A 57,671-nucleotide genomic window follows, 5' to 3' on the forward strand; every position below is an offset into this window, starting at 1 on the left:
CCTCCGCCGGCCGTACGCACACCGCAGGTTCCGCCACCGGCCGCACCCGCGCCTGCCCTGAAACCCGGGCTGCCGCTCGCCGCGCCTGCGCCGGACCCGCAGGTCCGGACGACAGGGCTCGACGACACGCGGGTGCGAACCCTGTCGGACAAGGTCCGTGCCTGCGCCGACCGCGGGGACCTGGCCTCGGCCCGGCAGGCGCTTTCCACGCTGAAGTCCCTCGCGCCCCGCCACTCCCTGACCTGGGGTGCGGAGAAGTACCTCTCCCAAGCCGTCGGCACCCCTGCCGGCGCTTCCGCCAGTACCTCGCTCCGGACCGCTACGGCCACCACTCGGCAGAACCACGAGGCGTACAACGGCGCCCAGCAGGACAAGGGCCACTTCGCCCGTGCCGAGGCCGCGCAGCGCCGCCAGGACTACACGGCTGCGAAGCGCCATTTCCAGCAGGCCATCGAGCAGGGAGACCACCGTGCCCGCGCGGTGCGCAGGCTCGTGAACCTGCTGTCGACCCGCCTGCGGAGCCGCGACGAGGCGCTGGCCCTCCTCCAGGAGCACAAACATCTGTTCGTAACCGACGCCGAGCTGTGGAACTGGTCCCAGCAGCGCAGCACCATCCTGGAACACTCCGGAAGGTGGGAGGAGGCACTGGCCGAGTTGCGCGGCATGCTCGGCCGGGGTCCCACCGGCGACGAGCGGGTTCGGTTGGTGGGCCGGATCGCCATGGCGCTGCTCAAGACGTTCCAGCCGCAGGAGGCGAAGAAGCTGCTGGAGGCCGAGCTCCAGCGCGACCCGCAGCAGCAACCCCTGCGCGCGGCCTTGAACCAGCTCATCCAGGCGATGGAGACGAACGTCTACTCCAAGGTCGACGCCGTGGTGCAGCTCCAGTACGCGGCCACGTCCCATCTCAGTCCACTGCTGACCTTCCATCTCGACCGCTGCGAGTACCGGGGCGTGCGAGCGGAGAAGGTGGCCAAGCGGACGTTCACGGAAGACGACATCAAACGCCTGGACGACCTGGTCTCAGGACGGGCCAAAGGACGGCTCGGCAGCAACTTCCCCCGTGAGCGCGCCGACTACAACCTCTCGGCCGCCCGGATCATGCGTGACCTCGGGATCACGGACGACCGGTTCCGCAGCCGGCTGCGGTACTTCGCGGCCGCGATGGGAGACGCCTGCGCCATCGAGGCGAAGGGCAACCCGGACGTCATCCGGACCTACTATCTGGAGTCGGTGAGCGTCAAGAGCGACTGGGACGACCTGGTCGACGTCAAGCTCCGGCAGCTGGTGATGTCCTTCACACACAGCGGCGTACAGCTGCTCGACATGCGTCGGCTGCCGTCCCTGGAGAAGGCGCTGGCCCTGGTGATGGCCGAGAAGCACCTGACCCAGGTGGTCTTGGTGACGCTGCTCTCGCTCCCGACGGTCGGTGAGACGGTCACCCGTCTGATCAGGCGGGTCTGGGCGGACCGGACCACACGCGAGATCTTCCAGAAGGCGCTGACGGACCACCTCGACGAGGACGTCACGGTGACCGACGAGTCGAGCTTCACGCAGGCCTGGCTCGCGGCGGCGAGGGAGGGCGTCCACCGCCGGAACGTCTACCACCAGATAAGCGTGCTGGCGGAGACGGCACCGGCCCTGACGGCCCTGGACCGGCACACCACAGAGCTGGAGCGGATCGCCGAGGCAGTGATCGGTCTGGCTTCGGCGACGGACCGCGCCAGGATCGAGCACTGCCGTTCGGTCGTCACGGAACTGCGCCAGTACGTCCGGCAGAGCGTGTACGTCGAACGGGAGCGGCTCTTCGGCGGCACGAGCAGGACCATCCGCGCCCATGTCCAGGAGTACGAAAGCGCCCCGACAGCGCTGTCGCTCCAGATCCTGCACCCCTACCTGTGCGTGCTCGACACCGAGCTCAGGAAGCACTTCGAGGTGTACCAGAAGAGCGTGGAGCCGGAGAACCTGAAGGTGGAACTGGTCATCGACCGGTATCTGCCCAGCGGGGGCCGGGTGGACGTCCAACTGGAGGTGTCCAACGAGCCGGGAGCAAGCCCGGTCAGCAACGTCGTGCTGACCGTCCTGCCCAGTGCCGACTACACGGCCGCCGAGGCCACAATCTCGGTGGCCGAGTCCATCGGGGCGGGTGAGTCGAAGACCTGCCAGATCTCCCTGGTCGCAGGCAAGCCCACCATCGAACAGGAACTGATCACCCTGGTCAGCCGGATCGGGTTCACGCTGCGCTCGCAGCGACGGGTCGAGGCCGAGGTGGAGCCGAAGTCGATCCGGCTGCACACCGACACCGAGTGGACCGAGATCCCCAACCCGTACAGCGCGGGTCTTCCGGTGGAGAACCCGGACATGTTCATGGGCCGCGACCCGCTCATCGCCAATCTGGCGGAGACGGTGACGGGGCCCCACCGGGGAAGCGTGATCGTCTACGGACAGAAGCGCGCGGGGAAGTCGTCGGTCCTCTTCCACCTCCGGGAGAAACTGACGCTGCCGAGTCTCGCGGTGAGCTTCAGCATCCAGGATCTGGCGGGCGGCATCTCCTTCGCCGACTTCCTCTACCGCATCGGTGACGACTTCCACTGGTCGATCAGCAACCTGGTCGCGGACGAGGGCTGGGAGACCGATCCGCTCCCCGAGCCCAGCCTGGAGCAGATCAGGCTCGCCCCCCAGCAGAAGTTCATCGAATACATGCGTCGTCTGCTCGCATGGCTGAGAGCCACGCCGCCCCTCGCGGACAGCCATCTGGTGCTGCTGATCGACGAGTTCAGCATGGTGCACAAGGAGATCCGCAGCGGGAATCTGCCCGAGAGCTTCATGAAGGGCTGGAAGGCCATGCTCGAAAAGGGGTTCTTCCGCTGCGTCCTGGTGGGAAACGATCTGATGCCGAGATTCATCCAGGAGTTCCCGAACGAGTTCCAGGTGGCCACGGAAGCCCGGGTCTCCTACCTGGAACGCGCCTATGCGAAGGACCTCATCGAGAAGCCGATCCGGCTGCCCGACGGAGCCAGCCGGTACCGGGGCAACGCCGTGGACCGCATCCTCGAACTCACCGGCCAGAGTCCGTATTACATTCAGTTGTTCTGTCACGAGCTCGTGCTCTACATGAACAGCGAGGACGTGCGCGGGCCGGCCATCGGGCCGGCTGACGTCGAGGCCGTCGCGGACCGGCTCATCGTGGCCCTGGGCGAGAACGAGTTCGACAACCTGCTCACCCCCGGCGACAGCGAGGTCACCGACATCAGCGGCGAACTCGTCATGGAGGTCCTCCAGGTGACCAGGCGGGAGGTCGGACGGGCCATGTACCACGTGGGGGACGGGCACGCTCACCCGGAGGCCGAGCGGGTCATCCAGGACCTGGAACGCAGAGAAGTACTCCAGCGCCTCTCCGGAAACCGTTACCGCATCAGGGTCGGACTCTTCAGCCAGTGGTTGCAGCATCGATGGGCGTGAACGCGGCGGAGCCCGACGGCCCCCTGGACCTGATCACCAATCCCTACGCGGGGTACGGCTCCCCCGTCGCGGGACCGGAGTTCGTCGGCCGTACCACAGCGATCAGCTCGATCCGAAACCGGACGTTCACCTCGCTGGAGACGGCATCGGTGTCGATCGTCGGACCGCCCAGGGTCGGGAAGTCCAGCCTTGCCCGGCACGTCCACGACCAGCTCGCCACCGGCCGCAGTGTCCGGGGCCTGACCTTCGTGCCGGTGTGGATAACGGTCAGCGGCTGCGACTCGGAGCAGTCGCTCTTCCGCGAACTCGCCTATGCCGTCCAGACCTGGATGTCCGACCGCGACCTGCACGCCGACCGACTGGAGCCGTTGTACGAGTCCCTGTCCGCGGTCGTGTCCTGGGACGACATGCGGATGCGGCTGCGCACCTATATGCGCCGGCTCCGGCGGCTCCAGTACCAGGTCGTGGCCGTACTGGACGAGTTCGACGCCGCCCGGAACGTCTTCCGGCGCCCCGAGCCCTACGAATTCCTGCGCGCCCTCGCCTACGAGCCGGACGTGCGCGTCGCCCTCATCACCACCTCCCGGCGGGGCCTGGCGGAGATCGTCGTGCGGTCGACACCCGAGTTGTCCACATTCCCGCAGATCTTCGGACTGCCGGTCACCCTGGGGTGCTTCGACACCCGGGAACTTACGGCTCTGATCGCGAGATCCCCTCACATCGGCCCGGACCTGAGACAGCCCCTGCTGACCTGGCTGGGCCGGGAGGCCGGAGGCCAGCCGTTTCTGGCGTCCGCGCTGCTGTCCGTGCTGCACGACCGATGGGCGATCCACGGAGTCCCACCACCCGCCGAGCTGCCGCACCACCTCGGCGAGGCCGTCGCGACGTGCAGCGACCTGACCGTCCGGCACCATGAGCACATGCTGGAGCTGCTGCGCGACGAGGACCGGCTCAAGACCCTCCTGGAGGTGCTCTTCGGTCCCCAGGTCAACGCACAGCCACAGGACGCCGAACGACTGGCCAGGGAGGGGATCATCCGCCCGACCGCCGATGGCTGGGAAGGGTTCTCGGAGAACTTCCAGGAGTACCTAGGCCTGCTGGAGCGGAGGTCGGACGACTGGTCGTTGTGGCAGCTGACGGAGACCAGACTGCGGGCTGGCCTGACCACCGCGCTGCGGGCCGCGTACGGCGACCTGTGGCTGGTCAAGCTCAGGGAGTGCCAGAAGCGGCTGATCGAGAAGTGCGAGAGCCGGCAGGAGCGGGTACAACGGGGCTTTCGCGAGCTCGCTCCGGACGAGAGCCCGCTCGACTACGCCTACCCGCAGGACCTGCTGGCCATCATCATGATGCACTGGGAGCAACTGCGGCCGGCCCTGGGCCACTCGAAGGACGGCTGGCAGGAACGGCTGGAGCTTATCGCGCGGGTGCGCACACCGATGGCGCACAACCGGCGCTCCGGCACCTCTCCCCTGCTCATGGAGCGGTTCCGCGAGTACTGCCAGGACGTGCTGCGTTGGCTGCCGCAGCCGACGGATCGGGAGCCGTCCTCCGCGTCCTCAGGGCTCCGCCGTGCTCCCGTCGGTGACGTGGACGCTGGGCCGGTCGATCAGAGCGCTGTAGACGCCGGAATCCAGCCGTAGCTCCCTGGTACCGGGAATGGGCCGGTGCTCATGGTCCGGGCGTGTACAGGTCGGGAATGCCGAGTACAGCGCGTAGCGTCGGCCCTGCGACTGGTAGACCTTCTTGACCTCTTGGACCATCGGGCCAAAGTCGGAGTCCTGGGACAGGATGATCAGCGTGGAGTACTCCTGCTGCCAGGCACCGCGGAGCGCAAGGGACGCGAGCCTGATGTCGGCGCCCTTCTCCTTACGGCGCCCCGCCGTGGCATTCAACGTGCCGCAGTTCCCGCACGTCACGCTGCGGTCCAGCGACGTAGTGCACTGTGTGCACACCAGTTGGTGGTAGCTGAAACGGGCTTGCTCATGGCGCACGCCGTAGTTGCGGAGCTTACGCAGACGCTTGCGCCAGGCGTGGAACTCCGGCGCCTCTTCCGGGCGGTTGCGGTCGGGGAGGGCCATAACCACGGCAGCTCCGCTGACAGTGTCCGCGCCCGTTTCGGCTGCCACGTGCAGGGCCAGCCGGTCGAGCGGGAACTTGGCGGCGGGACCGTATCCGAAGCACCGCAGGGCGGCGACGTAGTGGTTCCATCCATCGACCAGAACCAGGCAACCCGATTCCACCCTCTGCTCCCCCTTGAGAAGAAAGTGACCGAGAACAAATGACACAGAAAAACCCCGCTGGGGGCCACAGGTCTGTTTCCAGAGGCGACGCTAGCAGCGGGGGCACTACAGAGTGTAGCGAACCGGTGAGAAGGCTTCAAGCGGTTGCGCCCCGGGGGCGGGCTCCGACGTCCGCGGAACCCGCCCCCCGGGTCCCCCTCACCGGTGGGATGTCAGGCCGCGTCCTCCTTCCCCGGTTCCTCGATCTCCTCGGCCAGCCCACCCTTCTCGTTCGCCGCGACCTTGAAGCTCAGCAGCGCCCCCGGCGCGAACCGCTGGACCGCTGAGCGGGGCGTGAAGACGTGGTGGCTGTTGCCGAGCTGGTCCTGGACGCGCAGCCAGCCGTGGGCCTTGCCCTCGGGCAGCTTCAGGGTGCCCTCCGCGTAGTCGTCCACGAGGAGGATGCCTACGGCATGGCGATTGCGCTCGCTGTCAACCCGTCCCGTCGCCACGAACACGATCCGGCTGCCGACCCGCAGGGACTCCCCGACATCCTCCGGATACACCAAGTGGCCGGCACGGAAGTAGAAGTCCTCGCCGGACCGGGAGTCGCGGACGAACCCGAAGTTGGCACCGGGCTTCCAGCAGGTCACCTCCCCGGAGTGCCGCTCCTCCAGGGCTCCCTGGCGCTTGTCCTGGGCCGGCTGCCGCTTGCCTGCGGAGCGCTCGACGGGGAGGCGGGTCGTGCCGGGCGGCGAGGACGGAGCCTGTCGCATGCGGTCGGTGTTGCGGGTCACCGCCTCGGACTTGAGCCCGTACAGCTGTTGGTCCCACAGGATCTCGTAGTACTCCACCGGTTGGTCGAAGCCCTTCAGCGGGGCCCGTTGCACGTCTCCCTGGTACTGCTCAGGGGCGCGGCCGAGGGCGATGCCGAGCCGGCTGGCAATCTTCATGACGTTGGCCGCAGACGCCGTTGCCCGGTCGACGAAGATGGCCTTCGGGGAGGCGGCGTCGCACAGGCGCTTCGCCTTGTCGACCACCGTGCCGACGTAGTCGTGACCGCCCGTCGGCGTGGTGAAAGCGACGACCGAGCCCGTGCTGACACCTATGCTGCAGTTGAAGTCGATAACGCCCCTGGCCCCCGTACGGCCCTGGTTCGCGTCGTGGACTGCCTCCTGAACGGACACGGCGACGTTGACGGCGTCGGTCGCCCGGTCGCTGTCGAACGTGATCATGATGCCGTCGCCGAGGTACTTGATCTCCGCCTCGGGGTCCGCCTGCACGGCGAGGGCGGTGACCGCGTCGTACAGCCAGCCGAGTGCCGGCAGCCAACTGGCCTCGGGCTGCTGCTCCTTCATGACAGTCGAGCCGACCTGATCGATGAACAGAACGGTGCGCGCTTCCCGGGATTGGGGTTCGGCGAACGCTTCACGAAGCTGAGTGGCCATGTGTCTCACCCTTCGATGCGATGCGATGCGGACTGGAACGGGGCCCGGTCGGCCTCCGACACCTACTAACGGACACGGTTGCAAGGACCCCGCACCGAGCCGCTGTTGACACGGTGGTGACAGGCCGTCATAGTGATGCGACCGCATCGCTGCGGCCGAGCACTTCGCTCCTACTGTGCTGTGCACAGGACACGTTGACCCTACGGGCCGACCCCACACATGTGGGTCTCCTCATCTCCAGGGAACGTGTCATGTCGAAGTCCAACTCCTTCTGCACCGCCCCCGACACCTGTCTGCCGCGCAGCGCGACCCTCGTCTGGGGCATCACCCGCCAGGTCCGGCAAGCGCTGCACGAGGCACGCCGGTCGGGCCCCTGTCACCGCCCGGCGCCGTTCGGGGAAGCGGACCCGACGGCGAGCCGCCCCCGTGACGTGTGCGAGAGCGTCGGCTGTGTCGACCTCTTCATGGAAGTGTGGATTCCGGCGCACTCCGCGACGCACGCCCGGTTCCGGACGCACGGCCCGGTCCCCGACTCCGCTTTCGCCTACCTCACCAGCAGCGCCCGTTCGCAGCTCGCGGAACTGAACCGCCAGAGCCGCGTGGCCCGAGGCGGAGTGGCCCGGCCCCAGCGACGGGACGGGACCATCGGCCGGATCGCGGTCTCCTACGAGGACCCCTGGTCGGCCGACGTGTTCCGCTTCCTTCTCGGCTATGCGGCCGCCGCCGGGCCCCAGCCGGGTACCTGGCCGCTGGATACCCTCATCTGCCGCAAGAACGCGTTCGACGGGGGCGACAGGGTGCCGGGCAGCCGGGCGGCGCGGGACGAACTGCGAACCGACGTCGAGAGCTGTCTGGCGGTGGTCAGGCACGTGGCGGGCGTCAGGTGGCTCCACGACTGCATCCTGCTGCCCTTGGCCAACCGGGGAGGAAGTCTGGCTGTGCCGATGGACGACGATGCGCGGTCGGCACTGGTGGGCGAGGAAGCCGACGACGGGCTCGATACCGCCGCGACCGTGATGCTCCAGGACCTGCTGGACCGGACCGCTGCCGGCGTCGGACCGGGCGCTGCCCTGCGCGCCGCGGTCGACGCCTGGATCGGTGACGGTCCCCGTCCGGCGGCATGGGCGGCGACCCGCGGCAACGACATCGCTCTGCGACGCCTGGCGAAGCGCCTGGTGTCGGACCTCGTCCAGCAGAAGGAGGCGGCGTGAACACCACCACCCGACGCCACGTGCGGACCGCGACCGTGACTCCGGCCGAGATCAACGCGCTGATCGACACGACCCGGCAGGAGAACGCGCGGGCCGACACCAAGTCCGCCGCTCTCCTCACCGTCGTGGGCATCGGATTCACCGCGTTCTCGGTCGCCGGTGCGTCGGCCGTGACGGTGCCCCTGCACGGTGGTGCCCGCTGGCTCTGTGTCTCGGCGTTGGCCGGGGTGTGCGTGGTGGCGGAGCTGCTGCTGTTGGTACTGCGCCCGGTGCTGGGGAAGGGCGACGTGGGCCAGCGGTACTTCGCGACCTGGCGTCACTACGCCTCGGCCCCCGAACGGCTGGCGAGGGAACTCTCCGTCGACGAGGAGGCGTGCCGCACCCTGATCCAGCTGAGCAGCATCGTCTGGCGGAAATACCGGCTCATCAGATGCGCGGTCGACCTGATGATCGTGGTACTGCCCCTCATGGCCGCCGCCCTGTCCGTGGCCCTCCTGACCCGCAGGTGACCTGGCCGTACCGTGCCTACGAACGCCTTCGGGTGGGTGGCACCTGCCACCCACCCGATGCGTCTCAGCGTGTTGCGCGCACCGCGCTCGCTGCCGAGCCCGACCGTCGTGACCCGCTGACCGGGTCAAGGGCGCCGGTCCCCAACTGGTTCCCAAAAAATGATCAAGGGCCGGTTTCGGATGCCTCCGAAACCGGCCCTCACCTGCGAATTCGAAAAGTCGGGACGACAGGATTTGAACCTGCGACCCCTTGACCCCCAGTCAAGTGCGCTACCAAGCTGCGCCACGTCCCGATGCGCTGATCCCCCCGGGGTCTGCTCCCCGGCTGAGCGCGCAGGAGAACATTACCCCAATCCGCACCCCGCCCGGAGACACGACCCCCGCCGAGCGCCGTGGACCCGCCGGTGGGCCCGGTGGCGGGTCAGGGGTGACAATCGGGGCGTGACCAGGACGTCGAGGGATCGCGATGACGAGGGTCGGGCGCGCAACGCCCGTCCGAGGGACGGGCTGGGGCGGCCGCTCCCCTACGGGCAGGAAGGGGTGGGCCGGCAGCCGGAAGGGGTGGTCCGCTCGCCCGATGAGACTCTGGCCGAGGCGCAGCGTCTGCTGGACGCGGGCATGCCGTTCCATGCCCATGAGGTGCTGGAGGACGCCTGGAAGTCCGGACCGGAGGAGGAGCGCGGGCTGTGGCGGGGCCTGGCGCAGCTGGCGGTGGGGCTGACGCATGCGGCGCGCGGCAATCCCACGGGCGGCGCCGCGCTGCTGGCTCGGGGCGCCGGCTCCATCGCCCCGTACGCGCCGGGGCGGCCGTACGCGGTCGACGTCGTGGGGCTGGCCCGGTGGGCGGAGGCGCTGCGGGACGAACTGCGGCGGGACGGGAGCCCGGTCCCCGCCGCGGAACGGGCACCACGGCTGCGCGCGGACTGAGCCCGCATTCCACGGACGGAGGCGCCACCACCGCGTACAACCACTCGGCGGACCGAGGTGTGGGGGGATGCACCCGGACGGTCCGGGACCCCGACGCCGGGGACCTGCTGCGCGAGCTCGCGCCGGTCGTCGGCATGACACCCGGCGCTTCCGCGACCTAGGCCTCGCGGAGGACGCCGTCCAGGAGGTGCCGCTCGCGGCCTCGCTGCGGCGGCCGGAGGAGGGCCTTCCGCGCAGTTCCCGGGGCTGGCTCATCCGGGTGGCGAGCCGGCGCATGACCGAGCGGCCGGAGTGCAGGAAGGCGACGGTCTCCCCGTCCGGGAGACCGATGGTCTCGTCGTCCGAGGGGGAGCCGGCCTCCGCCTCAATTGCCCATCGGCCCGGAGGAACGCTCGCGTCGGAGCGTCGTCGCAGGCCGGCGGTGCGGGCGGGAGCAGCCCGCACCCGTTCCCGGGGGGCGCGCGGGGGGTGACAAGGGTTTTCCCCGTATCGGGTTCACCGCGCCGTTCCCTACTGTCTGCCGCACCGGCGGTTCCCGGCCAACCGACCTGAATGTCAGGTGCATGTTAATGCTGGGTTACGTCCGGTGGCGGCTCTTGACCAGGGGCCGTCGTGCAGGAGGCGGCGCACGGGCTCACCCGGCCCGGGGCACCACGGATCGCACCCCCACAGCGAACCGCGGAGGCCATGCGCCGCCCCTCTGCGTTCCTCACCGTCAGTTGAAAGGGATCATCTTGAACGGTTCCGGACGGAGACTCATATCCGTCGTGGCCGCGAGCGCCACGATATTGGGTGTCGCCGCCACTTCCTCCGTGGCGTTCGCCGCCGCCTCGGGGGAGCCCTCGCCGAAGCCCGCACCGGCTTCGCAGTCGATGACCGCGCTCCCCTCCTCGCCCGTCGAGAAGGTCATCGTCACCTACAAGTCCCAGGCCGCGGAGGCGGGTTCGAACACCGCCGCCGCCGGTGACGCCAAGGCCAAGGGCTCCGAGACCGGGGAGAGCCTGCGCTTCGAGCGCCGTCTCGCCGGCGGTGCCGCCCTGGTCGACCTGGGCGGAGAGGCCTCGAAGAAGGACCTCGCCGAGGTGATGGACGCCTTCCGCGCCGACCCCTCGGTCGCCTCGGTGGAGCCGGACATCCGCGCCTACGCGATGGCCGTCACCCCGAACGACACCGACTACGCCAAGCAGTGGGACCTGTTCGAGGCCACGGGCGGCATGAACGTCCCCGGCGCCTGGGACAAGACCACGGGCAACGGTGTCACCGTCGCCGTCATCGACACCGGCTACGCCACCCACTCGGACCTGGCCGCGAACGTCGTCTCCGGTTACGACTTCATCTCCAGCTCCGCGGACGCCCGTGACGGCAACGGCCGCGACAGCAACGCCGCGGACGAGGGCGACTGGAACGCCACCGACAACGAGTGCGGTCTCGGCTCCAAGGCGAGCGACTCGTCGTGGCACGGCACCCACGTCGCGGGCACCATCGCCGCGACCACCCACAACAGCAAGGGCGTCGCGGGCATCGCGTACAACGCGAAGATCCAGCCCGTGCGTGTGCTCGGCAAGTGCGGCGGCTCGTCCTCGGACATCGCCGACGCCATCACCTGGGCGTCCGGCGGAAGCGTCCCGGGCGTCCCGGCCAACCCGACCCCGGCGAAGGTGATCAACCTGAGCCTCGGCGGGGCCAGCTCCACCTGCCCGAGCGTCTACCAGAACGCCATCAACGGAGCCGTGTCCCGCGGCACCACGGTGGTCGTGGCGGCCGGCAACAGCAACGCCAACGCCTCCGGGTTCACCCCGGCCAACTGCGCCAACATCATCAACGTCGCGTCGACGAGCCGTGAGGGCAACCGGTCCTTCTACTCCAACTACGGCTCGGTCGTCGACGTGGCGGCGCCCGGCGGAGAGACCCGCCGTGGCACCGACACTCCCGGCACCGTCACCACCCCCGAGAACGGCATCCTCTCCACGCTGAACTCGGGCGCCACCACCCAGTCGGCCGAGAACTACCAGCCCTACCAGGGCACTTCGATGGCCGCGCCGCACATCGCGGGGCTCGCCGCCCTGCTGGAGTCCGTCAAGCCGGCGCTGACCCCGGCCGACATCGAGTCGGCGATCAAGGCCAACGCCCGCCCGCTGCCCGGCACCTGCACCGGCGGCTGCGGCACCGGCATCGCCGACGCCACCAAGACGGTGAACGCGGTCTCCGGCACCACGCCCGGCGGCACCACCTTCACCAACGGCACGAACGTCACGATCTCAGACAACTCAACGGTCACGTCCTCGATCGCCGTCACCGGCCGCTCCGGCAACGCCCCCGCCGCCCTCAAGGTCGACGTGGACATCAAGCACACCTGGCGCGGCGACCTGGTCATCGACCTGATCGCCCCGGACGGGACCGTGCGCAACCTGAAGACCTCGTCCGGCTGGGACAGCGCCGACAACGTCCTCGCGACGTACACGGTCGACGCCTCCAGCGAGGTCGCCAACGGGACCTGGAAGCTGCGGGTCCGCGACGTGGCATCGGGTGACACCGGCTACATCGACAGCTGGAGTCTCACCTTCTGAGACACCGGCACGACCGGCATCCATGCAGGTCAGGGGCGCGTCCGCGGGCATGGTCCGCGGGCGCGCCCCGCGTTCGGCCCGGTCCGGACCTGTCCGCATGCCGGACACGGGGCCTGGACTGGGCTGATCGGGTTCGTATCCTCTGCTCGAACGGGCAGGGGGCCCGCGCACGCCGGAAGGTGGTGGTGGGTACGTGAACGTCGGCCCGTACCTCCCCCTGCGCGCGAACGCGGGGAGACCTCCCGTGCCGGTCGGCCGGGCCGAACTCCTCGACCGCCTCGACCGGGTCCTGCACGCCCGCGGACGCGCCCTGCTCACCGGCCCCGCGGGCGTCGGCAAGTCCGAAGTGGCGCTCGCCATCGCGGCACGCGCCGAGGCGCGCGGCGAGAAGGTGCTGTGGCTTTCCACGCTCCCCACCGACCGCGGGATCCCCGGAGCGGCGGCGGCCGCGCTCGTGGCCTCCGTCACGGCGTCGGCGGCCGACCCGGGGCAACGGCCGGACCCCGCCCCGAGCGGCGGGAGTCCGGCCGAGGAACAGGACGCCCTCCGAATGTTGCCCGGCCCGCAGCGCGACGCCGTGGCGATGCTGTGCCGGGAGGCACCCGTGCCCGAGGAGGGCTGGGACCGCATCGCCCTGCGGCTCGCCCTCGCCGGCATCCTCCGCACACTCACCGCCGGCAGTCCGGTCCTGCTCGTCGTGGACGGAGTCCAGCGGATGGACCCGGAGAGCGCCGACCTGCTGCGCTTCGCCCTCCATCTGGCCCCGCCCACGCTGCGGGTCGTCGCCGTCGAGACCCCGGACGCCGAGGCGTACGGGCCCGGATCCTCCGGCGAAGGCCCGGAACCGCTGTGGGTTCCGTCCGAGGCGGACGTGCTGAACGTGGCACCGCTGCACGCCGACGAGATCGCCGAACTCCTCATCCACCACCGGCTTCCGTCCCGGATGGCCGGCCGTATCCACCGGGCCAGCGGCGGCAACCCACGGCTCGCCCTCGCCATCGGCCGCTCCCTCGCCGACGCACGGACACCGGTGCACCACGCCGAGACGCTGTCCCTGTCCGGCCGCGCCCGCGACCTCGCCCGGCAGCTCCTCGGGGTGGCCTCCCCCGCCGTGCGCGCCACGCTGCTGCTCGCCGCGCTCGCACTGCGGCCCTCGGCGTCGCTGATCCGCCGGGCGGGCCGCCCCACCGCGGAGTCCGACCTGGCCACGGCCGAACGGGCCGGACTGATCACCCTCACCGAGGACGGGACGGTGTCCTTCACGGCCGGCGTGCTGCCGTCGACACTCGTGCACGACGCCTGCTGGATCGAGCGCAGCCAGGGGCACGCCGCGCTCGCGCGGGTCGTGGACGACCCGGTGGAGGAGGTGCGGCACCGGGCCCTCGCCACGGACGTACCCGACGAACAGCTGGCGGCCGAGGTCGCCGCCGCGGCCGACTCCGCACGGCGCCGCGGCAACAGCGCCCTAGCGGCCGAACTCGCCCTGCTCGCCGCGGAGTCCACGCCCGGGCGAGAGGGGACGCAGCGGATCGCCCGGCTCGTCGACGCGGCGGAGGAGGCCGCCCGTGCCGCACGCGCCGACCTCGCGGTGCGGGCCGCCACCGATCTCCTCTCCCGGGATGCCGGCCCTGCCGACCGGGTCCGGGCCCGCCTCGCGGTGCTGGACACCGCGGGTCAGGGACTCACCGACCTCGACGAGATCTATGTGCACGCGATGGAGGACTCCGAGGGCGACACCGCGCTGCGCGCCGCCGTACAGCTCCGTCTCGCGGTGAAGTACGTACTCGCCGACGGCGACCCCGTACGCTCACGGGCGGCCGCCGTCGACTCGGCGGAACTGGCCTCCTCGGTGGGCGACGCGAGGACGGCGGCCAGGGCCCTGACCGTACGGGCGCGCATGGAACGCTTCCTGGGCTCGCCGGACGCGGAGCAGGTGCTGGCCGAGGCGCGGGCCCTGGAGATGGTCGAGCGGCCACCCGGGATCCGCAACGCCGCACAGATACTGACGATCCGTCATGCCCTCTTCGACGACCGGCTCGGCGACGCCCGGGACGAGCTCAACGCGCTGCTGCCGCTGGTCGAGCGCCGCGGCACCGTCGAGGACGCCATCGAGCTCTTCAACACCTCCGCGGAGGTCGAGGCGCGGCGCGGCCAGTGCGCGGCGGCGCTGTCGCACGCCGGACGGTCGCTCGCCCTGACGCTGGAGGCGGGCCTCTCCCCGGGGCCCGCCTGGTACTCGCTGGCCCTCGCCGAGACGGCCGGCGGCAGCTTCGCCCGCGCCGCCGGCTACGCGCGCCGCAGCGCCCAGGCCTCCGAGGAGGAGGGCGACCATGTGTTCCTGTCCCGCAGCCTCTACGCGCTCGGACGGGTCCAGCTCGTCACCGGCGACGTGGCCAACGCCCTGGAGACCCTGAGGCGGGTCCAGGCCGGGGAGCGCGCCCAGTCCGCCGTGGACCCGTCCATGCTGCGCTGGCACGAGGAACTGGCCGAGGCGCTGCTCGCCAACGACGCCCCGGAGGAGGCCGCAGGGGTGCTCTCCGACGTCCGCCCGGTCGCGGAGCGGCTGGGCCGTACGACGGTGCTGCTCGGCTGCGACCGGGTGTACGCGCTGTACCTGGCAGCGAGCGGGAAGGCCGACGAGGCGTCCGGGCTGCTGACGGAGACGGCCGACCGGTTCGGCGACGCGGGGCTGCCGCTGGAGCGCGGCCGGGCGCTGATCGCGCTCGCCAGGGTGGAGCGCCGCCGCCGCAGGCGATCGGCGGCCCAGCAGGCGCTGCAGTCGGCGGCGACGGTCTTCGAACGGTCGGGGGCGACACCCTGGCTGGCGCTGGCGTCGGAGACCCCGTCGGGCTCGGCCGAGCCCGCGCCCGCCCGTGACGGCGCGCTGTCGTCGCTGACGGAGGCGGAACTGCATCTGGCGCTGCTGGTCGGGCAGGGCGCCAGCAACCAGGAGGCGGCGGCGCGGCTGTATCTCAGTGTGAAGACGGTCGAGGCCCGGCTGACCCGCATCTACCAGAAACTGGACGTGCGTTCGCGGGCACAGCTGGCCACCGCGCTCAGCGCCTGGCCCGGGCTGAGGCCGCCGGCGATCCCGGCCGGCGGGGCGGCCGGCTGAGAGCCGCCGGCCCCGGGGGTGCCGGGAAAGTGCCTCCGGACCGCCCGCCGCCCCCACCCGGTGGCGATCACCATAGGCGGCCGTGCCGCAGCCACGGTCCCGGCCGGTTCGGAGGCGAGCCGGCCCGGCACGGCCACCTGCCGGCGGCCCGGCGTGGTCCGGCCGGTGGCCGCACCTTCGCACGGCGGCCGGAAGACTCCGACCAGCAGCCGTCAACCGCCTTCAGCGACACCCCGAAGACTGCGGCCACGTCCTCACGGTCCCGCCCCGCCACCAACGCGGCCACCGCCCTCAGCCGAAGGGCCTCCTGTGCCGACGGCGACAGATGCCGCGCGTCCCCCACCAGATCGCTCACTCCCGCCCGACGACCCAGAACCCAAACCGTTTCGGATCAATGAGGGGCTACCCCGCCATGCCCACCCGACCGTCGAGTTTCCGGTCAGGCTTTCGGCGCTCGCACAGGGCGTAGGCGTGTACTTGGCCGCGGAGCATCTTTGCCACCCATGAGTTCGGCCTCAGGAAGGAAGGCGTGTTGACGTCGACCATGTCGGCCACCAGAGGCGGGGAGGTCTGCGGGTCCTCGAGGGTGACGGGCAGGGCCTCGTAGCCGCCGCCGATGAGTGTCGTGCCCTTCGGGCAGGTCGCGTACGAGGGCTGCGCGGGTTCGGAGAGGGGACCGAAGACGACGACGGGGGCACGATCATCCGGGGCAGGAGTCGCAGCCAGGGCCTGGGCGGTCGGGGAGCTGGCCAGGCCGACCGCGATCGCACCGACGAGGGCCGCGCTCCTCAGTGCGGGCAGTGGACTACGGTTCATGATCGTCATGCTTTCCTCCGTACGGAGCGGGTGCGCCGATTCGCGCGGGACGGGGATCACTGTGTGCGAGGAGCTCGTCACCCTTGCCCCTGCGGCGCGCGAGCCTGTCGAATTCATTCGGATGGAAGGCGTGCGTACAGGGCCGCCAGGAGGGCATCCCACCAGGTGGTGTAGGGGGTCAAGGCCCATCTTCGTCTCGTGGCCGGCGAGCCATCCGGGTCAAGAAGCCAACGGCGTGCGTGCCTGCGAGAAGAACCAGAGAACCCTCCCGGCCGACCGGTCAGACGATCTTCACCATGGACACCTCCATCGACCAGCCCGAGCACCCCGAACCCCGTGCACACCAGCCCACCTGACGTGCGGGTTTCACGATGCACACTGCTCAGTGATCCTCGATGAACCGGTAGCGGCTGGTTACCAGGTCATCTCCGAGGCGAAAAACTTCGTGGCCCTCCGCAGGATGTCGCGCTCGGTGGCGAGCTTCTGGTTCTCCTTGCGCGCGCCTGCTTCAACTCGACACGCAAGAAAGCAAGTTCAGCCTCGATCTCCTCATGCGTGACCGCTTTTCGCCATGGTCCTGCCGTCCTTCGTGCTCGTGTTCGTGTTCGTCGCCGCCGACTCCTCGCCATCGAGGGCACGGTGGGTACGTACCCAGTTGCGCAGGGTCTCGCGGCTGACGCCGAGGCCCTTGAGACACCCCTCCGGCTCCTCTGCGTGTAGACCCACAGGAACCGGCGGGTGAGACTCGCAACCTCGCGCATGAACATGTACGCAGCGAAGGTCGCGGCATCCGGCGCGGGACGGGTCTTCAGGTCCAGCAGCCTGTACGCCTCGTGGAACAGTCGCCTTACCGTCTCGTCCTCGTCTGCGCCCAGTTCCTCGGCGAGCAACTGCTACAGGTGGCCGATCAGGGGTCTGAGGTCGTCGAGGACCGAGACACGGTGGCCGAGTGCATCCGCCTGCGCGACCTGCTCTGGGCCGTTGCCATCCCCCATGCCGAGTACAAGCCCCGACCCTTCAGTGAGCACACAGGCACAAGAAGCACGAGAGGCGCTGGGTGCCCGGCTTCGCGGCTTCGCGGCTTCCGCAAGGATGCGGGGTTCGCGAGTGGCCGGGCATTCGCGCTGGCCACCGGCTGGGCAACTGCGGGGCACCCGCGCTGCGGCATGCGGCAGACAAGCTTGGACAGCTGCTTGCATCTTGAGCCCACGATGATCATCAGTCGCCTGTGACCAAATGTGACACGAGAGTCTAAAAATGATCAAGGGCCCCACCTCACTGATGTGAGGCAGGGCCCTCTCACCTGCGACTTCGAAAAGTCGGGACGACAGGATTTGAACCTGCGACCCCTTGACCCCCAGTCAAGTGCGCTACCAAGCTGCGCCACGTCCCGGTGCCCGTCTGACCTGGGGTTTCCCCCGGCCGAACGCGCACGAGAACCATACCGCACTTCGCCGGGTGGTCACGAACCGATTGCCGGTTGACCTCAAGTGCGGTTGAAGTTGCACGGTGGGCCCATGACGCCGACAGCATCGACCACGCCCCGTGACCGCACCCACACCCGCCAGGACCTGGACCGCCTGATGGCCCGGATGACCGGCGACGAGAAGCACGGGCCCGCCGCGACCTCCACGCTCGACGCCCTGTGGGTGCTCTACGACCAGGTGCTCAGAGTGACCCCCGAGACCGCCGGTTCGGCGGAGCGCGACCGGTTCCTGCTGTCGAAGGGCCACGGTCCCATGGCCTACTACGCGGTGCTCGCGGCCAAGGGGTTCATGGACGAGGAGTCGCTGACCGGGTTCGGGGCGTACGACTCCCCGCTCGGCCACCACCCCGACCGGGTGCTCGTGCCCGGCGTGGAGATCGGCAGCGGCTCGCTCGGGCACGGACTGCCCCTCGCGGTCGGCACCGCACTGGGCCTGCGGGCACAGGGGCTGGACGCTCCCGGGGTGTGGGTGCTGATCGGCGACGCCGAGCTGGACGAGGGGAGCAACCACGAGGCGATCGCCTACGCCGGCGCCGCAGGGCTCGAGCGGCTCCACACGCTGGTGATCGACAACGGGTCCGCGACCCATGGCTGGCCCGGTGGCATCGCCTCCCGCTTCCAGGCGGCGGGCTGGTCGGCGGCGACCGTGGACGGACACGACCACGGAGCGCTGTACGCGGCGTTCACCGCGCCCCATCCCGGGCGCCCGCGCGCCGTCGTGGCCCGCGTCGAACCGAAGGACGCCTGACGGGCTCACCGGCCGCGCACCCGGCCCGGACGACCAGCGGACAGCGCGGGAGCGCCCGACGGGCACCCGGACACCACACGAGGGAATTGATCATGGACACGATGCGGGACCGCTTCATCTCGACGACGACCCGGCTGCTGGACGAGGACCCCCGGCTCGCTCTCGTCCTGGCCGACATCAGCGGGGACGGATTCCGGCCCGCGGCACGGGCACACCCCGACCGGGTGATCAACGTCGGCATCCGCGAGCAGCTGATGATCGGCGTGGGCGGCGGAATGGCTCTGACGGGGCTGCGGCCGGTCGTGCACACCTTCGCGAGCTTTCTCGTCGAGCGGCCGTTCGAACAGATCAAGCTCGACTTCGGGCACCAGGGCGTCGGCGGGGTGCTGGTGAGCGCGGGCGCCTCGTACGACTGGCCGGCGGGCGGCTTCACGCACATGGCGCCCGGCGATGTGGCCCTGCTCGACACCCTCGACGGCTGGAACGTGCACGTACCCGGACACCCGGACGAGGCGGAAGCCCTGCTGCGGGAGGCCGTCCCCGGGGACGACCGGGTCTATGTGCGCCTGTCGCTCCAGTCGAACGAGCAGGCGCGGCCCGTCGACGGCACCCGCTTCACGGCCGTACGTGAGGGGCGCGGCGGCGTGGTGGTCGCCGTGGGGCCGATGCTGGACCCCGTGCTGGCGGCGACCGGGGGAATGGATGTGACGGTGCTGTACGCGACGACCGTCCGGCCCTTCGACGCCTCCGCGGTCCGCCGGGCGGCCGGGCGCGGATCCGCCGACGTGGTGATCGTCGAGCCGTATCTGGCGGGCACGTCGACCGCCGCCGTCAACGACGCACTGGCCGATGTGCCGCACCGTGTGCTGGGGCTCGGCGTCGCCCGGCGGGAGCTCCGGCGGTACGGGCGGATGGACGAGCATCTCGCGGCGCACGGCCTGGACCCGGCCGGGCTGCGCGGGCGGATCGGGCGCTTCCTCGGCGACGGCGCGCGCCACTGAGCGGGCGGCCACGTACCCCCTCGGCGGCCCTCCCCTCGGTCGTCACCCCTGGCCCCTGGCCGGCGGGGCGAGCCACGCGGCGACGGCCTCGGCGATGGGCAGACCGGTCTCCAGTTCGATGAAGCCGAACTGGCCGCCCTGGTTGCACTCCAGGAACCACCACAGCCCCTCCTCGTCCTCCGCGAAGTCGAAGGCGGCGTAGGCGAGTCCGGCCAGGCCCATGTAGTCCCGAACGGACCGGGCGATGCGCTCCGGTACGTCCACCGCCCTCCAGGGCTGGCCGGTGTCGCCGTACCGTCCGTCCACCTGTCCGTCCTCGGAGAGCTTCCGGGCGGCGAACAGGCGTGTGCCCACGGCGGTCAGGCGGATGTCGGACCGCTTGGGCACGTACTGCTGGAGCAGCGTGGGAGCGGCGGCCACACCGGAGAAGTCGGCGTCGGGGGGGATGCGGGTGGTGGGCAGGGACACCGGCGGATCGCCGGGCGGCGGCCCGGAGGCGGACTTCACCACGATGTCCTGGTACTGCGCCGCGAACTGCCGCGCCACGCGGGGGAACGTGGTGACCACGGTGGGGGGCACGGCGAAGCCGCTGCGGTGCGCGAGGCTGAGCTGCCAAGGTTTGCAGCGGGCCTGCGCGGACACGCAGGGGTGGTTCATCCAGCGTGCGGTGGCCGAGTACAGCATTCCGTACAGTGCCTGCTCGGTCTCCGCGGTCAGCCATGCCGAGGGCTCCTCGGCGTGGGCGGCGGGTTCGCCGGGTCTGCGCACCCATATCGACCGCAGGGCGCCCATGCTCAGCAGCCGGCCGTCGGTCGAGATGTGGCCGTAGAAGTCACCGCGCACATACTCGGCGGACAGAGCGGCCTCGCCCGGGAGATCGGCGGGGTCGAGCCGCACGAGGGGCACCCCCCGGTCGTGCAGCTTGGCGATCACCATGTCTGCGGTGACGTCTTGACGGCACGTCAGTATCAGTACGGTCATCGCTGCGCCGGTCCGTCAGTCGTCGAAGTGCGTCTTGGAGCCGGCAGTGGACGTCGTCGTGCCGGTGACCAGGATCAGATCGCGGTCGACGATGGCGGGCCGCCCGTCCGGCAGCACATTCAGCTGCAGCGCGGAGTCGTAGGTGTACGGCAGGGTGACCGCAGGACTCTCGGCCGGAAGTACGTAGTTCAGTACGAACGGTCGCATGAGTCTCCTTCGTCGACTGTCTGAGCACACGTAGCAGTACGTGCCGTTGATGTAGGGCACTCATTACTATCCGTCACTTCCGAACGTGCTGGTAGTGAATGTCGTCACAGCATGCGGACCCCACGGGATCGCCCCATCGGTAGACGGATGGGGGAATGGGCAGGGTTCCCTCATGAGAGCACCGAATGGTGTAGACCGTTGTGAACATCCCGTGAAGACGGGTGAGTTGAGCCATCACCCGTGATCGCGCGCACATACGCCATGACCGTCCGTCACCCGTGCGCGTCCTCCGCGCACACGCCATGACCATGTGTCACACACTTCCGCCACCCGCGCATACGTCATGACCGTGCGTCACGCCCACCCGTAGGCCGCAGATGCGTCATCACTTTACGTGACAGGCGCACACCGGCCCGCGCGCGGACCTCGCGTGCGCATGCGCCCCGTGCGCCGGATCGGCAGGCGCGCGCCTGCCGCACCCCCGCGCCCCTGGTCCCGCGCCTGTGCGCCCCTACCGGCTTCGCCCGCACACGGGAGGAATCGCCGGGTCAGGGCCCGGACGCCCCGCCCAGCTCGGGATGGGCTTCGAGCAGCCGTCGCGGAGCCGCCTGCCGCCAGGAGTCGAGCAGGACGGCGTACAACTCCTCCTCGTCGTCCAGTGCGTCGAGCCGCACCCTCAGCCAGGCGTAGGCGTCGTCGTGCCCCTCGCGGACGAAGAACTTGTGCGGCTCGGAGGCGATCAGCCGCTCGCGGTCCTCCTGGGGGCACTTGACCCCGATCACCTGATCGTCGTCGTCGAGCGAGGCGAAGATCCTCCCGCCCTGTCCCACCCGGAACGTGGGCAGGCCCCAGGCGAGCTTCTCCACCGCGCCGGGGAGTGCGAGCGCGATTCTGCGTACGTCGTCGGCAGTGGCCATCCTCCGACGGTACGGCGCCCCACCGACAACGCCCGGGACCGCCAGGCCCGGCACCCGGACCCGGACCCGGCTCACATCTGCCCCTCCGACTCACCCCCACCGTTTCGACTCACACCCGCTCGCCTGCCCCCACCCGCCTGGCCGGTTCACACTCCCTTGTCCTGTTCGCGCCCATTTATCCAGCCAGGCCACCAGGTCCCGCTGGGCCTCCTCGCGGTTGGCCTCGTTGAGGATCTCGTGGCGGGCGCCCTCGTACGCCTTCCACGTCAGGGACTCCGCACCCACGTAGCCGAAGCCCTCCGGCAGTTCGCGGACCAGGGTCTCCGCCCGGACGCCGGCGCGGACCGTCAGGGGCGTGCACCCGGTGGGACGCGCGCTGGTCAGCGCCCCTGTACGCCGGGACCGCTTTCCGCTCAAAGTCCGTCGATTCCGGCCGAGTTACGGGCAATTCCGCACCTCTTGGGCCTAGTCCGCCGTCATCGAAAGCGGAATGCTGTCCCTCGGTGCCATATGCCCAGGAACCCATTGCCCAGGGCATGTGGCAGAAAGAAGACGCGCGGGCATGCCCCCGGCGAACCGGACGGGCCACTACCACCGGAGTCACAGTCTCAATCACACGTCAACGGATTCCATTTCGGCCAAAGTTGGCCACCGAGTTGTACCACTTGTAAGCGATCAACACCATGAGGTGGTCGGCCTGTACGGGACGGGACCATGCCGATGCACCACCTGCTCGAACACTTGCGCGAGCAGGCGTTTCGCAGAGGAGGGCTCGCGATGGACGGGTACTTCGCCAGTCGGCTTCATCATCAGCTCCGTGAGCGGGTACGGCACTTCGCCGAGTGCGAGGTCCGCCCGCGCATTCCGGCCATGGAGGCCGCCCGCACGGTGCACCGCGACCTCTCGCGGCTCATCGCACGGCAGGGCTGGCTCGGAGCGACGATCAGCAAGGGCCACGGCGGGATGGGGGTCGGGCATCTGGCCAAGACCATCATCATCGAGGAGCTGTCCCGCGTGAGCGGCGCGATGGGAGCCATGGTCCAGGCCTCCCAGCTGGGCGTCGCCAAGATCGTCCACTTCGGCAACGAGGAGCAGAAGAAGACCTGGCTCCCCCTGATCGCGGCGGGCGAGTGCCTGCCCACGATCGCGGTCACCGAACCCGAGTCGGGTGGCCATGTGCTGGGCATGAGCGCCACCGCCGTGCGTGACGGCGACGACTACGTCATCAACGGTCGAAAGGTGTACGTCGGCAACAGTCACGTCGGTGATCTGCACGGGGTCGTCGTCCGGACGGGGCCCGGCTCCGGGGGGCTCACGGCCTTTCTGGTGGAGTCCGGCCGCCCGGGGTGCCGCACGGACGAGCAGAAGCCCACCATGGGACTGCACGGCTTCAGTTTCGGTGAGCTCCACTTCGACGACTGCCGGGTTCCGGCCGCCAACCGGCTCGGCGAGGAGGGGGACGGCCTCGCCGTCGCATACTCCTCCAGCGTGCTCTACGGCCGGGCGAACCTGACCGCCGTCGCACTCGGCATACACCAGGCCGTCCTGGAGGAGACCACACGGTTCTGCGCCGAGCGCCACCGCTACGGCAAGCCGCTGCACGAGCTGTCGTCCATCAAGCTGAAGCTGGGGCAGCTCCAGTCACGGCTGATGACGGCGCGGCTCGCCGCGTACCACGCGGTGCACCTGCTGGACCAGGGACTGGCGTGCGACGCGGAGCTGATGAACGCCAAACTCGTCAACGTCGAGTCCGTGCTCGACTCGGCACGGAACGCGATGGAGATACACGCGGCGTCCGGACTGTTCACCGAGCGTCCGATCGAGCGCTATCTCCGGGACGCGCACCACATCTTCGCGCCCGCGGGCACCTCCGACATCCAGCTGCTCCGACTGGCCGAAGTGGCCCTGGGCCAGTCGAAGGGCCAGTGGTCGGAGCGGCTGGCCGAGCTGACGCGCATGGAGGCCCTGGTCTGACCCGGGGCGGGCGAGAGGGGCCCCGCGGATGCGGCTCGGAGCACACGACGTCCCCGGCTAGGCCGTACGGCCTTCCCGGGGACGTCACCGAGTCACGGTCGCAGCAGCCCGTCCTCACGGCGGTGGATCTGCCCGACCAGCTCGGCCGCGAGCGACTTGATGGTCTCCAGACCCGCCCGGCCCCACGGCCGCGGCTCGGTGTCCACCACGCAGATCGTGCCCAGGGCGATGCCCGTACGGTCGATCAGGGGCGCACCCAGGTACGAGCGGATGCCGATCTCGTCGACGACCGGATTGCCCGCGAACCGGGGGTAGTCGCAGACGTCCTCCAGCACGAGCGCCTTGCGTCGCACGACCACGTGTGGGCAGTAGCCGTGGTCGCGCGCCATGAAGCGGCCCACGTCCCCGCCGTCCGCCGCCGCGAGGTCGCCCCCGCCCGCGTGGGTGCCCTCGGGTGTGTGCAGCCCCGCGAAGAACTGCCGGTGCTCGTCGATGAAGTTGACCATCGAGTACGGGGCCCCGGTCACCTCCGCGAGCTTGTGGGCGAATTCGTCGAACGCCGGCTCGGGCCGTTCGCCCAGCCCGAGCTGGCGCAGCCGCTGCACCCGGGCGGGGGCCTCCCGGTCGACGGGTGTCAGCAGCAGGTGGCCGGTCGGGTCGTACGTCATGACTGAGCTCCGTAGCTCGGCGCCGCTGCCGGTGCCGGGGTGGTGGTGAGCAGATGCTGGACGAGGGTGACCAGGGTGCCGATCCCGGAGCCGGCGATGCGCGCGTCGCACAGCACGACCGGGACGTCCTCCTTGAGGTCGATCGCGGCCCGGACCTCGTCCGGTTCGTACCGGTAGGAACCGTCGAACTCGTTGACGGCGACGACGAAACCGATGCCGCGCCGCTCGAAGAAGTCCACGGCGGAGAAGCAGTCCTCCAGCCGGCGCGTGTCGGCGAGGACGACCGCGCCGAGCGCTCCTCCGGAGAGCTCGTCCCACATGAACCAGAAGCGCTCCTGGCCGGGTGTGCCGAAGAGGTACAGCACATGGCGGTCGTCGAGGGTGATCCGGCCGAAGTCCATGGCCACCGTGGTGGTCGTCTTGGCCTCCACTCCCGCCAGGCTGTCGGTGCCGACGCTGACGGCGGTCAGCAGCTCCTCGGTGCTCAGCGGTTCGATCTCGCTCACCGCGCCCACGAAGGTCGTCTTGCCCACCCCGAAGCCGCCCGCGACCAGGATCTTCAGTGCGGTGGGAAAGGGATCGCCGCGGACCCGGGAGCCCTGGTCGTGCTCGGGGGTGTGGTCAGGGCGGTGGTCAGAGCCGTCGTCGTAGGCCATCGAGCACTGCCTCCAGCAGGGAACGGTCGGTCGGGGAGTCCTGGAAGCGGGGCGCCCTGGCGGTGACGGCCCCGCAGTCCACGAGGTCGGACAGAAGCACCTTGGTGACGACCGCGGGGAGCCGTAAGTGCGCCGAGATCTCCGCCACCGACGTGGGCCCGCCGCACAGGCCGAGGGCCAGTGCGTGCTCCGGACCGAGCGCTCCCTGTGGGACGGTGCCGGTGGCCATCACCAGGGACAGCAGATCCAGGGCGGCCGTAGGACGGGTGCGGCCCCCGATCACGGAGTAGGGACGGATCAGCCGGCCTGCCGCATCGTCGAGCCACGGCCCGTCCTTGGGGGCCGGCACGGTCAGAACCCCGTGGCGTTCGGCGCCCCGGCGGCCTGTCTGGCCGGAGTGACCAGATACGGCCGTACGCTCTTGACCAGCATCGCCATCTCGTACCCGAGGACCGCGGCGTCCGCCTCCCGCGCCGCCAGCACGGCCAGACAGGTGCCCGATCCGGCGGTGGACACGAACAACAGGGTGGAGTCGAGCTCCACCACGACCTGGCGGACCTCACCCCCGTCGCCGAATCGGGCGCCGGCGCTGCGGCCGAGCGAGTACAGCCCGGACGCCAGCGCGGCCATGTGGTCGGCGCTGTCGGCATCGAGGCCGTGCACGGACTTCACCAGGCCGTCGGAAGAGAGCAGAACCGCGTTGCGGGTGTGCGGCACTCGCTGGACCAGGCCGCTGAGCAGCCAGTCGAGATCCGAGGAATGGCCCGTGGGCACATCGCTCGCCATGTGCATCTACTCCTTGTGGGTGTCGAGCTGTTGCTGCGGTTCGTACGGGACCGGGGCCGCGGCTTCCGGCGTCCGGGACTCCGCGAGGCCGATTCCCCGTTGGAAGGCCGCCATCAGCCCGGGGTCGTGCAGGGCCTGCTCCTCGGGTCTGCGCGGGGCGGGTTCGTCCCGCAGCTGGGGCACCAGATGCTCCTGGGCGCGGCGTTTGGGCAGCTGCGGGCGGCCCATGGTGCCGCGTACGGCCGGGGAGTCGGACGGGGAGGGCGCGTGGCGCGGCTCGGGCGGCCGCCGGGGCGGTTGCGCCGGCGCCGGCGGGGCGGCCGCGTGGGCCGCGCCGGTCCGGGCGGTGGCCGGGTTGGCCCGGTCCGGGTGCTCGCCGCGCACCGGTAGCGGCCCGGCTGCGGGATCCGCCACGGGCTGCTGGTGCGGCATCCCCGGCATGCTCGCCGCGTAGCTCAGAGTGCGCTGACTGCCGGTGTGGTGCGCGTCGACGGTGTGCGGCGGCTCGACGGCGGGATGCGGGACGGCACCGGGGGCTGCGGCGCGCTCCCGGCCGGCGGCCCCGCCCGCCACCGCGGCGGCCGCGGCAGGCGGATGGCCGGCGTGGCGTTGGGCACCCTGCTGCCCGGCGCCGTCCTGGGCTCCCGGCTCGGCACCGAGCAGCCCCTGGGGCAGCACCAGGACGGCCTGGATGCCTCCGTAGATGTTGGACTGGAGCCGGACCGCGATGCCGTGCCTGCGGGCGAGCGCCGAGACCACGAACAGTCCGATGCGGCCGTCCTGCAGGAGGTGCGCCACATTGACCTGGTCGGGGTCGGCGAGCAGGGCGTTCATCTTGTTCTGCTCGGAGAGGGGCATGCCGAGTCCACGGTCCTCGACCTCCACGGCCAGCCCCGCCGTGACGTGCGAGGCGCGCAGCAGCACCTGGGTGTGCGGGGCGGAGAACAGGGTGGCGTTCTCCACCAGCTCGGCGAGGAGGTGGATGACGTCTGCGACGGCGTGACCCCGCAGGGTGCCGTCGATCGGCGGCACCAGCTTGACCCGGGGGTACTGCTCCACCTCGGCGATGGACGAGCGGAGGACCTCGGTCATGGTGACCGGGTTGGACCACTGGCGGCGGGAGATGGCTCCGCCGAGCACGGCGAGGTTCTCCGCGTGGCGGCGGATCCGGGTCGCCAGGTGGTCGACGTGGAAGAGACCCTTGAGCAGCTCAGGGTCCTCGACCTCGTTCTCCAGCTCGTCGAGCAACTGGATCTCGCGGTGCACCAGCGACTGGAGCCTGCGGGCGAGATTGACGAAGACCTCGACCTTCTGCTCGTTGCCCACGCTACTGGACAGTCGCGAGGCCTGGACCACGGCGTCCACGGCGGATTCGTGGGAGCGCGTCAGCTCCTGAGCGAGGAGATCGAGTTCGTCGCCACCGGCGGCCGGGACGGGCAGGCTCTCACGGGGCGACGGACGCTCGCCGCGGCGCAGTCGGTCCACCACGGCGGTGAGCTCGGCCTGCCGGCGGGCGCTGGAGCGGCGCAGGCTCTGCGCGCGGTCGCGCAGGGTTCTGGCCGTGCGTTCCGCGCCGAGCGCCGCCGCCGCCACGGCGACGGCGGCGAGGACCGCCGAGCCGGCGAGCGCGACCCACAGCGCGGCGGACGGCCGCGCGTCGGTGGAACGGATCGTGAACAGCACCGCGGCCGCGCCACTGAGCGAGACCACGACGGCGGGCAGAACGGCGGTTCGCAGCAGTTGGGAACGTATACGGGCTTCGGAGTTCGGCGGCGTGGACTGCGGCCTGCCCGCGGAGGAGAGCGCGCGGGCGCCTGACCGGCCGTGCCGCCCGCCCTCGCGGCGGTCCTGCCGCGTGGCGGGTGCGCGTAGTTGAGACATCAGCGTCCTTGGTACGTGGCCCAGGAATCGTGTACCGATCGGTGTGCGCGGCGCCAAGGGGGTTGCGAGAGCCCACCGTTGATCACCGGGCACACACGGTAGTCGTGAACCGTTCATGTGCGGTGGGCAGTTGACAAACTTGCCCGTAGAGCGTCCTGCTCTGGTATGAGGGCTCGCACGCACAGGCGAAATTCCGGGGACGGCGGTGGGTGCGTGTGCCCGGGTACGTCCCCGTCCTGGGCTGATGGGGCGGAGTGTCAGGACAATTCCCGAGAGGCCGGCCGTGTGGCGGGCCCGCTCGTCCCGGGGCGCGGCGGCGGACTCAGGCACCACCGGCGGGCCCGGGCGATGCGCGGGCGACACCGCGAAGCTCCGTAGTCAAGGAGCGCATGACCACCAAGGCGACCAAACCAACTTCTTCCAATCTCCGATCAACTCCCCGCTACAGCCGGGCGGGAGCAGATGCCAGTCCGCGGCATCCGGGCGTTTCGGCGTTCGAGCAGCGACTGGGTCCTGCCCTCCAGTGCGAGAGGCCGGAATCGTCAGCCATCGACCTGGTCATCACCTGAGGCGCGGAACAACGCCGCCCCCTGTCCCGCAGCCGGACGCGAGGATCGCTCCGGAACATGAACCGCGCGCGCTCCGCGTCGCGGTACGTTTCCCAGGTACGAAGTTCACGGTCGTCCCCGACCAGTGCGAGCGGGCCGAGGACGACCGGCCCGGTCGACGGCCACCGGAGTCAGTCCCCGCGCGGCCCCCGGAAGTCCACCGAGGTGACGAGGGCGTAGTCGAAGTGGATCGGGTCCCCCTCCTCGTCCATCGGGTGATCGAGGCTGCTCTCGTTAGACAAGATCACCCTGAGGTCGGGAAGGGTGTCCACCCCGTCGTCGTTCCGCTCAACCGTGTGGCCCCGTTCCTCAAGGCGCTCCAGCAGCTCTTCGCCGGGAGTCCGGAAGACGTCGAGCCCGTCGAGGACGACCGCCACATCCGCGTGCTCGACTCGGAACCGGTAGACGTGGACATCGGTCAGCGCACCCTTGGTGAAGCCGAGATTCAACTCCGTCTGGGACTCCACGTGCTCGCAGAGCACCTGTCCAGGGGCGTCGCCGTAGTCCGGGTCGGACGGGGCGAAGCCCAGTTCGCGCGCGGCCCGGACCGTCTCGTCGGCCGACATGCCGAGCCTGAGCGTAGCAACTCCCACCTCCGGCAGCAGCTGTGCGCGGGCGTACGCATGTTGAAAGGGAACGCCGCCGCCGTGGCCCTCTGACGTCGGAGCAGCCCTCGTGCACGGCCTTGTCCTGCTGCCGCTGTACTCGGTCACCGACCGGGCCGTCCAGATCCTGACCCCGGCGGGGCCGGGGACCCCGCAGCCGGCGGTCCCGACCGTCAACCACGTACGCCTTCCCGCCTTCCTCTCAGGACTGCTGCTCCTCTCTGGTGGCCGTTGATCCTGCGTCAGGTCGGCCACTACACGGCGGCCACCGCTCTGCCCGCCGAAGTCTTCCTCGGACGCTGGCTGCTCATCACGGCAACTCTGTTCGCCGCTTCCGCCGTCGTGCTGCTCGTACGGGTGTGGAACCGTTCGAGGCCCGAACGGCGTGCCGCACGGAAACGGCGCAAGCCGGAGTGAAACCGGGTGTCAGCGTCGCAGCCCCACGAAGCCGCGGCCGGCGCCGCCACATGACCGAGCGCGTCCAAGCTGCGGTGACGGCCGCTTCGTACAGGGCGCGGACACCGAGGCGTGACCACAAGAAGGGCAACCCCTGGCCCTCGCGGCCGTCGTAGAGGGGCAAGGCCCCGTGCAAGATCGAGGCTGAGACGAGACGCCCCGTGAGTTCCCAGTCAGCAACGTGACAACGGCATCACGCGTGGTCGCGAAGCACCCAGGTCGTCGCCAGCAGGGCCGCAGCAGTGAACTCCGAGGCGACCAGTAACCATCCGGCGGTCCAGTCGCCACTGGTGGCCAGCAGCCCGAAGAACGGAGGCCCGAGGGCGAAACCCGCGAAGAATCCGGCAGATACCATCGCCGAGTCGCGACCCGCGCGCTCTGGCGGCGAGTGGTGTAGGACGAGCATCATCGTCACTGCGTTGACGGACACCGCGCATAGCCCGATGGCTGCGGCCGCACACCAGATCAACGGCGACAGCTGCGCGGCGAAGACGAGAAGGAGAGTGGCTGCGACCGAGCCCGCCAGCAACAGTGCAGGGAGTTGTCGAGTGCGCCGAGGGGACCGCGCGGCTCGCGAACACGCCATACGACCGATGATGCCGGCCCCGCCGATAACGGCGACCAACGCGGCGGCTTCAGTGTTGCCCAGTCCTAGTTTCTCCGTCGCGAACAATGCGATGTAAGTGTTCACACAGGCGATTCCGGCGCCCAGTGGTACCGAGAAGGCCAGCAGCCACACGACTGTGCCACGGGGCAGCAGTCGAGTTCGTGACGCCGGCGCCTGTTCGGGCCGATCCCCGGGCAACGCAAGAGTCACCCACAGGGCCGCACCTGCAGCGACGGCCGCCATGACCCACATGGCCGCCCGCCATCCCGCTGCCGCGGACAACCAGGCCAGCGGCAGGCCGACAATCAGAGCGGCCAGTTGGACGCCTGACTGTTTGACGGATGTGATCAGCGCGCGGCGCTCTACCGGCGCGTCTGCGGCAATAGCCTTGTTGGTCGCCGGATTCGCCAGCGCCTGCGCGAGGCCGCCGAGGGCCACCGACGCCAGCAGCACCACCGGACCGGGAGCCACCCCGATGAGCAGCAGCGCGGCTGCTGCGGTCGTCATCAGTACGACGAGGCTGCGCTTTGGCCCCGCCTGGTCCACCATCCGCCCGCTCAGCGGAGAGACAAGCGTGGCAACAGCGCAACTGACGGTCGTGGTCAAGCCCAACAGGGTCGGCGAGAGGGACAGCGACTCCACCAAACGCGGGCCCAACGCACCGAGCAGGAAGAAGTGCATCATCGACAGTCCCATGGCGCTGGTGAGCAACACCGTCAACACCGGCGTGCCGATGGGTGGGCGGTTCATTCGCATGTGTGGGATACACCTCGAGCAGGCAATTTACACGATTCTATCTATATGCATGAGTGTGGATAGTAACGTCCCGATTTAGCCTTCTGGCGGTCATCTGTTAGGGATTGGCGAGGAGGTCCTGCCCCGGGTAGCGGCGGGCCTCGGCACCGCTTCTCGACGGGAGTAAGGCGTCGATCCGGCTCTCAGGGGAGGGAGTGCCTGAGGAGCAGTCGGCTAGGAGCGTGTCCCAGTAATCAACGCCGGGCCTGTCATCGGGCGACTGCTCTGCTCGCCCGAAACTTGATGTCGTATTGCCGCCAGAGTTGGCGTCTCGCTCGCGAGAGAGTCGGCGACGGTTCGTGTTCCTGATCGCGGACCTGTCCGTCTGGCACTCCGCGAAAGGCACAGCGCATGCACGTCGTCCCCGGGCTCAAGGTCTTGTACTTCGGAACTCCGGTGGTGCTGATCAGCTCACTCAACGAGGACGGCACTGCGAACCTCGCGCCGATGTCCTCAGCGTGGTGGCTGGACCAGTCCTGCATGCTCGGTCTCGGCAACAACGCCCAGACCACCGCGAACCTGCTGCGGGAAGGCGAATGCGTGCTCAATCTGCCCTCGTCGGCGATGGTCGATGCCGTCGACCGGATCGCGCTCACCACCGGGAAGCCGGCCATGCCGGACTACAAGGCGAAGCAGGGCTACCGGTACGAGCCGGACAAGTTCTCGACCGCGCAGTTGACCGAGCAGGCATCGGATCTGGTCCGGGCCCCCAGGGTTGCGGAATGCCCGGTCCAGATGGAATGCAGGGTCGTCGCGGCCCATCCTTTCGGCGGTCCCGAACCGCATGCCACCGCCTTCGAGGTCGAGGTCCTTCGCGCCCATGTCGAGGAAAACCTGGTCATCCCGGGGACGCACTACGTGGACCCGCTCGGCTGGGACCCTCTGATCATGAAGTTCTGCGAGTTCTTCGGCGGGGGACGCAACGTTCACCCGTCGAGACTCGCCGAGGGCTGGAGCATGCCCCACCAGCTCCGGTCGGCGACCGCCTGAACAGGCATCCGGCGCCCTCATCCATATCTCGTGACCATTCATGCGGGATGATCTCGGTATGCGTGATGGGGATGGGCTGTTCGAGGTCGAGCCGGTCGGTAAGAAACGGCCGCAGGGCCGTCCGACCGCGGTGAACAAGACGTTCCGGGCGTTCGACCCACGCCAGGTCCTGCTGTTGCCGCCGTCGCTGGACGACTGGCTGCCCGAGGACCACCTGGCCCGGTTCGTCGCCGACCTGGTCGACGAGGTGCTCGACCTCGGGCCGGTCCTGGCGGACTACACCGAAAAGCGCGGCTACCCGCCCTACGACCCGCGGCTGATGGTGCGGCTGCTGATCTACGGATACACCACCGGGGTGCGCTCCTCACGGGCGATCGAGCGCCGCCTGGCCGACGACGTCGCGTTCCGGTTCCTGGCCGCCGGCCAGGAACCGGACTTCCGCTCGATCGCCCGGTTTCGCCGCCGCCACCTCGATGCGCTCGCCGGTCTGTTCGCCCAGTCGCTGCACCTCGCGACCAAGCTCGGCATGGTCAAGATGGGACGCGTCGCGCTGGACGGCACGAAACTTGAGGCCAGCGCCTCCAAGCACAAGGCGATGAGCTACGGTCGCCTGGTCGACAAGGAAGAACGCATCGAGGCCGAGATCGCACAGCTGGAGGCACAGGCCCAGGCCCTGCTGGCCGACGCGGAGGCCATCGATGAAGCCGAGGACCACGCCTTCGGCGTGGACGGCAAGGAGACGGACCTGCCCGCCGAACTGGACCGGCGTGAGAAGCGCCTGGCGAAGCTGCAGGCCGCCCGCACGCAGATTGAGGCCGAGGCCGCTGACAAGGCCCGCAAGCATGCCGAGGACAAGGAACGCCGCCGTCAAGAGCGCGCCGACATCCACGACGGGCAGGCCGTCACCAGCGCCGGGGAGAAGGCCGCCAAGGCGGCACGCCCCAAGCCGAAGGCGCAGGCCAACTTCACCGACCCCGACTCGCGGATCATGAAGAACAGCGACGGCGCCTACATCCAGGCCTACAACGCCCAAGCCGTCGTCGACGAAGAACACCAGGTCATCACCGCCGCCGACGTGACGACAAACCCTTCGGATGCGCTGAACTACACCACGATGCTCGACCAGTCCGCCGCCAACACCGGCGTTCATCCCAAGCAGGCCCTGGTCGACGCCGGCTACTGCTCCGAGACCAACCTCGAAGCAGCGCGAGAGCGCCATCTGGCCTGCGGCACCGACACCTTCATGGCCACCGGCCGGCTGACCCACGACGAGCAGGTCCCGCCCGCACCGCGCGGACGCATACCCAAGGACGCCACACTCAAAGAGCGCATGGCCCACAAGCTGCGGACCAAGCCGGGCAAGGCCGCCTACAGCCGCCGCAAGGCCATCGTCGAACCCGTCTTCGGACAGATCATGACTTGCCAGGACGGCCGCCAGCTCCTCCTGCGCGGCGAGGACGGTGCCCGTGGTGAATGGCGACTGCTGGCGGCCTGCCACAACCTTCGCAAGATCTTCCGACACGCCGGGACCGCCGGGCTCGCCGGCCTGACCGGGTAACCCACCAGGCCTCCCCGGCCACACCACGAGCCCTGCACCTGGCAGACCCCCACCGAAGCCCCACAGACCCCGACAGGCCCTCCGCAACCGATCCGCCGACCACAGAAGCCGAGCCGCTTGCTCGTTACTGACCCACGCTCCTAGCCCCGATACCAGTGGCTTGAGGATCCCAGCTTCGTCGGACCTTGGTTGGCTGGTTGATCGGGGCCGTGCGCCAGTGCGGGGCGATGGTCACGGCGTCGGCGGGGTCGGGGGGTGGGCTGGGGTGAGGTGCCCCCGGTGGTGTGGACACTCTGACAATGGATCTTGCAGATCCGAGGAAGGGTGTCCTGGTGGGACGGAAGTCTCCGTATCCGGCGGAGTTCAGGGACGATGCGTCGCGTTGTATCGCGCGGCGGGCGGGAAGCGCACGTACGGGTGGTGGCGGCGGATGTCGGGGGGAGCGGTGAGACGCTGCGGAGCTGGGTGCGTCAGGCCGACGAGCAGGCGGGCCGCCATCACGGCCGCGGCGAGCCGGCCGGAGGGAGCCGGGATGAGGAGCTGGCCCGACTGCGGGCGGAGAACGGCCGGCTGCGCAAGGCAGAGAAGGAGTGGGAGCTCGAGCGGGAGATCCTGCGCGGGGCGGCGGCGTATTTCGCGAAGGAGATGAAGTGAGGACCCGCCGCTGGGACTTCGTCTCCTCCCAGGCCGAGGTCTTCGGCGTTCAGCGGATATGCCGGGTCCTTCAGGTCTCGCGGTCGGGCCACTACCGGTGGATCGCCGGCGCGAAGGCCCGAGCGGAGCGACCAGGTCGCCGACGACGCCCTGATCGCGGAGATCCGCGAGGTCCACACCGTGCACAAGGGGACGTACGGGGTGCGCCGCGTCCATGCCGAGCTGCGGGGATCGGGGCACACGGTCAACCGTAAGCGCGTCGAGCGGCTGATGCGCCTGAACCGGATCGAGGGCCGTCACCGGCGTCGGCGTAAGCGCACCACGGTCCCGGACCGGCTCGCCCGCCCGCCCCGGACCTCGTCCGCCGTGACTTCTCCGCCGAGGACCTCGAAGCGGTCGCCACGGCGATCAACAACCGGCCCCGCAAGGTCCTCGGTTGGCGGACACCAGCCGAGGTCTTCGAGGAACAGCTACGCTCACTACAACAGCCCGGTGTTGCAACGACCGGTTGAACTCGCCCAGTACACGTCGGCCGCATTCACGCAGGTCTGCGACGGTTTCGGGATCCGCAGGAGCATGGGCCGGGTCGGCTCGAGCTATAACGCCCTCGCCTAGTGTCTCGTGATTCCGTTAGCGTTACTTGATCTTGTGTGGCAGGGTGGCTTGGTATGGAGCTCTCCGTGGAACAGGTCGCCGAGTTGCGGGAGTTGGTGAACAGCAGGGACGTGCCTGCGGATGTCGCCACGCGGGGCCGGATCGTGCTGTGGTCGGGTGAGGGGCGCCGACGCAAGGACATTGCCGAGTTGCTCGGGGTGTCGCTGCCCACCGTGGACCGCTGGAAGACCCGTTATGCCGAGCAGGGCCTGGCGGGGCTGGACGGGGAGCGTCCCGGTGGTGCACGGGAGCAGGTACCGGCCCGGGTGCGGTCCCGAGTGATCGCGCTGACGCGTATGACACCGCCGGACGGCACGGGGCTTTCGCACTGGTCCACACGGGAGTTGGCGAAGTACCTGGAGCGGACCGAGAACGTCACCGTGTCCTGGCACTACATCGCGCGCGTCTGGCGCGAGGAGAGCCTCAAGCCGCACCGCAGTGGCACCTTCAAGATTTCGAAGGACCCGGCGTTCGCGGAGAAGGTGGCCGACGTGATCGGCCTCTACCTCGCCCCGCCGGGCGGCGCGGTGGTCCTCTCGATCGACGAGAAGACGCAGATCCAGGCGCTGGACCGAACCCAGCGGGTACTGCCCGTCGCGTTCGCGGCGAGCGAGAAGCGCACCGCCGACTACGTCCGGCACGGCACCACGAACCTGTTCGCCGCCCTGAACGTGACCACCGGCGAAGTGCTCGGCGAGTGCAGGCCGACCCGGAACGGCAAGGACTTCCTGACCTTCTTGAAGAAGGCGGTGAAACCACACGCCGGAAAGGACATCCACGTCGTCCTGGACAACCTCTCCACGCACACCACCCCAGAGGTCAAGGAGTGGCTGGCCAAGAACCCGCACGTCCACTTCCATTTCACTCCCGTCGGCTCCTCGTGGCTGAACCAGATCGAGATCTGGTTCGGAATCCTGACCCGGCAGTCCATCCGCCGCGGCACGTTCTCCAGCGTCAACGTCCTGATCAAGCAGATCCGCGACTACATCGACTCCTGGAACGAGAGCGCGAAACCGTTCACCTGGACCGCGACCGCCGGCGAGGTCCTCGCCAAAGTCCGACTCGTCGCGACCAACATGAAGAAACTCGTCAATAACAACTCGAACTGACATGAACAGGATCACGAGACACTAGTCGTTCTGGCAGGGACTCAAGAGGGAGACGATGCACGAGAGGCTGTTCTCGACAATGCGTCAGGCGAGGCTGGAGATCTTCGAGTGGCTCACCTACTACAACGCCCGCAGACGCCACAGCGCACTCGACTACCTCTCGCCAGTGGAGTTCGATCAGCAGCATCTGCGAGCAGCTAAACTCTCAATCGCGGCATGAGCCCCTGTGTCCACACTCCGGGGGACGCCTCAAATTGAGAAGCCGCCGCTTTCCGGGTCGCGCCCCGCGACCCGTATGAGGCACTGCTCCTCAACCAAGAGTGACCGGATCCCAAAGAGATCCGGTCACAGCATCGAGGTGGATACTGTTCAGCCGAAGACCGAACAGCGGACACCAACCGCGTCGGCGTCAGACGGCAAAAGCCGCATCGACGGGCCCGGCGCAGCGGGGAAGTCCGCCACCATGCCCTACTTCTTCGGCTGGACCGCGGGCGCCCCCTCGGAGGTGCCCGCCCGCTCCGTCTCGGAAGCGACGTGACTGGGGAGTTGCGTTATCTTCGGCGCGGGCGTGCCCTTCTTCGGTCCGGGGACGCTCTCCACCGTACCCTTCTTCGTCTCGGGGACAGTCTGGGTCGTCGCGGTGGTCGTGCCGGTGGTCGTGCTGGTAGTTGCCGCGCTGGCCATTGCGGAACTTCCGAACACAAGCGCCCCACCAGCGGCAGCAGCAACCGCTGTCTTGGTCAGACGGTTCATGACTATTCCTTTCCTCAGCGGGGAGTGAGTCCTGGCTTCAGTGATCCGGGACTCCGGACAGCACTCCGGTAGACACAGAGGACCGGAGAGCCGCCACATGGCCGCCTCCGCACACACTGTGACCAGACCCGGTGGAGCAGGCTTCGTCGCACCCAATGTCACCGGCGTTCGCAGCAGCGCTCGAGAGGCGATGGCTCAAATATGGCCCACCTCATGCACCGCTCGATATCCGCCAGTCGGCCCCCCACCGGGGGGAAGCAAGCTCCCCCCACCGGGGGGAAGCAAGCTCCCCCGACCGGGGGAAGCCGTCACCTACGTGCCCAATGCCGAGGGCTGGCTGTACACCTGGCGATCATCTGGCATGCGATCCGTTTGATCTTGGTGCCGATGCACTCGGCAGGGCCGTTTGCCGTACGGAAGCGGAGCTCGTGCTTGTATCGGCCGTACGGCCGGGGAGCACGTGGATCGCTCGTGGGGCTCGGCATCGGTGATCACGATGGCATAGCGGTGCCCCCCGGGCGCAGTGTGAAGTCGTCGACGTCGATCACACGAGGCACCCGCCCGGTCGGCAACGGGATCCGCAGCAGGGCCGTACGCAGGTGCGGCGTCTCTGAAGTTGAGGCCCGCAAGACGGGAGGGAGTGCGGTGTGGGCTCGTGGCCGGCGCGGTGTGTCGACGTATGCGGCGAGACCCCCCGACCGTCATCCCCCGGCGAGTTCGGGACCTGCGTCCTTTGGACCCCGCGTGCGGGTCTGTGGACCCTCGCGTCCTGCCATGGCGGCGACCAGTACGCGGTCGGGTCGGATTGGCAGGTTCCGGTGCCGCACGCCGGTCGCGTGCCAGACGGCGTTTGCGATCGCCGCGGCGGCGCCCACGATCCCCAGCTCGCCTATGCCTTTGATCCCCACAGGGTCGTCGGGATCCGTATCGTCCACCCAGTCGGCCTCGACGTCCGGCACATCCGCATGAGTCGCTACGTGGTAGTTCGCGAGATCGGGGCCTATCTGACCGCCGGTGGCCCGGTCTCTGACCGCCTCCTCGTGAAGGGCCATGGAGATGCCCCAGGTCATCCCGCCGACGAGCTGGCTCCGCGCCGTCAGCGGGTTGACGATCCGGCCCGCCGCGAAAATGCCGAGCATGCGCCGTACCCGTACCTCACCGGTGGCCGTGTCCACGGCCACCTCCGCGAACTGCGCTCCGAACGAATGCCGTTCCTTCGGCGGTAGAGCGGCGACCTCCGCGGAGGTGTCCGCGCGCGCCGTGATCCCTTCGGGCGGGATGATCCCGTCCCGGCTCAAATGCTTCCTCAGCCTGCGTGCCGCCATCGTGACCGCCCAGGACCAGGAACGGGTTCCCATGGAGCCACCGGCGATCACCGCCGGGCCGAAGTCGCTGTCCCCTATGAGGACGCGCACGTGCTCCGGCGCCACCTCCAGTGCGTCGGCGGCAACGAGGGTGAGCGCGGTGCGTGCTCCGGTCCCGATGTCGGACGCGGTGATCCGTATGGTGAAGGTGCCGTCCGCCTCGGCCGTCGCGGAGGCCGTGGAGGGTGCGACTCCTGCGGGGTAGATGGCCCCGGCCGTGCCGGTCCCCAGTACCCAGTGCCCCTCGCGTCGCAGGCCGGGACGCGGGTCGCGGTCCGGCCAGCCGAACCTGCGGGCTCCCTCGGCGAAGCAGGCGAGCAGATTGTGGTTGCTGAACGGCAGTCCGGACAGGGGTCCTGCGGCAGGGAGGTTTCGGGTGCGCAGCACGATGGGGTCCACGCCGCACTTTTCGGCGAGTTCGTCGAGTGCGGACTCCAGGGCGAAAGAGCCGGGGGCCATGCCCGGCGCGCGCATCCAGGTCGGGGTGGGAACGTCGAGCCGTACGACCCGGTTACGGGTGTGGTGCGCGCCGGCGTCGTACATCCGCCACCCCACCTCGGAGCTCGGCTCGACGAACTCGTACTCGGTCGACGTCATGCTCAACGCGTCGTGCTGCACGGCGAGCAATCGTCCCTCAAGGTCGGAGCCGAGCCTGATCCGTTGTGCGGTGGGACTCCGGTATCCGGTCAGCGAAAACATCTGACGGCGGGTCAATGCCACTCTGACAGGGCGCCGTACCACCGTCGTGGCCATCACTGCGGCCACTTGGTGCGCACGCAAACCTTTCGATCCGAACCCACCTCCGACATGCTCCGAACGCACGTGCACCTTGGCTGGATCCATGGAGAACAACATCGCGAGGCCGTGCGCGACCCACAGGCTCCCCTGGTTGGAGTCGACGACCTCGAGCCTGTCGCCGTCCCAGAGTGCGGTCGCGGCATGGGGCTCCATCATGCCGTGGTGCTCCTCGGCGGTCGTGTACAGCTCGTCGACGAGGACCGGGGACGCTGCGAGTGCGGACTCCAGGTCTCCTTTCCGTGCCACCCCCGACGGCATGAGGGGGGTGTCCGCCGCGTAGGCGTCCGGGTGTTCGGCGGAGAACGCGACGTCGTGCGGCTCCTGCTCGTAGTGGATCACCAGTGACTCGACCGCCTCTCGAGCCTGCTCGGCGGTCGTGGCGACGACCAGTGCCACCGGCCAGCCGACATGGGGCACCCGGTCGTGCTGGAACAGAGCGACGGTCGGGTCCGGGGGCACACTCAGCACGTCGGAGTAGTTCTTCTCCACGCGTGGAGCGTTGCCGTGATGCAGGACGGCCAGCACGCCGGGCATCGCAGCGACGGCAGCGGCCTGGACGGAGCGGATGCGGCCGCGGGCGACGGTGGACAGCGCCAGTGCGCCGTGCGCGAGCTCGGGGAAGGAGAAGTCCCCGGCGTAGCGGGCTGCCCCCGTGACCTTGTCCCGGCCGTCCACCCGGATGTACGGGGTGCCGACACGACCCCTCGCCGTTTTCACCGCTGTCATCGTGAGGCCTCCTCGGTGATTTCCGTCAGCACAGCCACCACGAGGTTGCGCATCAGGGTCACCTTGTACCCGTTGTGGGGAAGCGGCCGGGCGGCGGCCAGTTCGGCGTCAGCGGCGGCGGCGAACGACGCGGGCTCCGCCGGCGCCCCGGCCAGTTGCCGTTCGGCCTTGCGGGCATGCCAGGGGCGGGAGGCGACCGCGCCGAAGGCGAGGCGCACATCACGTACGACATGGTCCTGCACGTCGAGTGCGGCGACGACCGAGCCGATCGCGAACGCGTAGGAGGCACGCTCGCGTACCTTCCGGAACCTCGAGTGCGCGGCGAGCGGTGCGGGCGGCAGGGTGACTCCCGTGACCAGCGCTCCGGGCGGGAGAGCGGTCTCGCGGTGGGGGGTGTCCCTCACGGGCAGGTAGAACTCGGTGAACGGAAGTTCTCCGGGACCTTGGCTCGTCTGGTACGAGACGACTGCGTCGAACGCCGTCAGCGCGACGGTCAGGTCCGACGGGTGGACGGCCGCACAGGATTCGGAGGCGCCCAGGATCGCGTGATTGTGGTGATCACCCTCGATGGCCGGGCAGCCGCTGCCCGGGACTCGCTTGTTGCAGGGTGTTGTGATGTCGTTGAAGTAGGCGCAACGGGTGCGCTGGAGCAGGTTCCCACCGACCGTGGCCATGTTGCGGAGCTGTCCGGAGGCTCCCGCAAGGACCGCCTGGGCCAGTGCCGGATACCGGCGGCGGACTTCGGGATGTGCAGCGAGGTCGCTGTTGACGATGGCCGCGCCGATGTGGAGGCCGCCGTCCGGCGTCACTTCGATTCTGTCGAGAGGCAGTCGACTGACGTCGACGAGCATGGTGGGCCGCTCGACGCCGGCTTTCACCAGGTCGACGAGGTTGGTACCGCCGCCGAGGAAGCGCGCGTCCGGGTGGGCTCCAAGTACAGCGACCGCGTCCGATGGATCGGTTGCGCGATGATAGCCGAACTCTCTCATCCCGCCTCCCCCGCCTCGGCTCTCGGGTTCTCCCCGTCCTGTCGGGCAGCGCGTGCGATGGCATCGACGATCGACGCGTAGGCGCCGCAGCGACAGAGATTGCCGCTCATCCGCTCGCGGATCTCGTCGGCGTTCAGGATCGGCTGTCCGGCCTCGGGACGGACGTCACGGGTGACGGCGCTCGGCCAGCCCGCAGCCTGCTCATCGAGCACCGCCACCGCCGAGCAGATCTGCCCCGGCGTGCAGTAGCCACACTGGTAGCCGTCGAAGTCGAGGAAGGCCTGCTGTACCGGGTGAAGCCGCTCGCCGTCGGCCAGGCCCTCGATCGTGGTGATGTCACATCCCTCGGCCGCCACCGCCAGTCGCAGGCAGGAGAGCGTCCGGCGTCCGTTGGTCAGGACCGTGCAGGCGCCGCACTGCCCGTGGTCGCAGCCCTTCTTGGTGCCGGTCAGACCGAGATGTTCCCGCAGTACGTCGAGCAGGCTGGTACGGTGGTCCACGATCAGCTCATGGTCTTCGCCGTTGATGTGCAAGGCGATGACGCTGGATGTCGACAGGGACACGGTCAGCTTCCTTTCGCGCAGCCGGCACATCGAGAGCCCCGGCGGACGAAAGGGCCAGACGACGAGAACAGCGGCGCGGCCGGCGCGGAACCGGTACAAGAAGCTCACCGGTCAGGCAACCTCTCCGCCTTCGACCGACCCAGGGAGGAATTACCTACCCTTACCGGACATCCATGGTGGAGCTATCGTCATTCAGACACACTAGCATTCCGAATTCCCCCGTCCAATCGGCATCGCGCCGGCTCCAGAGTGTGACTCGCGGGTACGGCCGGGACGTGAGCTGCGGGAAGTCGCCTCACCGCGCTGCCGTGCTCGGCCGGGACGGCCCTCGACGGGGCGGGTGGTGGCCGCGATGGATCAATGGCATGTGCTGCTGCCGGACCGGCTGCCGGCCTATATCAGCGCCCCGAGCAGTACGCGGCGAACCTGGCCCGCCTGCAGGCCAACCGAACCACCGCCGCCGCCCCCGGCGCTCCGCGGGGCGGATCGGCCCTGCTCGCCGGGCTGCTGCGCTGCGGTGTCTGCGGCGGGCACAAGATTGCCTCCCAGTATCACCGGCACGGCCCGCATCCGGTCACTCACCGGTATACGTGCGCCTATGAGCCGGTCAACTACGGCACCGGGAAGCCGTGCCAGACCATCGCCGGGCCGCCGCTGGATGCACATGCGGTCACCCAGGTGATGCAGGCCATCGCCCCGGCGGGACTGGAGGTGTCGCTGCGGTCCGCCGAACAGGACGAGGCCGAACGTGCGATGCTGGACCGGTTGTGGCACCAGCGGGTCAAACGCGCCCGCATCGGGAGGCCGCGCTGGCCGAACAGGCCCAGGTGGAGGCCGACCACCAGCGGTTTCGTGAGATCCGCCCGGCAGTGCTAAGCAGCGCCGAGCGTGAGGCCATCGCCACGCTGGCGGCCGATCTACCTCGACTATGGGCGAATCCGGCGGTGACCACCGCCGAACGCAGGGAGCTGCTGCGATCACGCCAAGACCCGCTGGCAGGCACCCATCCCACCCGAACCCCACAACGACACAGAGGAGCAAGGGCCATGAAAGTCCGTCCCGACATGGGGCGCACTACGGGTGGCACTCCTCAAGGCTCCAGCGGACACCGGCGACGCGGACCAGTTCGGACAGGGGCACTTCGGTGGGTGACCAGCACAGGTAGAAGGCGAGTTCGCCGGTGGACCGGTTGCGGCGGACGAGCAGGGGCGGTGGCTGCCGATGCCGATGTGGACCCAGACCCAGTCGTAGTACCGCGGTCCTTTCGCACCGTTGCCGGCGCTCTGGCGGTGCCAGACAGAGGCGGGCAGGCGACTCGCGACGGTATCGGCACGGACAAGGGTGCGGCCCGTGTTGATCCTCACCCGGGTCGAGCAGGCGACGGCCATCACGTAGCCGATGCCGCGTACCTCGAGGGCGGTGCGAAGCTGGGGGTCCTGGCCGTAGGCTTCGTCGCCGGTTACCCAGGAGGCGGTGATCCCGGCGTCCGGCGTGGCGGCGATCATCCCCGAGGCCAGACGGGGCTTGGTGGCGAACTGCACCGTCTCAGGTATCCCGGCCGCGCTGCGGCGTTCCAGATCACCCGACCAGGAGTGCTCGGGCAGGTGAGAGCCGTCGGTCGATCAGGGCCCGGCCCCGGCTGGTGGCCAGGGCGAGGAACACGCCGACCTGGGCGTTCTCGATGCGTCCCGCGATGCCGGTGTACTGGCTCTGCACTCCCACCGAGGACTGACCCTTCTTCAGGAAGCCGGTCTCGTCGACGACGAGAACACTGCCGTCGACGTCGAGGTGTTCGGCGGCGTAGGCACGCAGGTCGTCGCGGACGGCATCGGCGTCCGAGCGGACGGAGCGCAGCAAGCGTTGCATCGGCCCAGGCCGGGCAAGGCCGGCCTGTTCGGCCAGTTGCCAGCAGTTCTTCCGCTCGACGCTCGACAGTAGTCCGAGCAGGTAGGCGCGGGCCGCAGCCCGGGGTTCAACTCGCCCGAACCGGACCGCGATCCGCGCCATAACCTGATCGAACATCGCCCGTCAGCGGGCAGGGTCCACCCCATGGCCTGCGGCCACCGCACGATCTTCAGGAGTCCACACAACCCCCGATGGTCACGCGGTGGCCGTACCCGTTCTCAGCCGGGTCCGCGACAAGATCGCGAAGTCAGACTGGAGTAACGGCCAGGCTGTTGTAGAGTCACATGGTTTCTTGGCGGTGCGGGCCAGGAGCGGATGACGTGGGGAGAGGGTCCTACACAACGAGTTCCGTCCGAGCGGGTGATTTCCCGAGTCGCTCGCTCACAACGGAGCTTCGATGCGCCGTCAGTCCGTCGCGCCGCGCCTGGTCGCCGAACGGGACACCGCAACACCGCCGCCGCCTCCGCCCGCCTCCTGCAAGCCCGGTCGCTTATCGAGGCTCAGTCGGTGCAACCGGGAATCGGCTCGATGCCGCCCGCACAGTTGGTGGGGAGGTTTCCCTTGATGATGGTCTTGCCCGTGACTGTGATGGGCACCAGGCTCAGCACACCGCCGGGCTGGATGCCCGATAGGTTCTTCGTGATGCGGGTGCCGGCGAGGGTGACCGAGCCGTCCTCGATCTGCACCCCACCAGCGGTTTCCCCCGCTTGGTTCCTCGTGATGACGGTGCGCCTGACGACCACAGTGCCAGCCTCGTTGATGTAGATAGCGCCTCCGCGCGCATCAGTGGCGACGTTTCCCCTGATATAGGTGTCTTCGATCAGCGCGTTGCCCTCCACGTACAGGCCTCCGCCGTAGACTTTGGCGATGTTGTTGCTGATCTTGACGCCCTTCATCGTGAGTGTGCCCGATCCTTTGTTGATGAGGGCACCTCCGTCGTCGGCGGCAGTGTTCCGCAGGAACGTGGTGCGGAAGACCTGGAGGTCGGTATTGACGTTGTAGATCGCTCCGCCGGACTCACCCTCGGAGCGGTTGTCGCTGAACAGGCTGTCCTTGATGACGGCCTGCGCCCCCTGATGCAGGGCGCCACCGGTGTTGGTTGCCGTGTTCTGTGTCAGATTCGACTTCCGGACGACCAGTTCTGCACCCGATGCATTGAAGACCGCACCGCCGTCGTAGGCGACGTTCTGGGTGAGGACGCTATTCTCGATGACGGAAACGCCCAAGTTGTAGAGGGCACCGCCATTTTGCTTGCTTGTGTCGGCAACCGTATTCTTGGTCAGCATGACCCGGTCGAGCCCCACTTGGCCGCCCTGCTGGACGAGGACGCCACCGCCACCGTTCAGTCCGGGCGCGTCGGCAGACTTGCCCCCTGACACGGTGAGCTGGTGGAGCTGCAGGTCTCCGCCAGCGGCGACCTCAAAGACGCCGAATGCTTCGGCGGTGGCGTGTCGCATAACCGTGGCGCCACGTCCGTAAATGGTGATCGACGTAGTGATAGTGGGTAGCCCGCTCCCTCCCTCCCAAGCCCCGTCCAACACGTAGATGCACTTCCTCGTCAGTGCGAGCCGACCACCCCCGGTTTCGTTGAGCTGTTCGATCGTGTCGATGAGGGCGTCGGTTGCGCACGGCACCCGGCGGGCGGTGCGCTCGTCTGCGCCATAGGGCTCCCCCCTCACCGCCTGCGGGGCCTGGCCGGCTGATAGGACGGTCCCTCGCCCCGGATCGGCGCCCACCCGCTCCGGGTACAACCCTGCCTGTGCCACCGCAGCCGTTGCACACAGGCTCGAGGCAGCTGTGATGAAGGTGGCGAGGAGTAGGGGCCAACGGCCTCTCGGTGAACGAAGGGACGCTGGCGTGCCCGGCGCGGCCTTTGTGGTTCCAGACAGAGAAGGCATGATTGAAATCCCTTTCCCGGAATAACCCGAGTATCGAAGGGCTGGCGCCCTTCCCCGTGCCACGGGGGCGAAGGCACACGCACAGTAAATCATTAATCGGTAACGCTTCGTGACGTCTGGCAATGTCCGTTCAGGTGATGTGAGGGTCCTCCGCCCGAAAGATAACTCTGCGTTTGTCCAGCGGCGTTGATCGTATGCCGTACGGTCGTCGGTTGCCGCGAGGGGCATTGTCAGGTCGTGTGAATTGTCAGCGGCGGATCAGTTCAGGGTGTGTCGGCCCGGTACTACAACCGGACCGCGAGGCAGCGACGTTGAAGTCCTGTCCTTTGTGGGCACCCTGGCGCCGAGGCCTTGTGCCGGAACTGCTCGGCCACCTGCGCCGAACGCCATCAAACGAGTGCGCACGCATGCCCGAACCTCAGGCCCTGCACATGGCCCTCCCGCCTACCGGTCGACCCCGATCGCGACCATCTCTGCTCGCCCATCGTGCGGCCCCACCCTCACAGTCACATCGGCAGCCAACCTAGTGGTTCGCTGCCGCACGGCCACACCGAAGGCGTCGACACCCGCGCCAAGCGAATCATGTGGCAGATACGCGGCTGACCTCCTCCGCGGCCACATCCTCCTCGCCCGACGGATAACCGGCGTCATCGCCGACTGCGGTCCAGGCACTCGCTTGACAGACCCTTCATGAGCTGCACTGATCTCCATGGAGTCCCTGAAGCCTGGGTTACGATTCCAGGCGTAAGGAGAACCACGAGCAGTGCCAGCACCCCGTAGGTACCCCGATGAACTTCGTGAGCGCGCCGTCCGCGCTACCGGTCGGCCGGTGGCCCACGTGGCCCGCGACCTCGGGATCCATCAGGAGGCCCTGCGGGAGGCCGACGCCGGAGAGCGCGACGACCGGCTCACCACCGCCGAGCGCCACGAGCTGAAAGAACTCCGCAAGGAAATCGCCGAGTTGAGGCGTGCCAACGAGATCCTGAAAGCCGCCTCGGTGTTTTTGCCCAGGAGATCGACCGTCCCAGGACGAGGCCGAGCAGGTGATCGACCACTTGCGTGAGAAGGACCTCGGGGTCGATCCCATTTGCCGGGTGCTGAAGCTGTCTGCGTCGACGTACTTCGCGCGCAAGCAGCGACCGAAGTCGGCCCGCCGTCTGCGTGACGAGGAACTGATCCCGCTGGTCACGGCCGCTTGGGAGGAATCCGGCCGCACCTACGGCGCCCGCCGCGTCACACGCGCCCTGGTCCGCGCCGGGCACCGGGTGGTGCGGTGCACCGTCGAGCGGCAGATGGCTGAGCTCGGCATCGAGGGCGTCATCCGCGGCCAACGGCGCCGCACCACGGTCCCGGAGCCGGCCGCCCCGCGCCCGCCGGACCTGGTCAACCGCCGCTTCACCGCCGAACGCCCCAACCAGCTGTGGTTGGCCGACCTGACCTACATCCGGACCTGCTCAAGCTGGGTCTACGTCGCGTTCGTCCTGGACGCGTACTCCCGTCGGATGGTGGGCTCGCAGGCCCGCCACCCATATGCGCACGGACCTGCCGCTGGACGCACTGGAGATGGCACTGTGGAGACGGAGGATCAAGAAGGACTCCGGCCTCATTCATCACAGCGTCCGCGGGTCGCAGTACGTGTCCATTCGGTATACGTAGCGTCTTGCCGAGGTCGGAGCTTCCGCATCGGTCGGGTCCGTCGCCAACAGCTACGACAACGCGATGACGGAAGCCCTGAACGGCGCCTTCAAGGCCGAACTGATCGAGCATCAGGGACCGTGGCGGGACTTCGACGAGGTCGAACGGGCCGTCTTCCGATGGGTCGCGTGGTACAACACTGAACGACTTCACTCCGCCCTCGGCTACCTCCCGCCCGACGAATACGAGTATGCGTTCCGGGCGCGACGGGAGGAAGTCCCGCAGACCGCTTGATCACCCGATCGCGGACTCCACAAAACTCGGGGCAGCTCACTCATTAGGCCCTTCGATGGCGTTGATGCGCCAATTTGCTGATCACTCGGCGCGTCTGCTACTTCGTCGTGGATGTCCGACCGAATTATTGTGATCAGCGCGCCCAATGGCGGTCGTGGACGGACGTGCTGAGCAGTATTCCCCTAGCTCGGTGGGTGCCCGCGTTTCACCACAGCCTCAAGGTCTTGTCTGGTTCTGGCTGCAATCACGGCCTCATCAGTGACTCGTCCCATCGGGTCGAGGTGAACTGTCCAAGGAGTCAAGGGGCAGTGCCTAGGTGGACCAATACCGGCACTCGTAAGTCCGCGTCGGTACAGGCCGGTCGAGAAAGGCTTGTGCCTGCCAGCCTCAACGCAGTACGGATCGAACGAGAAAGCAGGTCACTTTCATGAGTTCTGACAACCGGACCGTGTCCGCCCTCGGCCCGCTTCCCAAGCGACGCGGATGGGTCGCCGGAAGTGCTGCCTCGCTGGCCGTCATCATGCTGGGCCTCTCCAGCCCGGCTCTGGCCGTCGTGAGCAACCCCACGTACCCGGATGGCATGAACACCGCCTCAATGACGGCCGACAAGTGCCGTGCCACGCCAAGCCCCAAGGTGTTCGCCGACCGCGGGGACCGGTGCAAGGGCAAGGTCGGGCCGACGGGGCCGACGGGTGACACGGGGCCGACCGGACCCACGGGCGACACCGGGCCGACCGGACCCACGGGCGACACCGGGCCGACCGGACCCACGGGCGACACCGGGCCGACCGGACCCACGGGCGACACCGGGCCGACCGGACCCACGGGCGACACCGGGCCGACCGGACCCACGGGCGACACCGGGCCGACCGGACCCACGGGCGACACCGGGCCGACCGGACCCACGGGCGACACCGGGCCGACCGGACCCACGGCCACGCGTCGGGTCGTCGGAGATTCGGCCGTGGTCCCGCCCGGTGAAGGGCGGCAGCTGTCAGCTCCGTGTGGTGTCTTCGACTTCGTAACTGGTGGCGGGTACTCCCTCACCGGCCCATGGCCTGGAGAGGTCCTCAGCATGCCGGACGCTGACGCGCACAGCTGGATCGTGGTTGTCACCAACCTGACAGCATCTCCAGTCAGCGTGCAGACCTACGCGCTGTGCACCACCTCATGATGACACTGGGTGAGGTTGTTCCGTAACTGCCGGTCACGGTGGAGACGATCTTGACGTGTCTGGTGTGGTCACGGCGGAGCCGTCCTGGGCAGTCCCGTTCACGGGCCGAGCCCGCGACAGTTCGGCGAGCTGATCACGTTGCCGCGACGCGAGGGTGCGGACCCGGTCCGCAGGGGCCGGCCATAGAGCCAGCCGCTGGAGGACCGGGTCCTGCCGGTTGCGGTGTGTTGGCGGAACAACCTGACCCCGCACCGGCTCGCGCCGCTGTTCGGGGTGCCGAAGGACGCGGACCGCACTATCGGCCACCTCGGCCCTGGACTCGTCGTCCAGCAGCGCAGGCTTCGAGCGGTGAGCCGGGTGCCGGTCGACGAAGGCGGCGAGTTCGGCCTTCCATAACCGAGAGCGGTAGCTGTCGGACCCTCTGCAGTCCGCCGTGATCAACAATCTGTCAGTATCCGGCAACATCATGCTGCCCTCGAGTTGGTCGTGGCTGGGCACCCGCAGCTCTGCGGGAAGGAATTCGTCCACTGTGGCAATCGTCTCGCTGCGATCCGGCTCGGCAGGGTACTCCCGATCCCCGGCGGGACCTGGCTCTGCAGCCGCGCATACTCGAAGAATCGACGCTGCGCTTCGCTGGTCTCCGCCGTCCGGCGTCGCAGGTTGTGGCATGCGGCGAGTAGCCGCGATTCTGCGCGGGCGCCTGCTTCGCCGCGTAGCAGGAGTCTGCGGCCGTCTTGGCAGGTCATGATCTGCCCGAAGACGGGTTCGACGATGGCTTTGCGTTGGGTGTAGGCAGCGCGTCCGGGTTTGGTGCGCAGTTTGCGGGCCATGCGTTCGCGCGCTGTGGCGTCGGCCGGGATGCGTCCGCGCGGGGCGGGGCTGACGCGTTCATCGTGGGACAGGTGGCCGGTGGCCATGAAGGTGTCGGTGCCGTGTTCTTCCTTGCGCTCAGCTGCGGCCTGAAGGTTCGCCTCGGAGCAGTAGCCCGCGTCGAGGAGCGCCTGACGTGCGTGGATTCCGGTGTTCGCGGCGGATTGGTCGAGCATGCCGGTGTAGTTGAGTGCGTCGGCGGGGTTGGTCGTGACGTCGGCGGCGGTGATGATCTGGTGCGCGTACCATGGCCTGGGCGTTGTAGGAGGCGAACAGGTCGTTGACGTCGCCGGGAGTGAACAGACGCAGCGACAACCGGGCCGTGGTCAGCGGCAGCAGCGAAGCGACTTCCGTGCGGACCCCCGGGACGCAGATATGGATCAAGTTGCGGACCGATTTCCGCATCACGGCTGCCCGGCAGCCACGCCTTTTCAAGAGCAGCGCTCGGCAGCCGTACTTCACCACGAGGCGCGGCATTCCAGCAGTTGTTTACTGACCCACGCTCCTAGCGGACGGGGCACGCCGGGTCCATCTGGCCACGGCCGATGACAGGGCACGGGCCTGCCCCGAGTGCGGGGTGTTCGCCACCCGGGTGAAGGGCTCCGCGACGACCCGGCCCGGCGATCTGCCGTACGGCGAGAGCGGGCTGGAGTTCCGCTGGCACAAGCGCCGCTGGTGGTGCCGGGAGCCCGGCTGCCCGCGCCGCTCCTTCACCGAGCAGATCCCGCAGATACCGGCCGGCGCACGGATCACCATGCGACTGCGCAGTGCCGCCGGGCGGCGCATACGCGACGCCGCCTCCACCGTCATCCAGACCGCCCGTGACCTGCACCTGTCCTGGCCGACCGTGATGGACGCCTTCCGCACCGTCGCACACGAGGTCACCCAGGCGCCGCTGCCCGAGGTGAAGGTGCTGGGCATCGACATGTCGACCACCTACCGCGCCGCAGTCCGCACCGGTCTCCCGCACGCCACCGTCGTGGTCGACCACTTCCACGTCGTCCAACTCGCCAACAAGATGCTGTCCACGGTCCGGCGCCGCACCACCGCCGAGACGCGTGGCCGACGCGGACGCGCCAGTGACCCGGAGTGGAAAGTCAGGCGGCACCTGCTGCGCAACCGAGCGGACCTCACCGAGGAGCACTTCGCCACCATGTGGACCGCACTGCTGGGCGAGGGAAGGATCGGCCAGACCCTGCTGACGACATGGATCGCCAATACCACACCAACGAGCCACAGCACGGGAAGCAACACCTTGATTCTCTGCAAGCCCTTGGCGTTTAAGGTCCGCCCGTGGTCAGCGCGGTGAGCTGACCACGGGCTTCGTCGTTCTGCAGACAGCAGGGCGGCCTTTGCGTGATCATGTCTTCTCGCTGAAGTCGACGTTGATCACAACAAAGGCCGTGAGGGTGAGTCTGCTGGACGATGCCGCCCACGTCGAGTCCCTGACCGTGTTGTCCCGGTCCCGGACCGACTTCTACGCCTGTCTGCCCGCCCGCGCGGATGCGCTGTTCGAGCTGACCGACGCGCTGCCATGCACGGAGGGTCCGGTCAAGACGCTGGTCGAGTTGTCGCTGGCGCCCGAGCACCGGCGAGGGCACGGAGCACTGTACGGAGCCTTGAATCACGGACGGCTGGAGGTGACGCGGCTGCGCCGGACGTCGGCCGGCCTGCCGCTGCCGCGCGCGGCCGACGGACGGATCGTGCTGGCCTGCGATGTCAGCAACTGGCTGCGGCCGGACGCGGCCACCAGCGCGGAGCGGCTGTTCTGCCACACCTACGGCCGGGGCAGGGGCTCGGCGCAGATGATCCCGGGCTGGCCGTACTCGATCGTGGCCGCCCTGGAGATGGCCGTACCTCCTGGACCGCGCTGCTGGACGCGGTCCGACTCGGGCCGGGCGACGACGAGACCGCCGTGACCGCCACGCAACTGCGCGAGGTGGTCGAGCGGCTACGCGCAGAAGAGCACTGGCGGGAGGGGGATCTGCCGGTTCTCATCGTCCTCGACGCCGGCTAAGACGTCACCCGTCTCTCCTTCCTGCTGGCCGATATGCCAGTGGAGCTGCTGGGGCGGATGCGCTCTGTCCGGGTCTTGTACTTCCCGCCCCCGCCGCAGCCGCCGGGCAAGGTCGGGCGCAAGCCCAAGCGCGGGGCGGAGTTCAAATTCGAGGCACGACAACACCTGGCCTGCACCGGCCCGCACCACCACCAGCGCGACCAGCCGATATGGTCAGGCCGTCGCCACCGCTTGGGACCGGCTGCATCCGCTGCTGAGCCGACGCTCGGCATGGGCCGACTACCCCGCGGGCGAACTCCCGGTGATCTCAGGAACGGTGATTCGCCTGCAGGTCGATCACTTGCCTGGGGACCGCGATCCCAACCGGTGTGGCTATGGTGGTCGGGCGTCGACGCCACGGCCGCGGATGTGGACCGGGTCTGGCACGCGTTCCTGCGAAGATTCGATCTTGAACACACCTTCAGGATGATCAAGCAGACGCTCGGCTGGACCCGCCCGAAGCTCCGCACCCCCGAGGCGGCGGACCACTGGACCTGGCTGGTCATCGCAGCTCACACCCAACTCCGCCTCGCCCGGCCGCTGGCCGAGGACCTCCGCAGGCCCTGGGAACGATCCGCCCGGCCCGGCCGCCTCACCCCCGCCCGCGTCCGCCGAGGATTCCGCCGCCTCCACGGGAAGACACCTCAACCAGCCGGTGCACCGAAACCCTGCACGGCAGGCCCCGGTCGACCCGCGGGGTCGAAGAACAGGCGCCGAGCCCGCGAGCACCCCGTCGGAAAGCAAAGCAAATCGGACACTGCCCAGTCCGCCTCAAAGCGGCAGGCTGCATAAACGCCAAGAGTGGCGTCCTGATTCTCGGAATCCGCCAGGACGAGAACTCCGTCGATGTCCACGATGACGCTGTCGTCGACGGCCGGACTGCCCGGGCTTATGTAGCCGCCGTCGACGACACCGCAGTAGCGCAGCTGCTGAACCCGGCGGTCGGCAACAGCTGCGCGAACGCAGGAAACGCTGAACATCGCTGCTGTGCAGCAGACGCGCCGTCCCCGCTCGACGTCACCGCTCGCCCGCGAGGTCGAGATCGCCGCTGCGCGTCTCGGCCGCGCTCTCAGCACCCCGCGGACGCCGCCACGGGTGAGCGATCGGATGGGACACAGCCCGCCACCACGGCTCCTCGGGCAGCTTCCCCGCCGGCTCGAACGGCTCACCGGGCAGCGGGAACGCCACCGCCTGGCCGGCCTCCTCGGCCGCGTCCTTCGTCCACTCCCCCGGCTCCGCCCACGCATGCAGAGCCAGGTTGAACGTGCCCCAGTGGATCGGCAGTACCACCCCGGACGGCCGCCCGCCCTGGAGGTCCAGATGGGCCCGCACGCCCTCGGCCGGAGTCATGTGGATGTCGACCCCTCGTTCTATACACGCCGTGCCGAGCATCCAGCCGTGCGGTTATGGGTCCCGGTCCACACGCTCTGCGCGCGCACCCAGCCGTCAGCCCATGTGGATCTCACCCAGCAGGCACGCGCCGTGATGCCTGCATTACCGAAATGAAGGTGGAACTGCCCCAGAACCATCGTTTGTGACCCCGATGGTTAGGATTGGCCAGTGCATGACGTTGAGTGGTCCCCTGCTGAGCTGCGGGAACTGGAGGACCTGAGGCAGAGGGAATCCCTGCTCCCGCCAGACGCCCCAAGGGCCCTGCTCTCGATTCGCCTGTCCGTTTTGACTGAGGAGACGACCTCCCCGGTCCGACAGGAATTGGATCTTCGCCGTTTCGCCGTGAACCGCGGCTGTCGTGTCGTGGGGGTAGCCCGGGATCTCAACGTCTCAGCGACGAAGGTTCCGCCGTGGAAGCGCCCCGAGCTGGGCGACTGGATCAACAACCGAGCGCCCGAGTTCGATCAGATTCTCTTCTGGAAGCTCGACCGGTTTGTACGCCGGATATCCGACCTGCACCTCATGATCGAGTGGTGCAGGGAGTACGACAAGGTGCTCGCGGCCGACAAGGATCCGATCGACCTCGACAGCGCGTACGGCGAAATGATGGTCACGATGATCGCTGGCATGGCGCGCATCGAGGCCGCGAATACCGGCGTGCGCCTAGAGTCCCTGTGGAAGTACGCGCGGACCACCGACCGGTGGGTAATCGGCAAGCCGACCTACGGCTACACGACGGAGGACGGCCCCGACGGGCGCAGGCTGGTCGTGCACCCGTTCCGCAAGCGGGTACTCCGGTGGATCTACGCCATGCTCATGCGCGGCCGGTCCATGTACAAGATCACGCAGATCGTGAACCGAGCGGGTGTTCCCGCGCCCAACGGCGGGAGGTGGTACGCGAGGAATCTGACAGCGATCTTGACGAACCCCGCACTCAAGGGCGTGCGGGTGATTCGGCCCCCCAAAGCGAAGAGCAAGGACATCTCGCGCATCGCTTATGGAACTGACGGTCAGCCGATCAGGCTCGCCCCTCCGATCTTCACTGACGAAGAATTCGACGCCGTCCAGGACAGGCTGAAGCAGAACGCCAAGCACGGGCGTAACTCTCCCAAGGGGAAGAAGCTGTCGCTGTTCCTCGGTGTGATCAAGTGCGGCACGTGCGACGCCAACATGTACAAGCACATATCGACGAAGAAGCGGTCAGACGGCACGGTCAAGCTGTATCCGAAGCTGCGGTGCTCGTCCTACACCAGGGAGCCGTGCGGAGCCCCGGTCTTCGACCCGGACGAGATGTACGGAGTCCTCGCTGACACCGTCCTTGATCAGCTGGGCGACTTCGAGGTGATCCATCGCGAGTACGCCCGGGGCGCGGAGAACCTGGCCCGTGTCACGGAGCTCCAGGCATCGATCAAGCACTACATGGACGGTCTCGCTCCCGGTGGCGTGTTCGCAGTCGGGGGGTTCATCCAGGAGCAAGCGAAGGAAGCACTCCAGAAGCTCGGCGCCGAACTGAAGAGGATTGACCCGGAGAGCACGAAGGACCGCTGGACGTACCAGTCTATGGGCGTGACCTACCGCCAGCACTGGGCCAAGCTTGGGACGGACCAGATGGAAAAGGACCTTCTACGAGCTGGCATCACATTCGTGGTTCACCAAAAGTACTGCGACCTCCTCATACCTGACGACGTGAAGAGCCGACTGGTCGTGAAGGACGATTACTTCAAGAAAAGCTGTAACACCAGAAGCTCCGCCGCACTGAGTACGGCGGGGTTGGCTGCAGCGCTCTGTCACGGTTACGAGCTTTCGCTCACCAGTCCTACTCACCTCATAGACGAACACCTTCAAGCCGTTCTCCAGATTTGTGCGATGCGTTCGGCAGCCGCCCTGAGGCGGCAGCCATGGTCAAATTCGGGCTGCGCCGCTCCACCTTCAGGAGCAGCCGTCCACGACCATCAATGCTCTCCGGGATCGCCGGTTTGGCTAACCGGCGATCGTCGGCTATGTTGCCCGCCGCTTCACGCTCCCGACGCCATCTTGGCCTCGCCTTCGGCGGGGGGGGGGGAAGAAGCTACATGATTCCCTTCCATCGCCACGGCGGCGCCCCGGCCCGGCCGCGCAAGCAGTCAATGCGGTATTGCGCCTCGCGCCGCCACTCCGGGCGGCTGGCAGCGTGCTGCGCGGCAAATGTCGTCATACGCAACTCGCGTGCGCCAGCGAGGAGTTCGTACCCTTCCCACTCCGTGACGTCAACGCCGTAGGTCTCGCAGAACACGGCGTACTCCTCGCCAGACACCGCGCCGGTCGTCGTGAGCTTCACTGCGGTCGACACGAGATCCCACTCCGGCGGGCCAAACGAAGCGCGCTCGAAGTCCATCAACACCGGGCCGGCCTCGGTGCGCGCCACGTTACCGACCCATGCATCCCCGTGGACTACACACTCCGGCAGGCCCTTCGGCCTCGAAGCCCATTGCCGCTTGAGATCTTCAAGCCTGCTGCTCAGCCACTGCCGGTCGTCGTCAGAAGTTGTGCTCGCTGCGTCGATGCGCTCAACCAGCCGGACGAACGGGTCCAGCTCACCCAGCGGCAGGTCTGGTTTCGGCAGGGCGTGCAGTTGCTTAAGGAGCACGACGACGTCGGTGACGGTACCGATTTCGTGTGGCGGCAGCTCTTGCCAGAACGTTACCGGGTGCCCGCTAGCTGATACCGGCTGGCGCAGGTCGAGGGCACGTACAGCGGGCACGCGCTTGGCTGCCAGCCAGCGGGCGACCTGAACCTCGCGCGTTGCGGCGGCAGACTGGCCGGGCCGAGCGATACGGACCACCATCCCCCCGGGCAGACGCCATATAGCGTTCTCAGCGATCCGTATCGGTTGGGCGTTGGTCGCGTCGAGGCCGGCGGCGAGGCACGCCTCCTCAAGTACGGCTTGGGTGGGCGTGGGCGAAGTGGTCACGCCTGCACCGTAGCCGCGATGCGCTCGCGCAGGTCGCTGGCCTCGGGGAGGTTCCGGTGCCGGCCTGCGAACCGGGCGAGTTCCCGCAGGTCCTCGGCGGCCCGGCAGGAGGTCAGCCTTCCGACGTCGTCCAGCGCTCGGTGGCCGAGCACGACCGCGTGCCGCGGATCGTCGCCCTTGGCCATGACCAGGGAAGCGAGTTTTGTCTCGGAGATGGCGCGCGAGCGGGCGAAGGCGTTGCTGTGGCCTTTCACCGCGATTTCGAAGCGGCGGGCCGCCTGCCCGGGGTCCTGGTCCGCGTGGACCGCGAGATCGAACAGCGCGTGGGCGGTGTCGCCGTGGTGCTGGGCGTAGTCGTAGTAGGCCATCCACGGCGGATCCTGTGCCGGATCGGACTGTTCGAACGCGGCGTCGGCTTCTCCGACCGCGCGCAGGGTGTTGGCTACGTCGCGCATCTTGCCGAAGGCGCGGGCGCGTGCGGTGTGCAACATGGCACGCTCGGTCGCGGTAAGTCGGTCGGAGCGCACCAGACCCTTCTCTGCGTGGGTTAGGCCAGTATCCGGATCTCCGACCCAGATTTCCTGCCGGGCCATGAACGAGTACGTCTTGGCGCGCAGGTGCCACTCCCCGGCTTCCTCCGCGCACTCAGCGGCTAGCCGGAAGCTGACTCGGGCATCATCGTGGGCGTACGCGTCGAACTGCGAGGCGCCGACGACAATCCCTAACCGGGCTACAGAGGCTAGGAGTTCAGCCCGCAGGGGCTCGGGGCAGGGCACCGGCAGCAGCGAGGCGCCCCACATGATGGCACCGCGGGCGAGTTCGCGCACCGCGCCGCCGCCTCCGTACTCGTTGTCCTGGCGATGGATGACATCGGCCAGCGACTCCAGCTGCCCGATCTCTCGCGGGCGGATCTGAGTCGGGATCTCCCGGGGGGCGGCTGGGGTCACGAGGTGGACGAGGTCTATGGGGGCGATGGCGGCAAGGCCGCTCGTAGCGAGGAAGGCGCGACGGTCCACAGAGGCAGGGCTCCCGCTTGGAGGTGTTGTACTACCTCTGCCCAGGATGCGGCCTTCAGGGATCTGAACCGACGCCTCCGCCCTGCCAGGGGGCGCACTTTCCGTTTCGGGGCCGGGTTTTTCCGTTTGCCCGAACACCATCCCCCACGCCCGGGTAAGGACTCCACCCGTCTGCAAGACCTCGTCCAAGCGCTCAGCCAAGTCCTTCGAGCAGGTAGCAGTCCCCTTCTCGATCTTCTCAATGAGTGAACCGCTGACCTGCACTTTCGTACCCAACTCAGCGTGCGTGAGAGGGCCACGCTTCTTGCGCCAGGTCCGCAGTTCATGACCGAACCAGTCACGCGGAGACGCGTCCGGAGTCAACTGCTTCTCGGGTCTTGGCATGGGCTGTTCCTCGCTCGCGAAACGGAATCTCGAGGTTTCCGAATCAAGATCTGCACGCAGTTCTGTCGGCCTGGCTCAATGGTTGCTCACGGCCGCCACCCCAGTACACACCGCATCCGGCGCCGGTTGGAGAGATTTCGTCGAACGAGGGACTCCCCGTGAAGGCAGACCTGATGGAGGCGCAACCGCCCGTTACGGACGGCACAAGCGCTGCGGTCCGAACGCGTTCCGGAGCATGCGAAATCGACGTCGCGCTGACAGCCGCTGCCGTCTCGGGCGTGCGTGACCTCGTCAGTGCGTGCCTACGTCTGTGGGGCCTTACCGAACTCGACTGGCGGGTCACTCTCGCTGCATCCGAGCTACTGACGAACGCCTTCCAGCACGCCCGCAAGGAGGACGAGTCCTCGGTTCCAGTGAAGGTCGTCCTCACCCGCACCCCCGACGGGGTCTTCCTGTGCGTCAGTGACCCGCACCCCTGGCTCCCAGTCCCCGTCTTGGCCGACGACAACGACGAGGGCGGTCGCGGTCTGATGCTGATCAAGAAGCTCAGCGACAGATGCGGCTGCTCGTCCACTGCGCACGGCAAAGACGTTTGGGCCACGATTCTGCACTCCGCGTAGTCGCAACCTCCCTGCCTCTGACGAGACCCGAAAGGACCACCACCATGTGCAGGCACTCGCCGCCATTCCTCAGGGCCGACGCGAAGGCCGACGGCGGTCCATCGTCAGCGACGCTGAGCTCGGAAGACTCGAAAGCAGCTTCAGGTGGGGGCACGGCCCTCGCGCGAAACCTCTTTTGGGAGGGAGACGTTAGCGAGGACGCTCGTACTTCCTGGTCTACCTTCCGCATCCCCGCGGGCAGGGCGTGATGTACGCCCGCAGGGGCTCCAGCGTCGTGGAGTTACGGCAAGCCTGCATCCGGGCGCTCCGCTGCGTCGCGCCAGTAGTCGGCGAGCATCTCACCCGGCCAGGCCGGCTGGCGGACGGTGCCTCGGGGCCCCATCTTCTGGAAATACGGGGCGAGGTCCACAACCGGTGTCCCGTCGACCGCGTCGAGGTCCGTCACCCGAAGGTCCCGGCCTTCCACACCCAGCAGCCGCGGGTAGCTGACAGCCAGTTGGTTCGGGCGCCGGTGGTTGCGGTGGACGAAGGTTCCAGTCGCCGGCCACTGCGAATTGCCCCGGGGGCTACGGGCGTGGAGCTGGACGTCTTCCAGCTGCGCCAGGTGGAAGCGCCACGTCACCGTCAAGTGGGAAAATTCGTCGATACCCTGGAGAGTTTCGAGGGGGTATG

The 57,671-nt window shown here is 68.8% G+C and carries 45 protein-coding genes, 2 tRNA genes and 13 pseudogenes (2 of these 60 cut by a window edge); 29 read left to right on the forward strand and 31 right to left on the reverse strand.

Translation table 11 applies throughout. The features are described from left to right. On the forward strand, window positions 1-3,459 hold the 3' portion of the coding sequence (locus FEF34_RS04170) for a tetratricopeptide repeat protein (protein WP_138051913.1). The gene continues 1,026 nt to the left of window position 1, outside the view; the window shows 3,459 of its 4,485 coding nt (coding positions 1,027-4,485); the start codon falls outside the window, past its left edge; the stop codon is at window positions 3,457-3,459. After that, window positions 3,435-5,099, forward strand: coding sequence for an AAA family ATPase (locus FEF34_RS04175; RefSeq protein ID WP_138051914.1), 1,665 nt, complete (start codon window positions 3,435-3,437; stop codon window positions 5,097-5,099). Before FEF34_RS04170 ends, FEF34_RS04175 begins: the two co-directional genes overlap by 25 nt. On the opposite strand, the gene FEF34_RS04180 is transcribed toward FEF34_RS04175, so the two are convergent. Together FEF34_RS04180 and FEF34_RS04185 are read right to left on the reverse strand one after the other, a co-directional pair. After that, a complete protein-coding gene (locus FEF34_RS04180) occupies window positions 5,016-5,699 on the reverse strand; it encodes an NYN domain-containing protein (protein ID WP_138051915.1) in 684 nt (227 codons plus the stop codon). The genes FEF34_RS04175 and FEF34_RS04180 overlap by 84 nt on opposite strands. 212 nt (window positions 5,700-5,911) lie before the next feature. After that, complete coding sequence (locus FEF34_RS04185; protein ID WP_171052808.1) at window positions 5,912-7,126, reverse strand: adenylate/guanylate cyclase domain-containing protein; 1,215 nt, start codon at window positions 7,124-7,126, stop codon at window positions 5,912-5,914. A gap of 251 nt (window positions 7,127-7,377) precedes the next feature. Between FEF34_RS04185 and FEF34_RS04190 the strand changes: the two genes are divergently transcribed. Both FEF34_RS04190 and FEF34_RS04195 read left to right on the forward strand, forming a co-directional pair. After that, window positions 7,378-8,337 (forward strand): hypothetical protein, encoded by a 960-nt coding sequence (locus FEF34_RS04190; RefSeq protein ID WP_138051917.1) that lies wholly within the window; start codon window positions 7,378-7,380, stop codon window positions 8,335-8,337. Further along, window positions 8,334-8,846: a Pycsar system effector family protein gene (locus FEF34_RS04195; protein WP_138051918.1), complete on the forward strand. Its 513-nt coding sequence runs from the start codon at window positions 8,334-8,336 to the stop codon at window positions 8,844-8,846. Before FEF34_RS04190 ends, FEF34_RS04195 begins: the two co-directional genes overlap by 4 nt. A 219-nt stretch (window positions 8,847-9,065) precedes the next feature. On the opposite strand, the gene FEF34_RS04200 is transcribed toward FEF34_RS04195, so the two are convergent. Beyond that, window positions 9,066-9,139: transfer RNA gene (locus FEF34_RS04200), tRNA-Pro, on the reverse strand. Between the two features lie 148 nt (window positions 9,140-9,287). On the opposite strand from FEF34_RS04200, the gene FEF34_RS04205 reads away from it, so the two are divergent. The 3 genes from FEF34_RS04205 to FEF34_RS04220 all read left to right on the forward strand — a co-directional run bounded on the left by FEF34_RS04205 (window position 9,288) and on the right by FEF34_RS04220 (window position 15,455). After that, complete coding sequence (locus tag FEF34_RS04205; RefSeq protein ID WP_138051919.1) at window positions 9,288-9,773, forward strand: DUF309 domain-containing protein; 486 nt, start codon at window positions 9,288-9,290, stop codon at window positions 9,771-9,773. Between the two features lie 872 nt (window positions 9,774-10,645). Then, entirely contained in the window at window positions 10,646-12,340 is a 1,695-nt protein-coding gene (locus FEF34_RS04215; protein WP_138051921.1) for a S8 family peptidase, read from the forward strand. Between the two features lie 193 nt (window positions 12,341-12,533). Beyond that, window positions 12,534-15,455, forward strand: coding sequence for a helix-turn-helix transcriptional regulator (locus FEF34_RS04220; protein ID WP_138051922.1), 2,922 nt, complete (start codon window positions 12,534-12,536; stop codon window positions 15,453-15,455). Between the two features lie 402 nt (window positions 15,456-15,857). Here FEF34_RS04220 and FEF34_RS04230 read toward each other — a convergent pair whose 3' ends face one another. Together FEF34_RS04230 and FEF34_RS41005 are read right to left on the reverse strand one after the other, a co-directional pair. Next, complete coding sequence (locus FEF34_RS04230; protein WP_138051923.1) at window positions 15,858-16,280, reverse strand: hypothetical protein; 423 nt, start codon at window positions 16,278-16,280, stop codon at window positions 15,858-15,860. A 540-nt stretch (window positions 16,281-16,820) separates the two neighbouring features. Further along, window positions 16,821-16,997 (reverse strand): hypothetical protein, encoded by a 177-nt coding sequence (locus FEF34_RS41005; protein ID WP_171052810.1) that lies wholly within the window; start codon window positions 16,995-16,997, stop codon window positions 16,821-16,823. 215 nt (window positions 16,998-17,212) lie between these two features. On the opposite strand from FEF34_RS41005, the gene FEF34_RS43885 reads away from it, so the two are divergent. Next, entirely contained in the window at window positions 17,213-17,503 is a 291-nt protein-coding gene (locus FEF34_RS43885; protein WP_407698341.1) for a hypothetical protein, read from the forward strand. An 87-nt stretch (window positions 17,504-17,590) separates the two neighbouring features. Here FEF34_RS43885 and FEF34_RS04240 read toward each other — a convergent pair. Then, window positions 17,591-17,664, reverse strand: a tRNA-Pro gene (locus FEF34_RS04240). Between the two features lie 124 nt (window positions 17,665-17,788). On the opposite strand from FEF34_RS04240, the gene FEF34_RS04245 reads away from it, so the two are divergent. After that, entirely contained in the window at window positions 17,789-18,505 is a 717-nt protein-coding gene (locus FEF34_RS04245) for a thiamine pyrophosphate-dependent enzyme (protein WP_138051924.1), read from the forward strand. 92 nt (window positions 18,506-18,597) lie between these two features. Further along, entirely contained in the window at window positions 18,598-19,506 is a 909-nt protein-coding gene (locus FEF34_RS04250; RefSeq protein ID WP_138051925.1) for a transketolase family protein, read from the forward strand. A gap of 42 nt (window positions 19,507-19,548) precedes the next feature. Here the strand turns inward: FEF34_RS04250 and tgmB are convergent, their stop codons facing one another. The 4 genes and pseudogenes from tgmB to FEF34_RS42550 form a co-directional block, all read right to left on the reverse strand. Then, on the reverse strand, window positions 19,549-20,487 hold the full coding sequence (gene tgmB, locus FEF34_RS04255) for an ATP-grasp ribosomal peptide maturase (protein ID WP_138051926.1): 939 nt from the start codon (window positions 20,485-20,487) through the stop codon (window positions 19,549-19,551). Window positions 20,488-20,502: 15 nt separating this feature from the next. After that, window positions 20,503-20,694 (reverse strand): putative ATP-grasp-modified RiPP, encoded by a 192-nt coding sequence (gene tgmA / locus FEF34_RS04260; protein WP_138051927.1) that lies wholly within the window; start codon window positions 20,692-20,694, stop codon window positions 20,503-20,505. Window positions 20,695-21,242: 548 nt separating this feature from the next. After that, on the reverse strand, window positions 21,243-21,611 hold the full coding sequence (locus FEF34_RS04265; protein WP_138051928.1) for an MmcQ/YjbR family DNA-binding protein: 369 nt from the start codon (window positions 21,609-21,611) through the stop codon (window positions 21,243-21,245). A 174-nt stretch (window positions 21,612-21,785) separates the two neighbouring features. Beyond that, window positions 21,786-21,932: pseudogene (locus FEF34_RS42550) on the reverse strand (alpha/beta hydrolase); the annotation flags it as partial. A gap of 456 nt (window positions 21,933-22,388) precedes the next feature. Between FEF34_RS42550 and FEF34_RS04275 the strand changes: the two are divergent. Continuing rightward, the gene (locus FEF34_RS04275) at window positions 22,389-23,585 is read left to right on the forward strand and encodes an acyl-CoA dehydrogenase family protein (RefSeq protein ID WP_138057274.1); all 1,197 of its coding nucleotides are present in this window, start codon (window positions 22,389-22,391) and stop codon (window positions 23,583-23,585) included. 92 nt (window positions 23,586-23,677) lie between these two features. Here the strand turns inward: FEF34_RS04275 and FEF34_RS04280 are convergent, their stop codons facing one another. The 6 genes from FEF34_RS04280 to FEF34_RS04305 form a co-directional block, all read right to left on the reverse strand. After that, complete coding sequence (locus FEF34_RS04280) at window positions 23,678-24,253, reverse strand: GAF domain-containing protein (protein ID WP_138051929.1); 576 nt, start codon at window positions 24,251-24,253, stop codon at window positions 23,678-23,680. After that, window positions 24,250-24,909: a GTP-binding protein gene (locus tag FEF34_RS04285; RefSeq protein ID WP_138051930.1), complete on the reverse strand. Its 660-nt coding sequence runs from the start codon at window positions 24,907-24,909 to the stop codon at window positions 24,250-24,252. The genes FEF34_RS04280 and FEF34_RS04285 overlap by 4 nt, the downstream gene beginning before the upstream one ends. Further along, the gene (locus tag FEF34_RS04290; RefSeq protein ID WP_138051931.1) at window positions 24,887-25,258 is read right to left on the reverse strand and encodes a DUF742 domain-containing protein; all 372 of its coding nucleotides are present in this window, start codon (window positions 25,256-25,258) and stop codon (window positions 24,887-24,889) included. The genes FEF34_RS04285 and FEF34_RS04290 overlap by 23 nt, the downstream gene beginning before the upstream one ends. Before the next feature lie 2 nt (window positions 25,259-25,260). Next, a complete protein-coding gene (locus FEF34_RS04295; protein ID WP_138051932.1) occupies window positions 25,261-25,695 on the reverse strand; it encodes a roadblock/LC7 domain-containing protein in 435 nt (144 codons plus the stop codon). A gap of 6 nt (window positions 25,696-25,701) precedes the next feature. Continuing rightward, on the reverse strand, window positions 25,702-27,576 hold the full coding sequence (locus tag FEF34_RS04300) for a sensor histidine kinase (protein WP_138051933.1): 1,875 nt from the start codon (window positions 27,574-27,576) through the stop codon (window positions 25,702-25,704). Window positions 27,577-28,315: 739 nt separating this feature from the next. After that, window positions 28,316-28,750, reverse strand: a complete 435-nt coding sequence (locus FEF34_RS04305) for a hypothetical protein (RefSeq protein WP_138051934.1) — start codon at window positions 28,748-28,750, stop codon at window positions 28,316-28,318. Window positions 28,751-28,859: 109 nt separating this feature from the next. Between FEF34_RS04305 and FEF34_RS41010 the strand changes: the two genes are divergently transcribed. Together FEF34_RS41010 and FEF34_RS04310 are read left to right on the forward strand one after the other, a co-directional pair. After that, window positions 28,860-29,024, forward strand: coding sequence for a hypothetical protein (locus FEF34_RS41010; protein WP_171052811.1), 165 nt, complete (start codon window positions 28,860-28,862; stop codon window positions 29,022-29,024). Then, window positions 29,021-29,206 carry a hypothetical protein gene (locus FEF34_RS04310; protein WP_138051935.1) on the forward strand — a complete coding sequence of 62 codons (186 nt, stop codon included), beginning with the start codon at window positions 29,021-29,023 and terminating at the stop codon, window positions 29,204-29,206. The genes FEF34_RS41010 and FEF34_RS04310 overlap by 4 nt, the downstream gene beginning before the upstream one ends. Before the next feature lie 232 nt (window positions 29,207-29,438). On the opposite strand, the gene FEF34_RS04315 is transcribed toward FEF34_RS04310, so the two are convergent. Next, window positions 29,439-30,608 (reverse strand): MFS transporter, encoded by a 1,170-nt coding sequence (locus tag FEF34_RS04315; protein ID WP_234042266.1) that lies wholly within the window; start codon window positions 30,606-30,608, stop codon window positions 29,439-29,441. A 390-nt stretch (window positions 30,609-30,998) separates the two neighbouring features. Here FEF34_RS04315 and FEF34_RS04320 point away from each other — a divergent pair, with 390 nt between their 5' ends. The 8 genes and pseudogenes from FEF34_RS04320 to FEF34_RS04355 form a co-directional block, all read left to right on the forward strand. Continuing rightward, window positions 30,999-31,637 carry a flavin reductase family protein gene (locus FEF34_RS04320; protein ID WP_138051936.1) on the forward strand — a complete coding sequence of 213 codons (639 nt, stop codon included), beginning with the start codon at window positions 30,999-31,001 and terminating at the stop codon, window positions 31,635-31,637. A 130-nt stretch (window positions 31,638-31,767) separates the two neighbouring features. Further along, complete coding sequence (locus FEF34_RS04325; RefSeq protein ID WP_456114791.1) at window positions 31,768-33,195, forward strand: IS1182 family transposase; 1,428 nt, start codon at window positions 31,768-31,770, stop codon at window positions 33,193-33,195. A 372-nt stretch (window positions 33,196-33,567) separates the two neighbouring features. Continuing rightward, entirely contained in the window at window positions 33,568-33,849 is a 282-nt protein-coding gene (locus FEF34_RS04330) for a hypothetical protein (RefSeq protein ID WP_138051937.1), read from the forward strand. A gap of 153 nt (window positions 33,850-34,002) precedes the next feature. Next, a pseudogene (locus FEF34_RS44140) lies at window positions 34,003-34,149 on the forward strand (IS3 family transposase); the annotation flags it as partial. A gap of 41 nt (window positions 34,150-34,190) precedes the next feature. Then, window positions 34,191-34,361, forward strand: a pseudogene (locus tag FEF34_RS44145) (IS30 family transposase); the annotation flags it as partial. Beyond that, complete coding sequence (locus tag FEF34_RS04345) at window positions 34,342-34,464, forward strand: transposase family protein (RefSeq protein WP_138051938.1); 123 nt, start codon at window positions 34,342-34,344, stop codon at window positions 34,462-34,464. The pseudogene FEF34_RS44145 and the gene FEF34_RS04345, both read left to right, overlap by 20 nt. Before the next feature lie 53 nt (window positions 34,465-34,517). Next, window positions 34,518-35,612, forward strand: a complete 1,095-nt coding sequence (locus tag FEF34_RS04350) for an IS630 family transposase (RefSeq protein ID WP_138051939.1) — start codon at window positions 34,518-34,520, stop codon at window positions 35,610-35,612. Window positions 35,613-35,637: 25 nt separating this feature from the next. Next, window positions 35,638-35,832 (forward strand): annotated as a pseudogene (locus tag FEF34_RS04355) (IS3 family transposase); the annotation flags it as partial. 248 nt (window positions 35,833-36,080) lie between these two features. Here FEF34_RS04355 and FEF34_RS04360 read toward each other — a convergent pair. The 5 genes and pseudogenes from FEF34_RS04360 to FEF34_RS04380 form a co-directional block, all read right to left on the reverse strand. After that, a complete protein-coding gene (locus tag FEF34_RS04360) occupies window positions 36,081-36,296 on the reverse strand; it encodes a hypothetical protein (RefSeq protein WP_138051941.1) in 216 nt (71 codons plus the stop codon). A gap of 502 nt (window positions 36,297-36,798) precedes the next feature. Further along, window positions 36,799-36,970: pseudogene (locus tag FEF34_RS04365) on the reverse strand (ISL3 family transposase); the annotation flags it as partial. A 96-nt stretch (window positions 36,971-37,066) separates the two neighbouring features. Then, window positions 37,067-39,253 (reverse strand): xanthine dehydrogenase family protein molybdopterin-binding subunit, encoded by a 2,187-nt coding sequence (locus FEF34_RS04370; RefSeq protein WP_138051942.1) that lies wholly within the window; start codon window positions 39,251-39,253, stop codon window positions 37,067-37,069. Beyond that, window positions 39,250-40,242, reverse strand: coding sequence for an FAD binding domain-containing protein (locus tag FEF34_RS04375; RefSeq protein ID WP_138051943.1), 993 nt, complete (start codon window positions 40,240-40,242; stop codon window positions 39,250-39,252). The genes FEF34_RS04370 and FEF34_RS04375 overlap by 4 nt, the downstream gene beginning before the upstream one ends. Next, window positions 40,239-40,805, reverse strand: a complete 567-nt coding sequence (locus FEF34_RS04380) for a 2Fe-2S iron-sulfur cluster-binding protein (protein WP_138051944.1) — start codon at window positions 40,803-40,805, stop codon at window positions 40,239-40,241. Before FEF34_RS04380 ends, FEF34_RS04375 begins: the two co-directional genes overlap by 4 nt. 360 nt (window positions 40,806-41,165) lie before the next feature. On the opposite strand from FEF34_RS04380, the gene FEF34_RS04385 reads away from it, so the two are divergent. Then, on the forward strand, window positions 41,166-41,681 hold the full coding sequence (locus tag FEF34_RS04385; RefSeq protein ID WP_138051945.1) for a zinc ribbon domain-containing protein: 516 nt from the start codon (window positions 41,166-41,168) through the stop codon (window positions 41,679-41,681). A 207-nt stretch (window positions 41,682-41,888) separates the two neighbouring features. Here the strand turns inward: FEF34_RS04385 and FEF34_RS44470 are convergent. Together FEF34_RS44470 and FEF34_RS04395 are read right to left on the reverse strand one after the other, a co-directional pair. Then, a pseudogene (locus FEF34_RS44470) lies at window positions 41,889-42,812 on the reverse strand (IS701 family transposase); the annotation flags it as partial. 398 nt (window positions 42,813-43,210) lie between these two features. Next, complete coding sequence (locus FEF34_RS04395; protein ID WP_171052812.1) at window positions 43,211-44,446, reverse strand: right-handed parallel beta-helix repeat-containing protein; 1,236 nt, start codon at window positions 44,444-44,446, stop codon at window positions 43,211-43,213. 925 nt (window positions 44,447-45,371) lie between these two features. Here FEF34_RS04395 and FEF34_RS04400 point away from each other — a divergent pair. The 3 genes and pseudogenes from FEF34_RS04400 to FEF34_RS42555 all read left to right on the forward strand — a co-directional run. Beyond that, window positions 45,372-46,537: pseudogene (locus FEF34_RS04400) on the forward strand (IS3 family transposase). A gap of 427 nt (window positions 46,538-46,964) precedes the next feature. After that, window positions 46,965-47,711, forward strand: a complete 747-nt coding sequence (locus FEF34_RS41970; RefSeq protein WP_199800639.1) for a collagen-like domain-containing protein — start codon at window positions 46,965-46,967, stop codon at window positions 47,709-47,711. Window positions 47,712-47,766: 55 nt separating this feature from the next. Then, window positions 47,767-48,086, forward strand: a pseudogene (locus FEF34_RS42555) (IS5/IS1182 family transposase); the annotation flags it as partial. Here the strand turns inward: FEF34_RS42555 and FEF34_RS44155 are convergent. Together FEF34_RS44155 and FEF34_RS04415 are read right to left on the reverse strand one after the other, a co-directional pair. Beyond that, window positions 48,084-48,164: pseudogene (locus FEF34_RS44155) on the reverse strand (hypothetical protein); the annotation flags it as partial. The pseudogenes FEF34_RS42555 and FEF34_RS44155 sit on opposite strands and share 3 nt — an antisense overlap. Window positions 48,165-48,337: 173 nt before the next feature. Then, window positions 48,338-48,820: pseudogene (locus tag FEF34_RS04415) on the reverse strand (transposase); the annotation flags it as partial. Window positions 48,821-49,113: 293 nt separating this feature from the next. Between FEF34_RS04415 and FEF34_RS04425 the strand changes: the two are divergent. Continuing rightward, window positions 49,114-49,890 carry a transposase gene (locus FEF34_RS04425; RefSeq protein ID WP_138051950.1) on the forward strand — a complete coding sequence of 259 codons (777 nt, stop codon included), beginning with the start codon at window positions 49,114-49,116 and terminating at the stop codon, window positions 49,888-49,890. A gap of 100 nt (window positions 49,891-49,990) precedes the next feature. After that, window positions 49,991-51,429, forward strand: a pseudogene (locus FEF34_RS04430) (NF041680 family putative transposase). Window positions 51,430-51,654: 225 nt separating this feature from the next. Here the strand turns inward: FEF34_RS04430 and FEF34_RS04435 are convergent. After that, a pseudogene (locus FEF34_RS04435) lies at window positions 51,655-51,996 on the reverse strand (MBL fold metallo-hydrolase); the annotation flags it as partial. A gap of 201 nt (window positions 51,997-52,197) precedes the next feature. Between FEF34_RS04435 and FEF34_RS04440 the strand changes: the two are divergent. Then, complete coding sequence (locus tag FEF34_RS04440) at window positions 52,198-54,105, forward strand: recombinase family protein (protein WP_138051952.1); 1,908 nt, start codon at window positions 52,198-52,200, stop codon at window positions 54,103-54,105. Here the strand turns inward: FEF34_RS04440 and FEF34_RS04445 are convergent. The 3 genes and pseudogenes from FEF34_RS04445 to FEF34_RS42565 all read right to left on the reverse strand — a co-directional run. After that, window positions 54,098-54,979 carry an aminoglycoside phosphotransferase family protein gene (locus FEF34_RS04445; protein ID WP_138051954.1) on the reverse strand — a complete coding sequence of 294 codons (882 nt, stop codon included), beginning with the start codon at window positions 54,977-54,979 and terminating at the stop codon, window positions 54,098-54,100. The genes FEF34_RS04440 and FEF34_RS04445 overlap by 8 nt on opposite strands. Further along, complete coding sequence (locus FEF34_RS04450; protein ID WP_234043053.1) at window positions 54,976-55,995, reverse strand: hypothetical protein; 1,020 nt, start codon at window positions 55,993-55,995, stop codon at window positions 54,976-54,978. Before FEF34_RS04450 ends, FEF34_RS04445 begins: the two co-directional genes overlap by 4 nt. A 156-nt stretch (window positions 55,996-56,151) precedes the next feature. After that, a pseudogene (locus FEF34_RS42565) lies at window positions 56,152-56,379 on the reverse strand (helix-turn-helix domain-containing protein); the annotation flags it as partial. A gap of 278 nt (window positions 56,380-56,657) precedes the next feature. Here FEF34_RS42565 and FEF34_RS04455 point away from each other — a divergent pair. After that, window positions 56,658-56,999 (forward strand): ATP-binding protein, encoded by a 342-nt coding sequence (locus tag FEF34_RS04455; protein ID WP_234042267.1) that lies wholly within the window; start codon window positions 56,658-56,660, stop codon window positions 56,997-56,999. A 280-nt stretch (window positions 57,000-57,279) separates the two neighbouring features. Here FEF34_RS04455 and FEF34_RS04460 read toward each other — a convergent pair whose 3' ends face one another. Continuing rightward, window positions 57,280-57,671 carry the 3' portion of an SAM-dependent methyltransferase gene (locus FEF34_RS04460; RefSeq protein WP_138051958.1) on the reverse strand. Its footprint extends 106 nt past the window's final position, so 392 of the gene's 498 nt are visible here — the last part of the coding sequence; the start codon falls outside the window, past its right edge; its stop codon occupies window positions 57,280-57,282.

It is taken from the genome of Streptomyces marianii (assembly GCF_005795905.1).
GTDB lineage: Bacteria > Actinomycetota > Actinomycetes > Streptomycetales > Streptomycetaceae > Streptomyces > Streptomyces marianii.

Excerpts from the sequence above, each read along its gene's own strand:
- FEF34_RS04185 (WP_171052808.1), bottom strand. The coding sequence starts at position 7,126 with ATGGCCACTCAGCTTCGTGAAGCGTTCGCCGAACCCCAATCCCGGGAA.
- FEF34_RS04190 (WP_138051917.1), top strand. The coding sequence starts at position 7,378 with ATGTCGAAGTCCAACTCCTTCTGCACCGCCCCCGACACCTGTCTGCCG.
- FEF34_RS04215 (WP_138051921.1), top strand. The coding sequence starts at position 10,646 with ATGACCGCGCTCCCCTCCTCGCCCGTCGAGAAGGTCATCGTCACCTAC.
- FEF34_RS04230 (WP_138051923.1), bottom strand. The coding sequence starts at position 16,280 with ATGACGATCATGAACCGTAGTCCACTGCCCGCACTGAGGAGCGCGGCC.
- FEF34_RS04245 (WP_138051924.1), top strand. The coding sequence starts at position 17,789 with ATGACGCCGACAGCATCGACCACGCCCCGTGACCGCACCCACACCCGC.
- FEF34_RS04250 (WP_138051925.1), top strand. The coding sequence starts at position 18,598 with ATGGACACGATGCGGGACCGCTTCATCTCGACGACGACCCGGCTGCTG.
- tgmB (WP_138051926.1), bottom strand. The coding sequence starts at position 20,487 with ATGACCGTACTGATACTGACGTGCCGTCAAGACGTCACCGCAGACATG.
- tgmA (WP_138051927.1), bottom strand. The coding sequence starts at position 20,694 with ATGCGACCGTTCGTACTGAACTACGTACTTCCGGCCGAGAGTCCTGCG.
- FEF34_RS04265 (WP_138051928.1), bottom strand. The coding sequence starts at position 21,611 with ATGGCCACTGCCGACGACGTACGCAGAATCGCGCTCGCACTCCCCGGC.
- FEF34_RS04275 (WP_138057274.1), top strand. The coding sequence starts at position 22,389 with ATGGACGGGTACTTCGCCAGTCGGCTTCATCATCAGCTCCGTGAGCGG.
- FEF34_RS04280 (WP_138051929.1), bottom strand. The coding sequence starts at position 24,253 with ATGACGTACGACCCGACCGGCCACCTGCTGCTGACACCCGTCGACCGG.
- FEF34_RS04285 (WP_138051930.1), bottom strand. The coding sequence starts at position 24,909 with ATGGCCTACGACGACGGCTCTGACCACCGCCCTGACCACACCCCCGAG.
- FEF34_RS04295 (WP_138051932.1), bottom strand. The coding sequence starts at position 25,695 with ATGGCGAGCGATGTGCCCACGGGCCATTCCTCGGATCTCGACTGGCTG.
- FEF34_RS04300 (WP_138051933.1), bottom strand. The coding sequence starts at position 27,576 with ATGTCTCAACTACGCGCACCCGCCACGCGGCAGGACCGCCGCGAGGGC.
- FEF34_RS04305 (WP_138051934.1), bottom strand. The coding sequence starts at position 28,750 with ATGTCGGCCGACGAGACGGTCCGGGCCGCGCGCGAACTGGGCTTCGCC.
- FEF34_RS04315 (WP_234042266.1), bottom strand. The coding sequence starts at position 30,608 with ATGCGAATGAACCGCCCACCCATCGGCACGCCGGTGTTGACGGTGTTG.
- FEF34_RS04320 (WP_138051936.1), top strand. The coding sequence starts at position 30,999 with ATGCACGTCGTCCCCGGGCTCAAGGTCTTGTACTTCGGAACTCCGGTG.
- FEF34_RS04330 (WP_138051937.1), top strand. The coding sequence starts at position 33,568 with ATGCGTCGCGTTGTATCGCGCGGCGGGCGGGAAGCGCACGTACGGGTG.
- FEF34_RS04350 (WP_138051939.1), top strand. The coding sequence starts at position 34,518 with ATGGAGCTCTCCGTGGAACAGGTCGCCGAGTTGCGGGAGTTGGTGAAC.
- FEF34_RS04360 (WP_138051941.1), bottom strand. The coding sequence starts at position 36,296 with ATGGCCAGCGCGGCAACTACCAGCACGACCACCGGCACGACCACCGCG.
- FEF34_RS04370 (WP_138051942.1), bottom strand. The coding sequence starts at position 39,253 with ATGACAGCGGTGAAAACGGCGAGGGGTCGTGTCGGCACCCCGTACATC.
- FEF34_RS04375 (WP_138051943.1), bottom strand. The coding sequence starts at position 40,242 with ATGAGAGAGTTCGGCTATCATCGCGCAACCGATCCATCGGACGCGGTC.
- FEF34_RS04385 (WP_138051945.1), top strand. The coding sequence starts at position 41,166 with ATGGCATGTGCTGCTGCCGGACCGGCTGCCGGCCTATATCAGCGCCCC.
- FEF34_RS41970 (WP_199800639.1), top strand. The coding sequence starts at position 46,965 with ATGAGTTCTGACAACCGGACCGTGTCCGCCCTCGGCCCGCTTCCCAAG.